At 67.5% G+C, this 56,240-nt stretch carries 48 protein-coding genes (2 of these 48 cut by a window edge); 27 read left to right on the top strand and 21 right to left on the bottom strand.

Features of this window, described 5'->3' with window-relative positions; all coding sequences use genetic code 11:
• The 4 genes in view from AB6806_RS11790 to AB6806_RS11775 are tightly spaced (at most 24 nt apart) and all read right to left on the bottom strand, a layout consistent with a single transcriptional unit that may run on beyond the window.
• Positions 1 to 910, bottom strand: partial view of an amidohydrolase family protein gene (locus AB6806_RS11790; RefSeq protein WP_142022159.1) — the 5' portion only. Its footprint begins 527 nt before the window's first position; only the first 910 of its 1,437 coding nucleotides appear in the window; it begins with the start codon at positions 908 to 910; its stop codon lies off the left edge, out of view.
• Between the two features lie 18 nt (positions 911 to 928).
• Positions 929 to 1,954, bottom strand: a complete 1,026-nt coding sequence (locus AB6806_RS11785) for an ABC transporter substrate-binding protein (protein ID WP_142022158.1) — start codon at positions 1,952 to 1,954, stop codon at positions 929 to 931.
• Between the two features lie 24 nt (positions 1,955 to 1,978).
• Positions 1,979 to 2,752, bottom strand: coding sequence for an ABC transporter permease (locus AB6806_RS11780; RefSeq protein ID WP_142022157.1), 774 nt, complete (start codon positions 2,750 to 2,752; stop codon positions 1,979 to 1,981).
• A 1-nt stretch (position 2,753) separates the two neighbouring features.
• The gene (locus tag AB6806_RS11775; protein ID WP_142022156.1) at positions 2,754 to 3,632 is read right to left on the bottom strand and encodes an ABC transporter ATP-binding protein; all 879 of its coding nucleotides are present in this window, start codon (positions 3,630 to 3,632) and stop codon (positions 2,754 to 2,756) included.
• Positions 3,633 to 3,814: 182 nt separating this feature from the next.
• Between AB6806_RS11775 and AB6806_RS11770 the strand changes: the two genes are divergently transcribed.
• The 3 genes from AB6806_RS11770 to AB6806_RS11760 all read left to right on the top strand — a co-directional run bounded on the left by AB6806_RS11770 (position 3,815) and on the right by AB6806_RS11760 (position 6,503).
• Positions 3,815 to 4,573, top strand: a complete 759-nt coding sequence (locus tag AB6806_RS11770; protein WP_112763681.1) for a GntR family transcriptional regulator — start codon at positions 3,815 to 3,817, stop codon at positions 4,571 to 4,573.
• 145 nt (positions 4,574 to 4,718) lie between these two features.
• The gene (locus tag AB6806_RS11765; protein ID WP_142022155.1) at positions 4,719 to 5,972 is read left to right on the top strand and encodes an amidohydrolase family protein; all 1,254 of its coding nucleotides are present in this window, start codon (positions 4,719 to 4,721) and stop codon (positions 5,970 to 5,972) included.
• A gap of 111 nt (positions 5,973 to 6,083) precedes the next feature.
• Positions 6,084 to 6,503, top strand: coding sequence for a DUF982 domain-containing protein (locus AB6806_RS11760; RefSeq protein ID WP_370954646.1), 420 nt, complete (start codon positions 6,084 to 6,086; stop codon positions 6,501 to 6,503).
• A 189-nt stretch (positions 6,504 to 6,692) separates the two neighbouring features.
• Here AB6806_RS11760 and AB6806_RS11755 read toward each other — a convergent pair whose 3' ends face one another.
• A complete protein-coding gene (locus AB6806_RS11755) occupies positions 6,693 to 7,589 on the bottom strand; it encodes a LysR family transcriptional regulator (protein WP_142022154.1) in 897 nt (298 codons plus the stop codon).
• A gap of 289 nt (positions 7,590 to 7,878) precedes the next feature.
• On the opposite strand from AB6806_RS11755, the gene AB6806_RS11750 reads away from it, so the two are divergent.
• The 3 genes from AB6806_RS11750 (at position 7,879) to AB6806_RS11740 (ending at position 13,082) form a co-directional block, all read left to right on the top strand.
• Positions 7,879 to 8,613 carry an SDR family NAD(P)-dependent oxidoreductase gene (locus AB6806_RS11750; protein WP_142022153.1) on the top strand — a complete coding sequence of 245 codons (735 nt, stop codon included), beginning with the start codon at positions 7,879 to 7,881 and terminating at the stop codon, positions 8,611 to 8,613.
• Between the two features lie 202 nt (positions 8,614 to 8,815).
• Positions 8,816 to 9,415 (top strand): NADPH-dependent F420 reductase, encoded by a 600-nt coding sequence (locus AB6806_RS11745; RefSeq protein WP_142022152.1) that lies wholly within the window; start codon positions 8,816 to 8,818, stop codon positions 9,413 to 9,415.
• A gap of 367 nt (positions 9,416 to 9,782) precedes the next feature.
• Positions 9,783 to 13,082, top strand: coding sequence for a caspase family protein (locus AB6806_RS11740; RefSeq protein ID WP_370954645.1), 3,300 nt, complete (start codon positions 9,783 to 9,785; stop codon positions 13,080 to 13,082).
• A gap of 27 nt (positions 13,083 to 13,109) precedes the next feature.
• Here AB6806_RS11740 and AB6806_RS11735 read toward each other — a convergent pair whose 3' ends face one another.
• The 3 genes from AB6806_RS11735 to AB6806_RS11725 all read right to left on the bottom strand — a co-directional run bounded on the left by AB6806_RS11735 (position 13,110) and on the right by AB6806_RS11725 (position 17,474).
• Positions 13,110 to 14,513: a S41 family peptidase gene (locus AB6806_RS11735; RefSeq protein ID WP_142022150.1), complete on the bottom strand. Its 1,404-nt coding sequence runs from the start codon at positions 14,511 to 14,513 to the stop codon at positions 13,110 to 13,112.
• 287 nt (positions 14,514 to 14,800) lie between these two features.
• Positions 14,801 to 15,979, bottom strand: coding sequence for an OmpA family protein (locus AB6806_RS11730; protein ID WP_038363474.1), 1,179 nt, complete (start codon positions 15,977 to 15,979; stop codon positions 14,801 to 14,803).
• A 49-nt stretch (positions 15,980 to 16,028) separates the two neighbouring features.
• Positions 16,029 to 17,474 (bottom strand): caspase family protein, encoded by a 1,446-nt coding sequence (locus tag AB6806_RS11725; protein WP_051988073.1) that lies wholly within the window; start codon positions 17,472 to 17,474, stop codon positions 16,029 to 16,031.
• Between the two features lie 167 nt (positions 17,475 to 17,641).
• Here AB6806_RS11725 and AB6806_RS11720 point away from each other — a divergent pair, with 167 nt between their 5' ends.
• The 3 genes from AB6806_RS11720 to AB6806_RS11710 are packed head-to-tail and all read left to right on the top strand — an operon-like array spanning position 17,642 to position 21,063.
• Positions 17,642 to 18,901, top strand: coding sequence for a DUF4399 domain-containing protein (locus AB6806_RS11720; RefSeq protein WP_370954644.1), 1,260 nt, complete (start codon positions 17,642 to 17,644; stop codon positions 18,899 to 18,901).
• On the top strand, positions 18,901 to 19,344 hold the full coding sequence (locus tag AB6806_RS11715) for a DUF4399 domain-containing protein (RefSeq protein WP_142022148.1): 444 nt from the start codon (positions 18,901 to 18,903) through the stop codon (positions 19,342 to 19,344). The genes AB6806_RS11720 and AB6806_RS11715 overlap by 1 nt, the downstream gene beginning before the upstream one ends.
• Before the next feature lie 21 nt (positions 19,345 to 19,365).
• Entirely contained in the window at positions 19,366 to 21,063 is a 1,698-nt protein-coding gene (locus AB6806_RS11710; RefSeq protein WP_370954643.1) for an SUMF1/EgtB/PvdO family nonheme iron enzyme, read from the top strand.
• An 81-nt stretch (positions 21,064 to 21,144) separates the two neighbouring features.
• On the opposite strand, the gene AB6806_RS11705 is transcribed toward AB6806_RS11710, so the two are convergent.
• Positions 21,145 to 22,650: a hypothetical protein gene (locus tag AB6806_RS11705; protein ID WP_370954642.1), complete on the bottom strand. Its 1,506-nt coding sequence runs from the start codon at positions 22,648 to 22,650 to the stop codon at positions 21,145 to 21,147.
• An 809-nt stretch (positions 22,651 to 23,459) separates the two neighbouring features.
• Here AB6806_RS11705 and AB6806_RS11700 point away from each other — a divergent pair.
• From AB6806_RS11700 to AB6806_RS11690, 3 genes are read left to right on the top strand one after another with little or no spacing between them, the layout of a single operon-like run.
• Positions 23,460 to 24,767, top strand: coding sequence for an ATP-grasp domain-containing protein (locus AB6806_RS11700; protein ID WP_142022145.1), 1,308 nt, complete (start codon positions 23,460 to 23,462; stop codon positions 24,765 to 24,767).
• A 2-nt stretch (positions 24,768 to 24,769) separates the two neighbouring features.
• Positions 24,770 to 25,969 carry an NAD(P)-binding domain-containing protein gene (locus AB6806_RS11695; RefSeq protein WP_142022144.1) on the top strand — a complete coding sequence of 400 codons (1,200 nt, stop codon included), beginning with the start codon at positions 24,770 to 24,772 and terminating at the stop codon, positions 25,967 to 25,969.
• The gene (locus AB6806_RS11690) at positions 25,966 to 26,781 is read left to right on the top strand and encodes a thioesterase domain-containing protein (RefSeq protein ID WP_142022143.1); all 816 of its coding nucleotides are present in this window, start codon (positions 25,966 to 25,968) and stop codon (positions 26,779 to 26,781) included. The genes AB6806_RS11695 and AB6806_RS11690 overlap by 4 nt, the downstream gene beginning before the upstream one ends.
• A gap of 189 nt (positions 26,782 to 26,970) precedes the next feature.
• Here AB6806_RS11690 and nhaA read toward each other — a convergent pair whose 3' ends face one another.
• Positions 26,971 to 28,812: a Na+/H+ antiporter NhaA gene (nhaA, locus tag AB6806_RS11685; RefSeq protein ID WP_142022142.1), complete on the bottom strand. Its 1,842-nt coding sequence runs from the start codon at positions 28,810 to 28,812 to the stop codon at positions 26,971 to 26,973.
• Between the two features lie 253 nt (positions 28,813 to 29,065).
• Between nhaA and minC the strand changes: the two genes are divergently transcribed.
• From minC to minE, 3 genes are read left to right on the top strand one after another with little or no spacing between them, the layout of a single operon-like run.
• Complete coding sequence (gene minC, locus AB6806_RS11680) at positions 29,066 to 29,800, top strand: septum site-determining protein MinC (RefSeq protein WP_370954641.1); 735 nt, start codon at positions 29,066 to 29,068, stop codon at positions 29,798 to 29,800.
• Between the two features lie 32 nt (positions 29,801 to 29,832).
• Positions 29,833 to 30,648: a septum site-determining protein MinD gene (gene minD, locus AB6806_RS11675; protein ID WP_038363487.1), complete on the top strand. Its 816-nt coding sequence runs from the start codon at positions 29,833 to 29,835 to the stop codon at positions 30,646 to 30,648.
• On the top strand, positions 30,645 to 30,908 hold the full coding sequence (gene minE, locus AB6806_RS11670) for a cell division topological specificity factor MinE (RefSeq protein WP_038363490.1): 264 nt from the start codon (positions 30,645 to 30,647) through the stop codon (positions 30,906 to 30,908). Before minD ends, minE begins: the two co-directional genes overlap by 4 nt.
• A gap of 35 nt (positions 30,909 to 30,943) precedes the next feature.
• Here minE and AB6806_RS11665 read toward each other — a convergent pair whose 3' ends face one another.
• From AB6806_RS11665 to pgi, 7 genes are all read right to left on the bottom strand, one after another.
• Complete coding sequence (locus tag AB6806_RS11665) at positions 30,944 to 31,945, bottom strand: 4-hydroxyproline epimerase (RefSeq protein WP_142022141.1); 1,002 nt, start codon at positions 31,943 to 31,945, stop codon at positions 30,944 to 30,946.
• 12 nt (positions 31,946 to 31,957) lie between these two features.
• Positions 31,958 to 33,199, bottom strand: a complete 1,242-nt coding sequence (locus tag AB6806_RS11660) for an NAD(P)/FAD-dependent oxidoreductase (protein WP_370954640.1) — start codon at positions 33,197 to 33,199, stop codon at positions 31,958 to 31,960.
• Between the two features lie 16 nt (positions 33,200 to 33,215).
• On the bottom strand, positions 33,216 to 34,178 hold the full coding sequence (locus AB6806_RS11655; protein ID WP_370954639.1) for a dihydrodipicolinate synthase family protein: 963 nt from the start codon (positions 34,176 to 34,178) through the stop codon (positions 33,216 to 33,218).
• Between the two features lie 111 nt (positions 34,179 to 34,289).
• Positions 34,290 to 34,997, bottom strand: coding sequence for a GntR family transcriptional regulator (locus AB6806_RS11650; RefSeq protein ID WP_370954638.1), 708 nt, complete (start codon positions 34,995 to 34,997; stop codon positions 34,290 to 34,292).
• A 92-nt stretch (positions 34,998 to 35,089) separates the two neighbouring features.
• Complete coding sequence (locus tag AB6806_RS11645) at positions 35,090 to 36,115, bottom strand: phosphotransferase family protein (RefSeq protein ID WP_142022139.1); 1,026 nt, start codon at positions 36,113 to 36,115, stop codon at positions 35,090 to 35,092.
• Positions 36,112 to 37,323, bottom strand: coding sequence for an acyl-CoA dehydrogenase family protein (locus AB6806_RS11640; protein ID WP_038363498.1), 1,212 nt, complete (start codon positions 37,321 to 37,323; stop codon positions 36,112 to 36,114). The genes AB6806_RS11645 and AB6806_RS11640 overlap by 4 nt, the downstream gene beginning before the upstream one ends.
• 41 nt (positions 37,324 to 37,364) lie before the next feature.
• A complete protein-coding gene (pgi, locus tag AB6806_RS11635) occupies positions 37,365 to 39,005 on the bottom strand; it encodes a glucose-6-phosphate isomerase (protein ID WP_142022138.1) in 1,641 nt (546 codons plus the stop codon).
• A gap of 235 nt (positions 39,006 to 39,240) precedes the next feature.
• On the opposite strand from pgi, the gene AB6806_RS11630 reads away from it, so the two are divergent.
• From AB6806_RS11630 to AB6806_RS11610, 5 genes are all read left to right on the top strand, one after another.
• Complete coding sequence (locus AB6806_RS11630) at positions 39,241 to 41,322, top strand: 3-hydroxyacyl-CoA dehydrogenase NAD-binding domain-containing protein (protein ID WP_142022137.1); 2,082 nt, start codon at positions 39,241 to 39,243, stop codon at positions 41,320 to 41,322.
• Positions 41,323 to 41,490: 168 nt separating this feature from the next.
• Positions 41,491 to 42,201, top strand: a complete 711-nt coding sequence (locus tag AB6806_RS11625) for an orotate phosphoribosyltransferase (protein WP_038363505.1) — start codon at positions 41,491 to 41,493, stop codon at positions 42,199 to 42,201.
• A 5-nt stretch (positions 42,202 to 42,206) separates the two neighbouring features.
• Positions 42,207 to 42,842, top strand: a complete 636-nt coding sequence (locus AB6806_RS11620) for a TIGR00725 family protein (protein WP_142022136.1) — start codon at positions 42,207 to 42,209, stop codon at positions 42,840 to 42,842.
• A gap of 114 nt (positions 42,843 to 42,956) precedes the next feature.
• The gene (locus tag AB6806_RS11615; protein WP_112763755.1) at positions 42,957 to 43,571 is read left to right on the top strand and encodes an HAD family hydrolase; all 615 of its coding nucleotides are present in this window, start codon (positions 42,957 to 42,959) and stop codon (positions 43,569 to 43,571) included.
• 30 nt (positions 43,572 to 43,601) lie between these two features.
• The gene (locus AB6806_RS11610; protein ID WP_370954637.1) at positions 43,602 to 45,305 is read left to right on the top strand and encodes an IlvD/Edd family dehydratase; all 1,704 of its coding nucleotides are present in this window, start codon (positions 43,602 to 43,604) and stop codon (positions 45,303 to 45,305) included.
• Positions 45,306 to 45,313: 8 nt separating this feature from the next.
• Here the strand turns inward: AB6806_RS11610 and AB6806_RS11605 are convergent, their stop codons facing one another.
• Both AB6806_RS11605 and AB6806_RS11600 read right to left on the bottom strand, forming a co-directional pair.
• Positions 45,314 to 46,912, bottom strand: coding sequence for an ATP-binding cassette domain-containing protein (locus AB6806_RS11605; RefSeq protein WP_142022134.1), 1,599 nt, complete (start codon positions 46,910 to 46,912; stop codon positions 45,314 to 45,316).
• Positions 46,909 to 48,522 carry an ATP-binding cassette domain-containing protein gene (locus AB6806_RS11600; RefSeq protein ID WP_370954636.1) on the bottom strand — a complete coding sequence of 538 codons (1,614 nt, stop codon included), beginning with the start codon at positions 48,520 to 48,522 and terminating at the stop codon, positions 46,909 to 46,911. Before AB6806_RS11600 ends, AB6806_RS11605 begins: the two co-directional genes overlap by 4 nt.
• 100 nt (positions 48,523 to 48,622) lie before the next feature.
• On the opposite strand from AB6806_RS11600, the gene AB6806_RS11595 reads away from it, so the two are divergent.
• Genes AB6806_RS11595 through AB6806_RS11580 form a run of 4 tightly spaced genes read left to right on the top strand, consistent with a single transcriptional unit; the run spans position 48,623 to position 52,036 of the window.
• The gene (locus tag AB6806_RS11595; RefSeq protein ID WP_142022132.1) at positions 48,623 to 50,215 is read left to right on the top strand and encodes a cytochrome ubiquinol oxidase subunit I; all 1,593 of its coding nucleotides are present in this window, start codon (positions 48,623 to 48,625) and stop codon (positions 50,213 to 50,215) included.
• A 24-nt stretch (positions 50,216 to 50,239) separates the two neighbouring features.
• The gene (gene cydB, locus AB6806_RS11590) at positions 50,240 to 51,397 is read left to right on the top strand and encodes a cytochrome d ubiquinol oxidase subunit II (protein WP_142022131.1); all 1,158 of its coding nucleotides are present in this window, start codon (positions 50,240 to 50,242) and stop codon (positions 51,395 to 51,397) included.
• A 22-nt stretch (positions 51,398 to 51,419) separates the two neighbouring features.
• A complete protein-coding gene (gene cydX, locus AB6806_RS11585) occupies positions 51,420 to 51,551 on the top strand; it encodes a cytochrome bd-I oxidase subunit CydX (protein ID WP_112763656.1) in 132 nt (43 codons plus the stop codon).
• Between the two features lie 14 nt (positions 51,552 to 51,565).
• Complete coding sequence (locus AB6806_RS11580; RefSeq protein WP_370954635.1) at positions 51,566 to 52,036, top strand: hemerythrin domain-containing protein; 471 nt, start codon at positions 51,566 to 51,568, stop codon at positions 52,034 to 52,036.
• A 17-nt stretch (positions 52,037 to 52,053) separates the two neighbouring features.
• Here the strand turns inward: AB6806_RS11580 and AB6806_RS11575 are convergent, their stop codons facing one another.
• On the bottom strand, positions 52,054 to 52,776 hold the full coding sequence (locus AB6806_RS11575; protein ID WP_349236406.1) for a Crp/Fnr family transcriptional regulator: 723 nt from the start codon (positions 52,774 to 52,776) through the stop codon (positions 52,054 to 52,056).
• Between the two features lie 203 nt (positions 52,777 to 52,979).
• On the opposite strand from AB6806_RS11575, the gene pcaQ reads away from it, so the two are divergent.
• Positions 52,980 to 53,933, top strand: a complete 954-nt coding sequence (pcaQ, locus tag AB6806_RS11570) for a pca operon transcription factor PcaQ (protein ID WP_142022130.1) — start codon at positions 52,980 to 52,982, stop codon at positions 53,931 to 53,933.
• A gap of 58 nt (positions 53,934 to 53,991) precedes the next feature.
• Positions 53,992 to 54,279, top strand: a complete 288-nt coding sequence (locus tag AB6806_RS11565) for a hypothetical protein (protein ID WP_133560661.1) — start codon at positions 53,992 to 53,994, stop codon at positions 54,277 to 54,279.
• A gap of 21 nt (positions 54,280 to 54,300) precedes the next feature.
• On the opposite strand, the gene AB6806_RS11560 is transcribed toward AB6806_RS11565, so the two are convergent.
• Complete coding sequence (locus tag AB6806_RS11560) at positions 54,301 to 55,722, bottom strand: amidohydrolase (RefSeq protein ID WP_142022128.1); 1,422 nt, start codon at positions 55,720 to 55,722, stop codon at positions 54,301 to 54,303.
• Between the two features lie 123 nt (positions 55,723 to 55,845).
• Between AB6806_RS11560 and AB6806_RS11555 the strand changes: the two genes are divergently transcribed.
• On the top strand, positions 55,846 to 56,240 hold the 5' portion of the coding sequence (locus AB6806_RS11555; protein ID WP_081925417.1) for a GntR family transcriptional regulator. The gene runs 283 nt beyond the window's last position; 395 of the gene's 678 nt are visible here — the first part of the coding sequence; it begins with the start codon at positions 55,846 to 55,848; its stop codon lies beyond the right edge, outside the window.

The following is a 56,240-nucleotide window of genomic DNA, read 5'->3' as shown; positions in this document are numbered from 1 at the left end:
GCCCGAGGCCCGAATGCAGGTGCAGGTTCGAGCTGAAATTCGTGACAATCGTCGCGCCGGATTCGGCGATCATGTCGAGCTCGTCCGGCCGTGCATGGACGCAATGGGCGAGCGTCAGGCGCTCGGAGAGCAGCCCGATCTCCTTGAGGTAGCGCATGATCCCGCCCGGGAAGGTCCGGTCGGCCCAGGCGCGCTGGTAGATCGTCTCCAGCATGTGCATGTGCACGCGCCGTCCGGTCGTGGCCGAGCGCTCGGCGATGGCTTCGAGCAGCGCGGGCGAGCACCATTGCACGCCGGCCGGACCGAACTGGACATCGACCAGCGGGCCTGCGATCGCGGCATCGATCTCGTCGATCAGATCGAGATAGTCCGAGGGCCGCGTGGGCGGCCTGACGAAGAGATCCTCGACCGGCTGTCGCGCCTCGGCTGGCAAGGCATCGAGCACGGCGGCGCTCTCGCCATAGACGAGCGGGTTCTGGTCGCGCACGGCCAGTGCGAAGGCGATGCGGATGCCGACATCCGCCGCGGCTTTGGCGATCTGCCGGGCTTCCGCGACGATCGGCATCGTGCCGCTCGGACGGGTGTAGTGGACCATCATCGCACCGCAGCCCGAGCGGGCGCTGCGGGCCAGCGAGACCGCGGCGGCGAGATAGGGATCGGGCGGCGTTCCGAGGGCCGAGCGCAAAATCCAGGTTTCGAGCGGCAGGTTGGCCGCGCCGAAGGACGTCATGCTCGGCCGCGCATGGTCGTGCGCGTTGACGAGCGCCGGGATGACCAGCCGGCGCGGGCCGGAGATCGCAGGCTGATCGACCAGGACGGCGTCGATCACGCCGTCCTGATGGTGAAGCGAAGCGTTCGCGACGAGCTCGCTTCCGTCGAACAGGCTCGTCGCGAAGGTCGCTTCGGTCATGGCGTTTGCTCCGCCGGATCAGTTCGCCGTGTAGACCAGCTCGCGCTCGCTCTTCGGCGGCAGGAACTGGCGCGAGAAGATCTCTTCCGGCTTCGGCGTGCGCGCGAGCTGGTAGCCTTCCACGATGATGCCGATGGCGCGTGCCATGCGGTCATCCTTGGTGTCGCCGATGCCGATCTCCTTCATCTCCGGCGAGACGATCAGCTCGCTGAACGAGTATTGCAACCGGCGCTTCTCGACCTTCTCGTCGACGAGGTTGTCGAAGTTCATCACACTCTTCATGCCGAGTGCCTGATCCTTGGCGATCTCGATCATCGCCTTGTTGGTGGCGCGCACGAGGCCGGCAACCGCCTTCGGGTTCTCCTTGATCAGCTTCTGCGAGACCATCAGGCCGTTCGAGTAGAGGTCGAGCCCGTAGTCGCCGAACATCAGCCAGTTGAAGTCCTTGTCGGGGTCCTGGCGATTGAGCACGAGGTTGAAATAGCTTGTGATGTTGAAGATCAGGGCGCCGTCGATGTCGCCCTTGATCAGCAGCGGCTCCTGCAGGTTCGGCGCCATGTTCGACAGCTTGACCTTGGCCATGTCGACATTGTTCTTGCGCGCAAAGACCTCGAGCAGACGCGTCGTCGGCGTACCCTGCGACCCGCCGAGCGTCTTGCCTTCGAGATCGGCCGGCTTGGTGATCCCGGTCGCCTTCTTGCTCGAGATGGCGAAGGGCGGGCGGTTCCAGATCATGTAGACCATGACCGGATTCTCCCCCGGCTTGGCGGCGGCGTTCTGGATGATGGCGTTGACATCGCCGAATCCGGCATCATAGGCGCCGCCCATGATGCGGGTCACGGTCGCGCCCGAGCCCTCGCCCTGGTCGATCACGACGTTCAGTCCCTCGGCCTTGTAGTAGCCCTTGTCGCGGGCGACGAAGAAGGCGGCATCGGAGCCCTGCGTTTTCCAGCCGAGCGTGAACTTGACCGTGGTCTCCTGCGCCAGCACGGAGCTGGCGAAGGCGAGGCCGGTGAGCAGCGTCGCAGCGAACGTCTTCAGCATGATTGTTCTCCCCTCGTGAAGTGGTCAGGCGGCGGCGAAATCGTTCTTGCGGGTGGCCCAGCCGGTGACGCGCATCTCGATCAGCGAGAAGGCGACGTAGAGCGCGACGCCGAGCCCCGCGAGGATGAACAGCCCGGCGAAGACCAGCGGCACGTTGAAGTTGGAGGATGCGGTCATCATCACGTTGCCGATGCCGCGATTGGAGGCGACGGTCTCCGCCAGCACCGTGCCGACGAAGGCATAGGTGATGGCGACCTTCAGCGAGGCGAAGAAGAACGGCATCGTGCGCGGCAGACCGACATTCCACAGGATGTCGAACTTGCTGGCGCCGAGCGCCTTCAGCACGTCCTCCATCTCGGGCTCGGTGGTGGCGAGGCCGGTGGCGATGTTCACGACGATCGGAAAGAAGCAGATCGAGAGCGAGGTCAGCACGGCGGGCACCGTGCCCGAGCCGAACCAGAGCACGAAGATCGGCACCACCGCGACCTTCGGGATCGACGAGAAGCCGATCAGCAGCGGGTAAGCGGTGTCATAGGCCGTGCGCGAGACGCCGATGATCGCGCCGAGCACGACGCCGAGCGCCACGCCGAGGACGAAGCCGAGCATCGTCGTCGCGAGTGTTTGGAGGATATGCGGCCACAGGACCGGGAAACGCTGCACCAGCGTCGCGAAGACCTGGCTCGGCCGCGGCAGGATCAGGTCCGACATGCCGGAGATGACGCAGAACAGCTCCCAGCCGACGAAGAACAGCAGGATCAGCCCGGCCGCCCAGAACCTCCGCGTCAGATTGATGGACATGTCAGGCGCTCCCTGCTGTCTGGACTGCGCGGGCATCGACGATCAGCTCGCGCAGGCGCTGGTTCAGCGCCACGAAATCCGGCTCGAAGGTCATGGCGATGCTGCGCGGCCGCGCGAATTCGACAGGGCTGTCGTCGAGGATGCGGCCGGGCCGGGCGCTCATCACGCAGATCCGGCTCGCCAGGAAGCCGGCCTCGCGGAGGTCGTGCGTCACCAGCAGCACGGTCGGGCGATGCGCCAGCCAGAGCTCCTGCAGGATCGCCCAAAGCTCCTCGCGGGTGAACTGGTCGAGCGCGCCGAAGGGCTCGTCGAGCAGCAGCATGCGCGGCTCGTGAATCAGCGCCCGGCAGAGATTGGCGCGCTGGAGCATTCCGCCGGAGAGCTGCCAGGGATATTTGCCGGCAAATCCACTGAGCCCGACCTGGGCGAGCAGCCCATGCACCTTGTCGCGGAAGCCGCCGCGTTTTTCCTGCCGGAAACGCGAGCGAAAAGGCTGGACGATCTTGAGCGGCAACATGACGTTCTGTTCGATCGTCAGCCAAGGCAGCATGGTCGGGTTCTGGAAGGCCATGCCGATCCTGAGCGCCTTCGCCGCGATCTCGCGCCCGCCGACGATGACGGCGCCGGTGCTCGGCTGCACCAGGCCGCTGACCAGCCGCAGGATCGTCGACTTGCCGCAGCCGGACGGTCCGACAAGCGCGACGAACTCGCCGTCGGGAATGCGCATCGTCGTCTCGGAGAGCGCCGGCACGGCGCTTGCTCCACTGCCGAAGGTCACGGAGGTCTGCGACAACTCGACCGCCAGCGCCGCGCGTGTCGGCGAAGCAGGCTCGGGCGGCGCGCCCTTGACGATCGCGAATTTCGTATGGGCTTGGCTCATAAGAAAGTGCATGCAATTGCAATGCCATTCTGTATCCGATGGGCAACTGGCCGTAGGCCGGTTGCCGTCGAGGCGCTCCCACGCCGTGCCCCAGCGCCTGGTGGCGCGAAGTTCCGCACCGCATGCATTGCGAAGCGGGCCGGCTAAGCGCTAAGACGGGCCGTCGAAACGGATGACCGGCGATGGCGCGTGACAGGGGCGAGAACGGCTCGTCAGACAAGGTCGGGACGATCTGCCGTGCGTTGCGTCGCGCGATTATCGAGCAGGCGCTGGAGCCTGGCGCCAAGCTGCCCGAGGATGCGCTTGGCGAACGTTTTGGCGTCAGCCGCACAATCGCGCGCCATGCGCTCGGGCAGCTCGCGGCCGAAGGCCTGGTCGAGTTGCGTCGTAACCGCATCGCCGTGGTGGCTACGCCGAGCTGGCAGGAAGCGCGCGATACATTTGACATCAGGATCGAGCTGGAGCGGCTCGTGGTGCGCCAGCTTGCCGGGCGGCTGAGCAAGGCCCAGCTCGCAACCCTTCGCGGCCATGTCGACGCGGAGGATGCGGCGCGTGGCGGGCCGGACGCGGTCTCGATCCGGCTTGCCACCGAGTTCCACGTTCTGCTCGCGACGATGACGGAGAGCCCGGTCCTGATCCGCTATGTCAGCGAGATCGCCTATCGTTGCTGCCTGACCCTGTCGCTGTTCAGTCGGCCGCATTCATCCGAATGCGCGATCAATGAACACCGTCTGTTGATCGATGCGCTCGAAGCGGGCGATGGCGAGAAGGTTGCGAGCCTGATGCACCATCATCTCGATTCCGTCGCGGAGCGGGCTCTGGTGGCGCAGGCGAAGCCGCGTGGGCGCGACATCATGGATATCCTTGCCCCTTATGCCGACATGACTCCCGCGCCGGCCGGCGGGCCGGGCCGCAAGCGCCGCCTCGACGCCGCGGAATAGCGGATTGGGCGACGTGCCGCGCTGCTGCAGGATGCGCTCGGCGCTGTCGTTCTGGACGTCCATCCTCCGCCCATGATGCCGGCGGTTCGGCATATAAAGTGCATGCATGTTTTTGCCCATTGAATACCAGTCCGTAAGCAGATTCATGCCGACCGACAGCGCTCTCGACCTCGTCTTCCGCCAGGCCGTCATCCCCGGCCAGAGCCAGCCGCAGGATATCGGCGTGCGAGCCGGCAGGATCGCAGCCATCGCACCACGGATCACGTGCGATGCGCCTGAGGTCGTCGTCGGTGGCCGCGTGGTCATGCCGGGTTTCGTGGAGAGCCATATCCATCTCGACAAGGCATGCCTGCTTGGTCGCTGCGAGCATAGTCGCGGCGGCCTTGCCGAGGCGATCGCTGCGGTCGCCGCCATGAAGCGCGACTTCACCGAGGCCGACGTCTACGAGCGCGGCGCGCGCGTGATCGAAAAGGCGATCGCCAAGGGCACGACTCGCATGCGTACCCATGTCGAGGTCGATCCGCGCGTCGGTCTGCGCAGCTTCTCGGCGATCAAGGCCTTGAAGGTCGACTATGCCTGGGCGCTGGATCTTTCGATCTGCGTCTTTCCGCAGGAAGGGTTGACCAACGATCCCGGCACCGAGGCGTTGCTCGTCGCGGCCCTGCGCGACGGCGCCGACCTGCTCGGCGGCTGCCCCTATACCGATGCCGATCCGACGGCGCAGATGGCCAGGCTCTTCGCCCTCGCGCGGGAGTTCGACGTCGATCTCGACTTTCACCTCGATTTCGACCTCGACCCGAGCTGGATGCATCTCGACGAGATCTGCCGCCAGACAGAGCGGCATGGCTGGGGCGGCCGCGTCGCGATCGGCCATGTCACCAAGCTTTCGATGGTGGAGCCCGCGACGCTGGCCGCCATCGGCTCTCGTCTCGCCCGGTCCGGCGTCGGCCTCACCGTGCTGCCGGCGACCGATCTCTATCTCACCGGCAGAGAGGTGACGCACGCGCGGCCGCGTGGAGTAACGCCGGTGCATCTGCTCATCGAACAGGGCGTGGTCTGCACGGTCGCGACGAACAACGTCCTGAACCCGTTCACGCCGTTTGGCGATGCCTCGCTGCTGCGTATGGCCAATCTTTACGCCAACGTCGCGCAATGCGGGCCGGACCGTTTCCAAACATGCCTCGATCTCGTCACGTCGCTTCCGGCCCGGCTCTTGCGGCTCGGCGACTATGGCATCGCGCCCGGCAATCCCGCCGACCTGATCATTCTTGATGCCACGACGGCAGTCGAGGCTCTGGCCGAGATCACGGAGCCCGTCGCGGGCTACAAGCGAGGGCGTCTGAGTTTCGAACGGCCGCCCGCGCGATTGAACGGACCTGAGACAAGACGTGCGCTCTAGCCACGATGTCTGATCGGCCCTGCCGACCTCAGCGCGGTCAGCGGCGAATTCCGGCTCCAGTAAAATCGACGCTTCGGAGGGCTTGATCCGGAGAGAACGCGTCCCAAAATCATGGCAGTCGCCGACAGCGAGAGCGCGCTCGACGCGGCGATCAACCAAACCGGATCCATGTTGCTTCCAGGAGGATATGGCTATGGCAATGTTGGCAATCGCTCCCAACCAAGGGAGGGCTGCATGATGACATCCGACGATTTCGAGAGGCCGGTCGTGATCCTGACCGGGCTCGGGCACCCGGCGGCGATCGGCTCTGCAATGGAGGCCTATATGTTCCTGGCCGACTGGCCGGCGAGCAGGCGTGATCCGGTCCACGGCTTCGCGTTGAAGGCCTGCCTGGCGGCGATCCGTGGCGAGATCGAGCCGGATACGGCGCGCGGCTTGTTCGCGTCATGGGCGGAAAAACACGATCTTCTCGCGCCCGACATCGCCGCATTCGCCGGCAGCCGGAGGGAAGGCTCGCGCGGCCGCGCCTGACCAGGAGCCCGGCATCGGCCAACCGGAGCTTGATCCTCTCGCCCGTCAGAGACGCGGACATTGGGAGCTTGCCTGAAAGCTGACGCTCCCAATGAGAGGTCTGATTTCCGGTGCCGACCCAAGTCGCGCTGAGGATGTCCGCTTAGAGACCGTTGTCGATGGCAAGCTTTGCCGGCGACCTGCCGGGCGTCAGTCGTCCGATACAGACAGCCCCGCGAGAAGCGGAGCGTAGGCGGCGAGCCTGCGGGATACGAACTCGGTGAAGAGCCGCACACGCTTCGTCTTGCGTGTCTCCCCCTGCGTGAGAAGCCAGAGCGTCCCATGCATGGGCAGGTCGGTGCCCGGCACTCTCACCAAGAGAGGGTCGGCATCTCCGACGAAGCACGGCAGTTTCGTCATCCCGATCCCTTTCTGCACGGCGGCGATCTGCGTTTCGGCGTCCGGGGTCCTGAACGGAACTCCCGTGGCGTTAACCTCTCCCGCGCGGGCCCAGGCCGGGAGTCCATGATTGTCTATGACGATCCACCGGATGGAATCAGGCGCGCCCGCACGCCGCGCGGCCAGCCGTTCACGAGAGATGTAGACGCCGCTGAACAGCTCCGGTCCCATCAGGCCGTGCAGATTGAGCGGCAGGGTCTTGCGGTCGGTGACGATGCGGATCGCGACATCGGCCTCTCGGTTGGTCAGATTCGCTACCTCGCCGGTCGACGAGATTTCCATCTCGATGTCCGGATGGAGACGCGCGAAGTCGGCGAGATCCGGCATGAGCAGATGTGTGGCGAGGAACGGCGGAAGCGTCACCCGCAACAGCCCGCGCGCGCTCTGATCGCGACCGAAGACGCGCGTCTCCAACTGGTGCGACGACGCTTCCATCTGTTCCGCGAGCTCGAGGACCTCCTCGCCCGCCGCCGTCAGGCGGTAGCCCGAAGGCAGCTTTTCGAACATCTGTGCCCCGAGGCGTTCCTCGAGCTGAGCGATGCGTCGCAGCACGGTCGAGTGATTCACCCGGAGGTGCTTGGCGGCAGCCCGCACCGAGCCTCCGCGGGCGGCGGCAAGAAAGTAGCGAACGTCATCCCAGTCGATCATGGTGCAATCCGGCACCGCGCGGTGCCCCTTCCAAAGCTCGGATTCAACATATCGACCCGCATCTCGATTGTTGGCGGTCGGGCGGACATCATAGCCCATGCCGACAGGCGCGTGCCAATTCCGAACGGCGGGCGCCGATCGTCGCGGTTGGCGTCAGTCGCCCGACCGGATGAATTTCGCACCACCGATCTGCGCGCTTCCGCACTCAACGCCCGACCCCGGCAGACCCATCTCGAGGCTCTCGGGGAACTTCCCCGATCAGTCAAAGATGGAGCCTGAAGGAAAAGTCATGGGAAAGCTTGAGGGTAAGGTTGCAGTCATCACGGGTGGATCGAGCGGCATGGCGCTGGCGAGCGCCAAGCGGTTCGTCGAAGAAGGCGCCTATGTCTTCATCACCGGCCGGAGGCAGGAGGCGCTCGACGAGGCCGTCAGGCTGATCGGCCGGAACGTGACCGGCGTGCGCGGCGACGCGGCCAATCTCGACGACCTCGATCGCCTGTTCGATACGGTCAAGCGGGAAAAGGGCAGGATCGACGTCCTGTATGCGAGCGCCGGCACGGGCGAAGCCGTCCCGCTGGGCGAGATTACCGAGCAGCATTTCGACGCGACCTTCGGCCTGAATGCGCGCGGCACGCTGTTCACGGTGCAAAAGGCGTTGCCGCTGTTCAATGATGGGGGATCGATCTTCATGACCGGGTCGGTTGCTTCGTTGAAAGGCTTCCCCGGCTACAGCGTCTACGCCGCGAGCAAGGCGACATTGCACGCGTTCGCACGCGGGTGGCTCAACGAGCTGAAGGGCAGGAATATCCGGGTGAACGTGCTGCACCCCGGGCCGATCGCCACACCGATGCAGAGCCAGGTCCTCACCGAGGAGGCGAAGCAGATGTTCGAATCCCTGATCCCGCGGGGAACGATGGGTCGTCCCGAGGAAATCGCAGCGGTCGCGCTGTTTCTGGCGTCAGACGATTCGAGCTTCGTGAATGGGCTGGAATTGTCCGTCGACGGCGGCTTCTCGGCCATCTGAATTCGCGCTGGATCGCGGGACGCGGCTGACCGGCGGCAACCAGCGCGTCCGTGGTGGAACGACTTCTGCGCTGACGGCCGGCCCGGCCGCGCGGAAGTCGTTCACAGCCGGACGCCTACGCGCGGGTCGCCACACTGCGGAACGAAGACCCAGCGCCGTTGAAGGCCGGGGAATCAATACCAACAAGGATCGGAGACGTATCATGAGCTATGCGATTGTAGGATTCGGCAGGATAGGCCAGGCCCTCGCCCACGCCTTCGCCCGTAAAAACATCGACGTGACCGTCGCGAGCCGCCGGCCGCCCGAGGCGTTGGAGCCGCAGGCTCGGGCGATCGGTCCCACGGTCGTTGCCAAGTCGCTGCGGGAAGCACTCAAGGCCGACACGATCCTCTTGGCGGTCCCGTTCGAGGAGCACCGCGAGGTTGCGAAGGCCTTGCCGAGTTGGGAAGGCAAGACGATCATCGACGCGACGAACGCGTTTCCGGTCCCTGAAGAGCTGGATGGTCTGCCGTCCTCCGCCTTTGTCGCGAAGGCCTTCACCGGCGCCAAACTCGTCAAGGGGTTCAATCACCTGGGTGCCGCCACCCTGGCGACCGACCCGGTCGTCGCGGGCGGCCACCGCGTCGTCTTTCTGTCTGGTGAGGACGAGGACGCGACCGCTCGCGTGGCGGCCCTGGCCAAACAACTCGGCTTCGCACCCGTCAAGTTGGGAAAGCTCAACGAGGGCGGCGCGCTGGTGCACGCACGCGGCCGCGTTTGGGGGCCGCTGATCTTCCAGGACCTGTTCAAGAAGGAGCCGTAATGGATTGTCTACTGGCAGATCCGGGAAGCCATGGGGATGGATCCTGCGGCGAAATCCGCTGACCAGAAGCCTGCGCGGCTCTCAGTTCGCCTTCGGTTGAACGTCGATATTGCGCTCGCCGACTTATTGCCGGAGAGCCACTGTCATTGTTCTGTAGCCGGGGACGGCGACCGTCTGGACAGGAAGCCTGCTTATGGTGTGATTGCCTGAGGCGGGGGATGGAAGAGCGGCGATCCGATGCGACGAATGCAAATTCCAACATCACGCCCAGGACCATGCTCGGTTGGCTGAGATGAGGGACTTGCGCATACCCACGGTCGAGGCCCGCCGTCATCGTGTCGTCGGTTCGAGCTGGCGGGTTGTGGGGATGCGTGCCCTTCTGGCCGCGTTCCTGCTCGCCGTCCTGGCCGGGCCGCTTTTCGCGCAGGCGCCCGAGGGACGCCGGATCGCGCTCGTGATCGGCGTGTCGGATTATGGCGGGCAGGGTAACCTCACCAATCCGGAACGGGATGCGCGCGCTACAGCCGAAACGCTCGAACGGCTCGGCTACGACGTCCGCACGCTTATCAATCCGCGCGCAGCGGCGGTGGATGCCGCCATCGACGGGCTCGATTCCGCAACGCCGATCCAGTCGCTGCTGTTCTTCTTCTCCGGCCATGGCCGGAGGGTCGGCGGCGTTTCCCTTCTCGCGCTGGGCGAGCGGGATCCGCAGACGCACCGGCAGAAGACGCTCGATCTGGCCGAGCTGAGCACTCGCTTCCAGCGGCTGAAGGCAGGCTCGACGATCTTCGTCCTTGATGCCTGCCGCACCGAAACGGAGTTGAAGGACGCTGCCGGCGAGGCCGGGCTCGCGCCGCCGCCGCGTGCGACCGGGACCTTCTTCGCCTATGCTTCGGCTCCCGGAGGCGAGGCTTTCGACAGGGGCGGCGGACGCGGGCTCAGCCCCTTCACCTTCGCCTTCATCGATGAACTGCTGATTCCGGGCCAGGATATCGGCGTGATCATGCGCAAGGTGCGCGAGCGCGTTTCGCGCGCCACCGGCGAGCGGCAGGTTCCGTGGAGCGAGGACGCGCTCACCGGGCCGCTCGTCATCAATGCCGCGCCGGCGGCGCCACAGCTCTTCGACCTCTACGGAAAGGCGCTGAAGGGCGACGCCTCGGCCGCGCGCGAACTCGGCCTGGCCTATCTGCGCGGTCAGGGCGTGGCCATGGATGTCGAGCGCGGCGCGGCACTCCTTCGCAGCGCGGCCGAGGGCAAGGACATCGCCGCGATGCTGGCGCTTGGCGCCTTCGAGGCTTCGCGCGATCAGAACGCATTGATGCCGGGCGGCCGCGCCCGGGAGTGGTACGGGAAGGCGGCGCAGGCCGGCAGCGCCGAAGGCATGTTCCTGCTGGCGGAGCAGGATGCGAAGCGCCTGCCGGAAGGCCGCAAGCCGACGGAGGAGACGATAGCGCTCTATCGCCGCGCCATGCAGGTGGGACACCGCGATGCGACAGCCCGTTATCTCAGCCTGAACCTGCGCTTTCGCTTCGACCGGGCCCTGGACAGGGACGCCACGATCGCGGCTTTGCGCGAGAACGCCGCAGCCGAGAACCTTGCCTCCATGGTGGAACTCGGCCGTCTCTACGCGACACCCGACCGGGCTGAGACGGACTATCGCGAGGCCGATTTCTGGCTGGAGCGCGCCGCCATGCGCGGCTCCGCCGAGGCGCTGCTCGAACAGGCCAAGCTGTTCGGCCTCGGGCGCGGTCGGCTGGCCGATCCGGTGCGGGCGCATGCGCTGACGAAGCAGGCGGCGGAGCGCGGCGATGGCCTGGCGATGCTCATGCTCGGCCGGCAATACCAGCAAGGGCAGGGCGTCGCTCCCGACCCGGCCGAAGCCGTGTCCTGGTTCCGCAAGGCTGTGGCGGCGGGAACGGCGGAGGCCTTCGCCGATCTCGGCCATGCCTTCGAAGCCGGGCTCGGCACCGATCAGAATCCCGCCGAGGCCGTGGCGCAATACCGACGCGGGGCTGCGCTGAACGATGCCGTCAGCACGCGCTACCTCGCCGTGATGTATGAGCAGGGCCTTGGCGTGCGCCGCAACATGGACCGGGCGATCGCTTACTACATGCGCGCGGCGGAGCTGGGGGACGGCCGGGCCCAGGCCTCGCTGGCGGTGCTCGTCAACAACGGCATGCTGACGAGCACGCCCGACCCGACGCTGGGCGCGGCCGCGCTCGAAAAAGTGGTCGGGCGGACCCGCGACGCGTCCTATACCTTTCGGCTCGCCCAGATGACCGAGAAGGGCGTGGGCCGCCCCGCCGATCCGGCCAGGGCCGCCGAGCTCTACAAGCAGGCTGCCGATCTCGGCAGCGTAGCGGCGCTTTCGGAGCTCGCGAGCCTCTACAGGCTGGGCCGCGGCGTGCCGAGGGATCCCGTGCAGGCCCAGGAGCTCTGGCAGAGGGCCGCGAGCGCGGGCGATCAGCCGGCCTACTACAATCTGGCGGTCCTCTATGGGGAGCGTAGCACCAACCCGGAGGATCAGGCGGAAGCCGGGCGTTGGGCGCGGCGCGGCGCCGAAGCAGGCGGCAGCGAGGCGATGACCTTGCATGCCCGCAACCTCTATTTCGGCGAGCACGGGCAGACTCGCGACACGGACGGCGCATTCGGCTGGCTGGAGCGCGCCTTGGCTGAGGGCAATGGCTGGGCGGCCGGCACGCTCCTGGCGATCATCACCGACGGCAAGATCGGCGCGCCCCAGCCCGATCGGGACCGGGCGCTGCTGCTGCTGGTGCAAGCGGCCAACCGCCAGGGCAATACGGTCGCGGCCGAGGCGCTGCGCATGGTCTGGCGCGAACGCGAGGGCGTCGACATGCAGACGGCGACCGAACAGGCGCTGGTCCAGCGACTCGACGGACCGCAGCGGGGCATGGCCGCGCTTCTGCTCGGCCTCGGCTATCGTGAAGGCCGCTTCGGCGGACGGCCCGACGGCCCGAAGGCGGCCAGGTACTTCGACATGGCGATCGCAGCCGGCGAGGTCGAAGCCTATCGCCATCTCGGCGATCTCCACGCCGACCGGATGCTGCCGGATGCTTCGCCGCGGGAGGCTTTCCGCAACTACCAGGCCGGCGCCGAGCGCGGCGAGCCGGGCGCCATGAACAATCTCGGCGTCGCTTACCGCCACGGTCTCGGCGTCACCCGGAATTTCGAGCTGGCTTTCGAGAATTTCAAGGCTGCTGCCGAGCGCGGGCATGTCCCTGCCATGCACAATCTGGCCGTCGCCTATCAGCGCGGGTTCGGCGTCTCGCCGTCACCCGAGCAGGCGGAGCTCTGGTACGAGCGGGCGATCGCGAAGGGGGATCTCGGCTCCCGGCTCGGGCTCGTCACGGTGCTGCTCAACACCGAGAAGGAGGAGGATCGCGACTATGCGCGCGCCCTCTTCAACCTTGCGGAGCTCGGACGCCATGGCGTGCCGGCAGCGGCGACCTCCCTTAGCGAGATCGTCCGCAACGGGACGCTGCCGCGTGGCGTGCGCGAGCGGGCGGTGAAGATCCTGTCGCAGCTTCAGGAGACCCGTCCCCGGGGCGGGGCGCCTGAGGCGCTGAAGGCGCTCGCCGCCGCGGGGATCGTCGCGCGCTCCGGCGAAAGCTACGAGCTGGCGCAGCCGAAATCGACCCGGCGATGACCGCGACCGGAGCCGCCGGCGCGCATCCTATGGCGCCGCGGCCTTGGAGGTCGCGGGCTTGCCGACGCTTCCAACCAGCTTGATCGCTGCGAGCAGCGCCGTATCCGTGCCCGATGGCGCCGCCGAAACCGCGCCGGCCACCTCGCTCTCGGTTTGGGCATCGAGTCTCGACCCGCTGCCGGAGCGCGGCGTGAGCAATCCGCTCTCCTCGTCGAGCACGAGATCGGGAGCGACGCCCGCACCGTCCAGCGCGGCGCCGGTCGCGCGATAGACGCGCGCCGTCGTGACGATGAGGGCGCCTTGCCCCTCCGGCAGCGGCAGTACGGTCTGGATCGTGCCCGCTCCGGCGGTCTTCTGCCCGAGCACGAGCGCGCGGCCATGGTCCTGCAGCGCGCCGGCGACGATCTCGGCGCCTGCGCCGGTCCGACTGTCGACGATCATCACGACGGGCAGCCCGGAGACGATGTCGCCTTGCCGGGAGACGAGCCTGCGCGCATTGGCCGAGGTGCGGCCGCGCAGATTCGCGATCTCGGTTCCAGCCGGCAGCATCATGCCGCCGAGCTGCTCTGCTGCGTCGAGCAGGCCGCCGGCATTGCCGCGCAGGTCGAGCACCAGCCCTTCGAGCGGGCCCCCGGCGCGTGAAGCCGCCGCGTCGAGCGCGGATTGCAGGTTTGTTCGCGTATTGCCGTCAAAGGCACTGATCTTGATTACCGCGACACGGCCCTCGAGAGTCCAGCGCAACGAAGGCGGGGCCTGCACCGGCCCGCGCACCGGGCGGAGCGTGAGCGGCGCGGGTGCGCCGGGCCGTTCGACCTTGAGCACGGGGCTGGTGCCGAGCGCTCCGCGCAGCAGCGCCACCGCCTCCGGCAGGGGCAGTCCCGTCGTCGGGCGGCCGTCGATGCCGACCAGCACATCGCCGGCCTGAAGTCCCGCGCGCTCGCCGGGGCCACCGGGCAGTGGGCGGACCACCGTGAGCGCTCCGCCTTTCACCGTCAGCTCCAGACCGACCGAGGCCGGCGGCGGCTGCATCTCGGCCGGCAGCACGAGCCGGCTGTGCGGATCGAGACCCGCCATCATGCCCCGCAGGGCGGCCGCGAGCGCTGCGTCGCGCTCGCGGCCGGCGCGAAACCGCATGATTTCGGCGATCAAGAGATCCGCTTGCGGCTTGAAGCCAATGGCGGTCGCCTCGGCCTGCATGGCCGCGTCGAGCGAGCGCCTTCGGGAAGAGGCGGGCTCCCCCGCCATGTTTCCGAGCCCGCGCAGCCCATGCATGAACAGGCTGCGGGGTTCGACCACGTCGACATAGTGCTCCGCCACCTGTGCAGCTGCCATGGTGATCGTGGTCTCAACCTGCTCGCGCGGTGCGGCAGCGGCCGGCAGCATTGCTCCCATGGCCGTGGTCCAGAATGTCAGGAGCGCCAGCAATCTCATCGCATCTCACCCATGGGTATCAAGGCGGGCGCGACTGCTGCGGCGCTCGCCGCTGCAAGCGATAGCAGATTCGGGGCAGGAATCAGCCCGGGGTGCTCGCCCGGGCCGTCCCGGCGGAGAGCCGCGGAGGGCAGGGCGAGATACCGGTCATACGCCGCCTGTCACTGGTCATGGCGTGCTCGGTTGGAGCGTCTGCGCACTGCGGGCGAAAAAAGGCGCGTTGATCGGTCTGCGCGTCGTCTGGCGCATTCCCGATGCGATCGGGCGCGAGGTTCTCGACGGAATTCTCAGCAGCCGATCACCTTGAACTCGACCCGGCGGTCGAGCGCGTCGCTGGCATCGTCCTTGCCGGTTCCGACGAGGTTCTCCTTGTAGCCGCGGCCCGTCGCGATCATGCGGCCGCGATTGTCGGGCGCGCCCGTCAGCAGGAGATCCATGACGAATTGCGCCCGCAGGGTCGAAAGCCGCTCGTTCACCTGGGGCAGGCCGGTATGCGAGGTATGGCCGACGATCTCCAGGCAGGCGCCCTTCTGGCGGGAGCGCGTCGCGATCTGGCTCAGCCACATCGGATAGGGATCGGTGATCTGGCGGTCATCGACGAATTGCGTCGTGCCGGGCTTGAACAGCAGCTTCACCATCAGCCGATCGGTGGCGAGGCCGTAATCGATCAGGTCGCCGAAGGCATCGACCATGTCCTCGCGCCGGGCGAGCTTGCTGGCGGCGAGATAGGTGCCGATCCTGACGCGGTGCTGCTCACCGCCCGGCAGCTTGCGCGCCGCCCGGTAGAAGGCCAGTGCCTCGCGGAAATGCTGGGTCTCATAGGCGAGGATGCCGTCATTGATCAGCGCATTGGCGGTCAGCTTCTCGACATAAGCGGGATCGATCGGATCCCCCAGCTTCGTGCCTTGGCAGACCTTGATATAGGAATCCGTCGCTTGGTCCTTCGCCCAGAGCGGCGAGTCCTGAAAATAAAGCGTCGGCGTCGTGTCGACGCCTTCCGGGCGGGCACGCGAGACGCCCTTGGAGACGATGCTGTTGGATTTGAGATCGGCCAGCGTCAGGCAGATCCGGTAGGCGTCGCGCGGTCCGTCCGCCACGCCCTGGTTGTTGACGGCGGTGAAGGTGCCGACCAGCACAACGGGCTTGCTCGCCAGGGCCTCGCTGTCGAAGGGCAGGACGGTGAAGCGCGGATAGTTCGCCTTGACCATCTCCATCAGGGTCGCCTGCATCGAGCGCGTCGCGGCCGATTGCGCGCCGGAGGCCGCGTCGATCAGCGGGTCGATGACGAGGTTGACCTTGTCTCCGGAGACGGTCGCCTTGCCGAAGAGGTCATCGGCTGCCTTGCGGAGCGCATCGGCAAAAGGAACGGGCGTCGGGGGTGGCGGAGTCTGGGCGATGGCCGCGGTCGCGCCTGCCAGCAGAGCCAAGCCGATCATGGCGATCTTGAAGCGGACCAGGCCCGTCATGCCTCACCTCTCCAGTTCGGGCCGGGCTCTCCGCCGCGGCCGTCTTGCATCAGCGGCACTGCCGCAATTGTTCGCGTGCCGCGGGCGTGAGATCGCCGAGCTGAGCACGCATCAGGAGTTCGGCGCACTCGCCGGAGGCTCGCCCTCTCGGCGGGGCCTCCGCCGGGCGCGCGGGCACGCCCGGCATGGCGACGGGTTGCGTCGAGCGGTTCTGCGGCAGCGCCCCGGGCGTGCCGAGCCTGGCCGCCATGGCTTGCTCGACGGCCCGACGCTCTTCGGCAAGGCGCTGCTTTTCCGTCTCGATCGCCGCGAGCTCGGCTTCCCGGCGGGCGAGCTCGTCGGCGAGGCGCGCGCGTTCCGCTTTGTCCTGGGCGCGCGGCGGGGGCGGGGCAGGGGCAATCGCGACAGGCGCGGAACCCGGAGCCGGCGAGGGCGCGGGAACGCCGACCGCGTCGCCGCTATCCTTGCGGGCGAGATCGTCGGCAGCCTGCCGCCGGCCCTGTTCCGCCTTTTCCAGACGCTCGAGCAAGGCGCGTTCGCGCTCGGCGAATTCGCGTACGAGCTGGTCGCGCTCGCTCGAGGTCGTGGAGCGGCGCTCGAGCAGGTCGAGCCGCGTGCGCGCATCGATGACAAAGAAGCTCTGCGGATAACGCTGGATGAAGGCCTGCAGCGCGGTGGGATCGTCGCTGGCGCGGATGCGGCGCCAGACATCGGCATCCGTTTCCTCGCGATTGAGGTAGAAGTCGCCCAGCAGGGAGAGCGAGAGTTCCGGCGTCTGGCGACCGGCCGTCGTATCGTAGACGCTCTTCTGCACGCGGCGGAACAGTGCCGCGACTTCGAGGCCAGGCTGGTCGATCTCGCGCACCAGGGCGGCGGTGAAGGGGCTGTTGCGGCCGGCGCCGTCGGCGGCGACGTCGTTCGCCTGCGTGGCATAGGCGATGACCATGCCCTGCGCGCGCTGGACCGGGGCGAGGCCGGAGCCGACAGAGAAGCCGCGCGTCGCCTGACGCTTGGCGAGCAAGCCGACGAAGGGGTTGTTGCGGCAGGCGTCGAGCACCATGATCTTGACGCCCTTGGCATAGTTCAGGGCGGTGACGACGTCGTTGAGCCGCGTCGTCTCGTACTGGACGCCGACCTCGTCCTCGATCTTCGCCTCGACCGGAACGAGATAGTTCTCGCCGTTGAACTGGAAGCCGTGGCCGGCGAAATAGAACATCGCGGCATCGGCATCCTGAGCCAGCCGGGCGAAGCGCGTCAGGGCCGCGTCCATGCCGCGCTTGTCGAGATCGATGCCGTCGACCACCTCGAAGCCGACCTTGCGCAGGGCGACCGCCATGTCGCGCGCGTCGTTCATGGTGTTCGGCAGCACGGGTGCGTTGCGATAGGCGGAATTGCCGATGACGAGCGCCACGCGGCGCTCGGGCGGCGTCTCGGCCATGGCGAGGCCGGACAGCAGCAGGAGGATCAGGCCGCAGAGTCTGGCGACGAGAATCATGGGTCTTCCCTAGAGGCTGCCGGCAACCTCTACGTCATGCTAATGCATGATCCCGGCCTTCTCCAGAACAAAGCATAGTCATCGACACGAGGGGACGGTGTTTTGCTTGAAGGCTCCTGGCTCCGCTGCTAGCCTTCCATCCCTCTCCTCGCGGAAGGAAGACGCTGATGCTCCGCCTTGCGCCGGCGCTTCTGCTGTTGGGTCTGGCCGTGGCGATGCCGCTGGCCGGAGCGTCGGCGCAGGAACGCGCCCGGCAGCGCAGCCCGGCCCCTGCCACCGCGCGTCTTTCCTTCATCGGTCTCGCCGACAAGGCGCAGGTTCCCGCCAAGCTCACGGTGCGGTTCGCGATCACCGGCATGGAGGTCGTCCCGGCGGGGCAGGCGGCGCGCAATGGCGGGCATCACCACCTGCTGATCGACACCGAATTGCCGCCGCTCGACCAGCCGATCCCCAGCGACTTCAACCATATCCATTTCGGCGGCGGCCAGACCGAGGCCGAGATCGCGCTGACGCCGGGCAAGCACACGCTGCAACTGCTCTTCGCCGACCACAATCACGTGCCTCATGATCCGCCTGTCATGTCCGAGCGCATCACGGTCGAGGTTCCGGCGGCGGCGCCTGAGAAGCCGCGCTCGGCTGCCGCGCCCGGCGCGCGTGTCTTCTTCATCGACCTGCAGGACGGCGCGACGATCCCGAGCCACGCCAGGATCCGCTTTGGGGCGGAAGGCATCACGGTGACGCCGGCCGGGACCGCCAGCCCGAATGGCGGCCACCACCATCTCCTCGTCGATACCGAATTGCCGGCGCTCGATCGCGAGATCCCCAGCGATTTCAACCATCTGCATTTCGGGCGCGGGCAGACCGAGGCCGAGCTCTCGCTGCCGCCCGGCGAACACACGCTGCAATTGCTGATGGGCGATCACGAGCATGTGCCGCACGATCCTCCCGTGATGTCGGCGCGTATCCGGGTCCGCGTCGTCGCCGATGGGCAACCCGTTGTTGCTGCGCAGCCGGCGCCGCATGCCCATGGCGCTGGCGCTGCCCGCACGCCGTCGCCCAACGATGCGGCTGTCTATTTCGTTTATCCGCGGGATGGCGACCGGATCTACCCGACATCGACCATCCGCTTCGGCCTGCGCAATATGGGCGTGGCGCCGGCTGGCGTCGCCAAGCCGAATACCGGCCATCACCATCTGCTGGTCGACGTCGGGCCGCCTTCCTTCGATGCACCGATTCCGGCCGATCTCAACCATATCCATCTCGGCGGCGGCCAGACCGAGTACAAGCTGACCCTGCCGAACGGGCGGCACACGTTGCAACTCCTGCTCGCCGACGAGAACCATCTGCCACATGATCCGCCGGTGATCTCGGAGCGCATCACGGTGATCGTGGCGCCGGGCGGGCCGAACGCGAGGAGGCGCCGGTGATGTCGCGAGCCCGCATCGCAGCCGCCGGCCTTTTCGCGCTGGCAGCATGGCAGGGCCTTCCCGCGGAAGCCGTCGCGCAGACGCCCGCGCGCCAACCCGCGCCGCCGGGCGCGCAGGTCTATTTCCACTATCCGATCGATGGCCTGAGCGTGCCCGAGCGCTTCACTGTGCGGATCGGCCTGCGCGGCATGGGCGTCGCGCCGGCTGGCGTCAACCACGCGCGGACCGGCCATCACCACCTGCTGATCGACACCGAGCCCGGACCGCCGGACCAGCCGATCCCGTCCGACTACAACCATATCCATCTGGGCAACGGCCAGACCGAGGTGGTGGTGACCCTGCCCAAGGGCCGGCACACGCTGCAATTGCTGCTCGGCGACTACACCCATACGCCGCATGATCCGCCCGTGATGTCGCCGAAGATCACGATCAATGTCCGCTAGCTGGGGGGCTTTCGTCTGAAGATGGCCTGGTTACGCGTCCTGATCGCCGTCGTGCTGCTGCCGATGCTGGCCGCTTCCGGGCTTGCCCAGCAGCCGAGCGAGGTCGCGCGTGTCGCACTCGTCATCGCCAACGAAGCCTATCCGGAGGCGCCGATGGCGGGCGCCGCCCAGCGGGGTCGCGCCGTCGCGCAGGTGTTGAGCGCCGGCGGCTTCGATGTCGTCTCGGTCGAGAATGCCGACCGCAACGCCTTGCGGCAGGCGATCGCCAGCTTCGCGAGCAAGCTCCGGCGCGGTGCGCAGGCCGTGGTGTTCTATAGCGGCCATGCCATTCAGGAGCGGAACCGCAATTTCTTGCTGTCGGTGCAGAACGGCGCTGAGGGCGCGGTCGATCTCGACGAGATCGTCGATCCGCTGATCGTCGCCCGGCCGGCGAGCGCGCTGATCTTCCTCGATGCCGGCCGCGACAATCCCTGGCAAGGCAAGGCCAAGGGGCTCCTGCCGCTCGAACCGATGGAGGGGATCGCGGTGCTGTTCCCGACGGCGCCGGGCAAGCCGCTGCCGGGCGGTCCCGACCGCGCCGTCGAGGCCTGGCTCAAGGCGATCCGGACGCCGGGGCTGGAGATGGCGCAGGCGCTGAAGCAGGTGCGGGACACGGTTTCGCGCGAAACCCGGCGCAGCCAGCAGGTCTGGCTCTCGGCGGAGCCGCCGAAGGGGCTCGTCGTCACGCCGGTCTTTCAGCCGGTCGCCGTGGCGCTCGGCAGCCGCGCCGTCATCCCGCCGCCGCAGACGCCGGGCGTAACCCAGGATGCGGCCTATGATCTCGCCTTCTGGGAATCGATCCGCAACAGCCGGAACGCGGCGGAGTACCGCGCCTATCTCGATGCCTTTCCGAACGGGCGCTTCGCTTCGCTGGCCCGGGCCCGCGAGCAGGAATATCGCGCCGGCCCGGTTGCACCTGCTGCCACAGCCGTTGCAATCGCCACCCCGCCGGCATCGCCCCAGCCAGCAGGCGCGCCGCAGCGCGACTGCACAGGCTGCCCGGAGCTGGTCGCGATCCCAGCCGGCAGCTTCCAGATGGGCTCGAACGATCTCTACGAATTCGAGAAGCCGGTGCATCCAGTGACCGTCCGCGGCTTCTATCTCGGCGCCCGCGAGGTGACCTTCGAGGAGTGGGATCTCTGCGTCGACCAGGGCGGCTGCAATTACCGGCCGGATGATCGCGGGCTCGGCCGCGGCAAGCGGCCGGTCACCGACATCCACTGGAACGATGCCAATGCCTATCTTACCTGGCTCTCGGCCCGGACCGGCAAGCCTTATCGCCTGCCGACCGAAAGCGAGTGGGAATACGCGGCGCGCGCCGGCACGACGACGACCTACCCTTGGGGCCAGACGCTGGTGAAGGAGCGGGCGAACTGCCTCGGCTGCAACGACCAGAAGCGCGGCAGCGCCACTCCGGCCGGCCAATTCCCGGCCAATGCGTTCGGCCTCTACGACATGGCCGGCAACGCTGCCGAATGGGTCGCCGATTGCTGGAGCGAGAATTATCGCGGCGCGCCGCGTGATGGCAGCGCCTATACGGTCGCGAATTGCCGCGAGCGCGTGCTGCGTGGCGGCTCGTTCAACAACGATCCGCGCTATCTGCGCTCGGCCGCGCGCTTCAAATACGAGCCCGATGTGCGCTTCTACACCAACGGCTTCCGCGTCGCGCGTGACCGATAGGCCTGTCCGTTCCAGCTCGAATTGCAAGAGCGTCGTGTTCGCGCGGTCATCGACTCCTACGCTCGCATGCGCAGCGGCCTCTTAATTGGCGGCGAGCCTAACCTGCGGGCTGAAGACGTTCGTCTTCACCAGCCATTCTTGACGTCGCAGTTCGCGTCTTGCCATCGCGGATGCGTCTGCCGATATCCAGATTTCCTTCCTGATCCGAGAATTGCTGCTGCTCGCTAGTGCGGTACCGAGCTGCGAGAGCTGAGCCGCGTTTTCCGATGTCCAGGCAAGGTCGTCGGCTGTGAACAGAGCCACTCTCCTGTTCGCGCCGACCGAAATGACCGGAATGCGTTCGACGATTTCCACGCCACTGATGCCGTCGTTGCCAAAGGGACGTGCCGAGAGATAGGCGAGCGTCTGCAGCGCCGTGAAGGCGTCCACTCTTGTTTCGCTTGACGCGACGAAGGAGGCGAGCGCTTCGAGGCCCGGTGCGCCCGACATGCCGCTCAGGAAACCCACCGTCCGTGTCTTTTCGGTCGGCGTGAGTTTGTCGCTCAGCAGCAATCGTTTGATCGTGTCCTCCGGGATGTTCAGCTTTTCCAAGCGCTCGCGGTTGACCGCCGCCGTTTCATCCGGCGGCATGTCGAGCGTTTGCGACGTGAGTGAATCGAGCGTTCCCAGGCCCGAAAAGACGGTACCCGCTCCGCCGGGAACGAAGCCAAGTGCACGGTTGACGCCGAAGGATCCAGCGGCCGAGTAGGATGCGACCTTGTTGAGTTCGCGCGAGAGCGGGATGAAATGAGTGTAGGGATCGACGCGCAATGCCTCGGCCAGACGCCGCTTCTCTTTCGGTCTGTCGACGAACTTCTCAAACAAGTTCTCGTTCTCGCGCTCCGGCCGTCGCTTCTCTGGCTTGCCGAAGGTGGTGACGAATTCGCCAGCGTCGGACAGGGTACGCCGCACCGAACCGACCCGCCGGGAAACGTTGCTGTATGTTCCTTGCGCGCCGCCGATCGGGTCCCTCACCGTATTGACAACACCTCGGATCGGGCTGAGGACAGCTTTGCCGGCGGCGTGCACGAATTCCCCTGACAAAGACTGTTTCTTGAGCGCGTCCAGGGCGACGAGCTCCCGGAGATGATTGCGTGCGAGATCGTCGCCGGTCACCGGGTAGGTGCCGAACTCCGTGGCAAAGACGTAGGTGTTGTATCGTCCGTCGCTTCTGGCGTCGCTTTCTACGGTGTAACCGGGGCCTGTCTGGAGCGTTCCCAGAACAGCGGTTGCAGGCTTGGCTCGCGGTTGTTCGTGCTGGCCCGTTGTCCTACCGGATGGAAGCGCAGCGGCCGCCGATGTCACCGGGGCATAGTCGAAGACCTGTCCGGGAGCGTTGCTCTGGGCGCAGCCTGCGAGAAGCGTGAGCAGCGCGACCGATCCGACGCTGCCAATCCTGGCACGGGCCGCGACCGCGGATAGGCCAGCGCAATGGAAGCCGCTCGCGAGCTGCGTTGCTTGGGCCGTTTGAAGGAGGCCGCCGGGGCAACTCTTTGCATTGCGCGACCGGCGCACTGAACGTTGGAAAAGTATCGGCGGGACAGTCATTCGACCTCGCAATAAGACACATTTATGCATCTGCACGAGTTCTTGGCCAGATAAGACGCAATAACGCATCTTATCTGCCGATCGCGAATGCTTCGTGCCGCCCCGTCGCTTTCGATGGTTCCATGATTCGCAAGGGTTCGCGTCAATAAAATGGCAGGACGTGTGGACGATGCGGGCCCCTAGCCGGCGCTGTTCGGCGCCCCTCGGGTAGAAGCCGGAGCGCTGCGATTGCCAGCACGACGAGCCCGTGCAGCGCCGAATTTCGATATCGCGCGCAGCCAAGAAGGCTACCGCCCGTCAGGTCCGGTTAGGTTGTTTTGTGTTATTTGGTTCTATTTTGCTCAGTTAAGTAGTATTCAGAAAGTTATGTCGATAATTTGATCATAAATGTATATATTACTTAACGATTCATGCGGATAAATGTATTTGTAATATCAAAATCGAGAATCTGGATTTGTATGAGATATTGATATTTATATTGCCTCGGTGATCGCGGGTGCCCTCGGTTATGCCTGTGACTCTACGCCGATGCGGATCCACAAAACGCAACCGGTTGCGCGTTTGAGCGGTTCGAAGATCTCCACTCTCGTCTCCGTGCCATTCCGGGATCGCTGCGTGTTTTCACGCCGCGCGTGCTGCGTCCACGCTCGCGCAATTGCGCCAAGACCTCCCGGACATCCCGACCCCACCAGGATTATTCCGAGAGCGGCGTGCCGTAACGGCATGTTGCCGCGTTTCTAGAGGCAGCTGTCCACTCGCGAAAGCGGTTTGCGACGGCCAGGAGGGCTTGCACTCGATCGAGGCCTGGCATGCAAGAACCCATTCTCAAACGGCCCGCCGTCCTGTTGGGATCGGCGTCCTCGGGAGGAACGATCGCGGCCGTGCGCCACCTCGCCGGCTACGGCATCGGCGCCAATGTCATCGTCGATCACCGCTTCTGCCCGGCCGGATGGTCGCGCCATGTCGGGCGCCGCTATGCGGCGCCGGTCGAAAGCGACAGCATGCGCTATCTCGACCGGCTGCTCGCGATCGGAAAGTCCGACCCCGGTCAGGTGCTGCTGCCGACCTCCGACGAGCTGGTCTGGCTTTACAGTTCAAACGCGCCGCTCCTCGCGCGCTATTTCCGGCTGTACCAGCCGCCGATCGAGACGATCAGGCGCATCCTAGACAAGGCGCTGCTCGAGCAGGCCGCAACGAGCGCCGGCGTTGCTGTCCTGCCGAGCTGGGACCCGCAGAATCTGGATGAGCTTGCAGAATGGGCGCCGCACCTTCCCTATCCGGTCCTGATCAAGCCGCGGACCCATGTCCACCGCCTGCGCAACGACAAGGGCGTCGTCGTGCATTCGGCGGAAGAGCTCCTCGCGGAATATCCACGCTTCCTCGCCCGCGAGCGGTACCGCTTCGACGAAACGCCGCGCGAGCCCGGCTCGGTGCGGCCGGTGATCCAGAAATTCGTCGAGATCGGGCGCGAAGGCGTGGTTTCCATCTCCGGCTTCATCGGGCGGAGCGCGGATGTGTTCGTGACCCGGCGCTCGACCAAGATCCTCCAGCGGTCACGGCCGGTGGGGGTCGGCGTGTGCTACGAGTCGCGCCCGGCCGACTCTGCATTGTCGCAGGCTGTCCATCGCCTGTGCCGCGAGCTCGACTATTTCGGACTGTTCGAGGTCGAGTTCATCCTGCACGACGGCGTCTGGGCGATCATCGATTTCAATCCGCGCCTGTTCAACCAGATCGGCCTCGATCTGCGCCGCGGGCTACCTCTGCCGCTGCTGGCCTATCTGGACGCGCTCGGCGAAGCCGAAGCCCTTCGAAGCCTCGCGGCCGAGGCGCAAGATGAGAACCCGGCCGAGAAGGTCGTCTTCTGCGACAACTTCACCCTTCATGCGATCCTTCTGGCGCAGACGCTCTGCATGCGGGCGCGCCTCGGGGATCTCGCGCATTGGCGCAGCTGGGCGCGGCAGAACCGCGCGCATATGGTCCATTTCGCCTCCGATCCCAGCGACCCCATGCCGGGGATCGTCCATATTCTGTCCGAGCTCTATCTCGGATTTCGGGCGGCGCCACGGTTCGTGCGGACCATGCTTCCGTCTTCTCCCCTGGTCGCGCGCGGGCTGTGACGATGGGCAAGCAACTCGTGGCGATCATCGGCGGCGGACCTTACGGGCTCTCGCTTGCGAGCCATCTCGCGGCCCGCAACGTCCCGCACCGGATCTTCGGCCAGCCCATGGCCTTCTGGAGCCAGATCGCCCGCGCCGGATCCCGGCGCTACCTCAAATCCTATTGCTTCGGGACGAACATCTCGTCGCCGCAACCGGGCTCGACCTTCGCGGATTACAACGAGCCGCGTGGCCTGGAGACGTTCGAGCCCTGCTCCATCGCGAATTTCGCCGAATACGGCCTTTGGTTCCAGGAGCGGCATGTCGATTGGATCGAGCCCGTCGATGTCGCGAATGTCTCCCGGCGGGGACAGGGTTACCTCCTGACGCTCAGCAATGGTGACGAGGTCGAGGCATCGGATGTCATCGTCGCCACGGGGCTGGCGAACTTCGCAAAGATGCCACACGCCTTGCGAGCGCTGCCCGGCGCCCTCGCCACGCATACTGCCAGGGTCGACAGCTTTGCTGCTTTCCAGGGTCTCGAGGTCGCCGTTATCGGCTCCGGTCAGTCCTCCCTCGAAGCGGCCGCGCTGCTCCACGAAGCCGGTGCGTCGCCGCGCTTGCTGATCCGCAAGCCATCCACTCTTTGGATGACCCGCGGGAGCCGCACGCCGACGCTCTGGCAGCGGATCCGCTGGCCGGTCTCGGCGCTGGGCGGCAGTCCGAAAGCATGGGCCCTGACGCAGTTGCCCGGCGCGTTCCATCGGCTGCCGGCCTGCGGGCGCGCGCTCTTCCTCAAGAACTTCCTGCCGCCCGAGGGGGCATGGTGGCTTCGCGAGCGGGTCGAGGCGCTCGTGCCGGTCGAATACGATACCAGCGTGGTTGCGGGGCAGGCGATCGGCAATCGCGTGTCGCTGCGCTTGCGGGGCGCGGACAAGCAGGATCGCGAATTGCTCGTCGACCGGGTGATCGCCGGCACCGGCTACGAGGTGAATGTCGAGCGCATCCCGTTTCTGGCGCCCGAATTGCGCAGCGCCATTGCCCGGCAAGGCTGCGCGCCACGGCTCGATGCATCCTTCCAGTCTTCCGTCCGGGGACTGCGCTTCGCCGGTCCGGCATCGTCGATGAGCTTCGGCCCGGTGTTCCGCTTCGTCGCCGGGGCCGAGTACACCGCGCGCACGATCGCGGCGGCCTTGTCCCGAACGGCCATGGCCCGCACATGAACGCCGCGGGCCTGCCGCTCATCGTCCTGCCGGGCGCGAGCGGCCATGCGCCGGATTGCGCACCATTCTGTGCCGAGCCGTCGGACCGGGATCGCGTCATCGCGTTGCGCTATCCAGGCTGGCGGAATTCCGTCGATGCCGACCTCACCGGAGAGGCCTTGGTCGATGCTTTCGCGGCGGAGATCATGGATCGCATCCCGCAGATGCCGGTCGTTCTGCTCGGCGTCTCAATCGGCGGCCATTTCGCCTATGCGACCGCGCTCCGTCTCGAGAGCCTCGGGCGCACCGTCGCAGGTTTGTGCATCATCGATTCCGGGAGCATCACAGCGGCGCGATCGGCGCAATGGAAGGCACGCCTCGCCTCCCACGCGGCCGATCTTCTGCGGCGCGGGCGCCCGGGCGCACTGGTGCTCCACGCCCGGCATCTCGCCTGGCGCGGCCTGTTTCGTCTCGCCGGAGATGGATTGCCCGTGCTCGCGCGGGAGCACGCCGCGCCGCTTCATCGGATCGGCACGATCGATCCGGCATTCGCGGAAGAGCTGAGCATGCGGCTTCGGATCCGCATGACCGCGGCATGGATGCGCAACCTCGACGATCGCCCCAGGTCTCTGCGCGCGCCGGCGGCTCTGCTGCGTACTGCCGCGACGGCGGCGAATGACAGTCTTTGGCGCAAGCGTTGTTCCGAGCTGCGCATCATCGACCTTCCCGGCAACCATGAGACGCTGTTCGAGGCCGAGAACGCCGCCGCGTTGCGCGCTGCCTTTCTCGCGGCGACCGCGGAGTGGAACGACGCCGGTCCTGTATTTCATTGATGCGTCGGAGCTGGGTTATCGTAGTCATTTATAGAAATATTGGCGTGGATTGCTCTATAATACCAAAAGTATACTTAGAATTTACGAGTTGATGATTTCCAAGAGGTCGCTGTAGGCGACGATTCGTGGGAATTATACGCGATGACGCATGGATATAGTTTCGTTATCGTATCCGATGCGCGCGACCACCTATGCTGCCCGGTCCGCGAGCCTTCGCGCCGCAGCCGCGAGCAGGCCCGCTCCCAGCAAGGCCGAAGCGATCGAGGCCGCGAAGACCGCGATCTTGGCTGCGGCGAAGTCGCCCGGATCGGCAAAGGCCTGGCCGGCGATGAAGAGCGACATGGTGAAGCCGATGCCGGCGAGCGCGCTTGCTCCGGCGAGCTGGAGCCAGGAATATTCGGCGGGCTTGAGAGCGACGCCGAGGTGGACGGCGAGGGCGGCGGCTCCGAGCATGCCGAGCGGCTTGCCGAGGACCAGCCCAGCCGCGATCGCGAGCACCAGCATCCCGCGTCCCTCAAGGACGTCCGGCGCGATGACGACGCCGGCATTGGCCAGGGCGAAGAGCGGCAGGACGAGATAGCTCGACCGGGCGCCGGCGTGGCGCAGCAGCCGGTCTGCCGGCGATTCCAGGCGGTCATGGATCGCGTCGAGCGCGCGCAGGGCGGGGGTCGATGGGCCGTGCCGCAGCACCTCGCCGCCATGGGCCGCTTCGCCCAGCATGATCGAGTTGGCCTGCGCCGTGAGGGCGGCGAGATTGGCCGGCGGCCGGGTCGGGATGAACAGCGCCAGCACGACGCCGGCGAGCGTCGCGTGCAGCCCCCCGGCATGGACGCAGGCCCAGAGCGCGAGGCCGATCAGCGCATAGGGCGCGACGCGATAGACATGCGCGCGGTTGAGGGCGGCAAGCCCGCCGGTCAGGACGAGTGCGGCGATCAGGTAGCCGAGCTGGAGCTTGCCCGAATAGAACAGCGCGACCACGACGATCGCCCCGATGTCGTCGACGATGGCGGCGGCGGTGAGGAAGATGCGCAGCTCGATCGGCACCCGCGAGCCCATCATGACGATGATGGCGATGGCGAAGGCGGTGTCGGTCGCCATCGGCACGCCCCAGCCATGGGACCAGGGCCCGCCTGGCAGGACGAGGATGTACAGCAATGCCGGGACGACCATGCCGCCGATCGCGCCGGCGATGGGGAGTGCGGCGGAACGCCGCCCGGCGAGGTGGCCGACGGTGAACTCGCGCTTGATCTCCAGGCCGACGACCAGGAAGAAGATCGTGAGCAGGCCGTCATTCACCCAGTGCTGGAGCGACATGCCGAAGCGGGCATCGCCGAAAGAGAGCGCCGCCTCGCGATGCCAGAAGGCCTCGAAGCCGTGCCCCAGCGGCGAATTCGTCAGCGCGATGGCGAGGACGGTCGCGAGCAGCAGCAGGATGCCGGCCGAAGGGCCCCAGCTCGCGAAATCGAGCGCGGCGGTGCGGAAGCGATGGCCGAGCGTCCCCAGCATCGCATCGAGGAAGGAACTCTCGTCCCAGGGGCCGTCATAGCGGCGCTCGTTGATGAAGAATGTCGGGGTGAAGCGCACGCCGCTGGCATGGGAGCTCTCGATGTCGGATTCGACGCGGGCGGCGGCCTGCTGCGCCTCCTGCGCGGCTTGATCGGGAGCCTGCTCGGCGAGGCCGAGATCGCGGGCGACTGCCTCGAGATCGTCCTCGGTCAGCACCTGCGAGCGCGTCATCAATTTGACGTGCGCGTCCCAGAATTGCTCGGCGGTCCGCGCGCGCTCGACGAGCTCGGCGGCGCGCAGCGCGATGTCGCTGTCGGTCAGAGGCCGGTGACGGAAGACGTAGCGCACGCGTTCGCCGAGCTGGTCGCGGATCTCGGCGATGCGCTCATTGGCGGCCCGGCAATGGGGGCAGGCGTAGCTGCCATATTCGACGAGCGTGATCTGCGCGCGGCCGGGGCCGAGGACGTGATCGGCTGCATCGTCGACCGGGCGGTCCAGACGGTTGGCAATCGCGGCCTGCGACATCCCTGTGTTTCCCTTTTTCCGGCGGGCACTCGACGAGACACCAGCATCGGCTGTCCGAGGCAAGCGCTTCCCGGCCATCGTAGCCGCAGCATCCGGCGCGCGTCAGCACCGGGTGTCGCAGATGCGCGATGCTGGCCGGATCGAGCCGATGTGCGCTGTGGAGAGAATGTGGACTCCCGCTGGCTGCGCCGGGGCGATTTACACTCCGTTAACCATTCCCTCGATACACCGAAGCAACCGAAAATTTACCAAGATGACCGACGTGTTAACTCAACCCCGGCCTATCCGCCTCAAGGGGCGGTCCTATCTCGCGCTGACGCTGACCCCGGAGCAGCCCTTCGAGGACTGGCTGGCGCGGCTCGACGATCTGGCCTCCCGCTCCGCCGGCTTCTTCCTGCGGCGACCCGTGGTGCTCGACGTTTCCGGCCTGGAGATAGACCGCGCTGAGTTGCGGGAGCTCGTCGGCAAGCTCGGCTCACGCCAGGTGCGGATCATGGGAATCGAGGGCGCGTCCCCGTCGCTGCTCGGCTCGGACCTGCCGCCGGCCATGGCCGATGGGCGCCCCACCTCGGATTTCGAGGCCCCGGTCGCAGCCGAGAGCCCCAAGGCCGATGCTGCCGCCAGCAGCGAGCCGGTCGCGCCGCAGCCGCCGAAAGCCGTGCCGTCCATCATCGTCACGCAGCCGGTGCGCTCGGGGCAGTCGCTGGTCTTCCTGGAAGGCGACGTGACCGTCATCGGCTCGGTCGCATCGGGAGCGGAGATCGTCGCGGGCGGCTCGGTCCATGTCTACGGGACCCTGCGCGGACGGGCGATGGCGGGCACGATGGGCAACGGCGCGGCACGCATCTTCTGCCGCAAGCTCGAGGCGGAGCTGATCGCCATCGACGGCTACTACAAGACGGCGGAGGACATGGAGCCCGGGCTCCGCGGCAAATCCGTCCAGATCTGGCTCGAGAACGAAGCGTTCAAGGTCGAAGCGCTCGCCTGAGCCGCAGGCATCAACATTCAAAGGAGCGGTCAATGGGCAAGGTCATCGTGGTCACATCGGGCAAGGGCGGCGTCGGTAAGACGACCTCCTCCGCCGCGCTGGGCGCTGCACTCGCACAGGGCGGCGAGAAGGTCGTCGTGATCGATTTCGACGTCGGCCTGCGCAATCTCGACCTCGTCATGGGCGCCGAAAGGCGCGTGGTCTACGACATCGTCAACGTCATCCAGGGCGAGGCCAAGCTGACGCAGGCGCTGATCCGCGACAAACGGGTCGAGACGCTCTATCTGCTGCCGGCCTCGCAGACGCGCGACAAGGACAATCTGACGGCCGAGGGCGTCGCGGCGGTGATCGGCGCACTGAAGCAGAGCTTCGACTGGGTCATCTGCGACAGCCCGGCCGGCATCGAGCGCGGGGCGACGCTGGCCATGCGCCATGCGGACATCGCCATCGTCGTGACCAATCCGGAAGTCTCCTCGGTGCGCGATTCCGACCGCATCATCGGCCTGCTCGACTCCAAGACGCTGAGGGCCGAGAACGGCGAGCGCGTCGAGAAGCACCTGCTGCTCACCCGCTACGACCCCGCCCGCGCCGAGCGCGGCGACATGCTCAAGGTGGATGACGTCCTCGAGATCCTGTCGATCCCGCTGCTGGGCATCATCCCGGAGAGCATGGACGTGCTGCGCGCCTCCAATATCGGCTCGCCCGTCACGCTTGCCGACGACCGCAGCGCCCCGGCTATCGCCTATTTCGAGGCCGTGCGCCGGCTCAAGGGTGAAAGCCTGCCGGTCGCGATCCCCGGCGAGAAGCGAGGCTTCTTCGGCAAGTTCTTCGGAAGGAAAGCGGCATGAATCTGCTCCGTCTTTTCTCCCGCTCGCCATCGGCTCCGGCAGCTCGCGAGCGACTGCAGGTCCTGCTGGCGCATGAGCGCGCCGCCGTCGGCGATTCCGACCTCGTCACCAAGCTGCGGGATGAAATCCTGCGCGCCATCTCGAAGCACATGCAGGTGGATGACGAGAAGGTCACGGTCAGGATGGAGCGCGGCGCCCAGGTCTCGACGCTGGCCGTCGACATCGAGATCCCGTTCGACGCGGGCAAGAAGGCGGCCTGAGGGCCGCCTTTCACACATCGCGCTGTGGGGTCCTTTCAGGCGACGACGAAGCCGTGGGCGAAGGGGTCGCGATCGTCGATGAAGATGGTGTTGTAGCCGGTCATCCGGGCCCAGCCGGCGACGGAGGGGATGATGGCCTCGCGGTTCGCCACCGTCGCCGCCGCCTCGACGCGGCCCTTGAACAGCGATCCGATGATCGATTCGTGCACGAACTCGTCGCCGACCTTGAGCTTCCCCTTGGCGGCGAGCTGCGCCATGCGGGCCGAGGTGCCGGTGCCGCACGGCGAACGGTCGATCGCCTTCTCGCCGTAGAACACGGCGTTGCGGGCATGGGCTTCCGGCCTGGTCGCCTGGCCGGTCCACAGGATGTGGCGGAGGCCCGTGATCTCGGGGTGTTCCGGGTGGACGAACTCGTATTTGGCGTTGAGCGCGGCGCGCAGCCTCGGTGACCAGCCGACCAACTCGCCGGCGGTGTGGTCGGCGATGTCGCGGAAGTTCTTCTGCGGATCGACGATGGCGTAGAAATTGCCGCCATAGGCGATGTCGACGACGATCTCGCCAAGGCCTTCGACATCCACGGTCAGTCCCTCGGCATGGAGGAAGCCCGGCACATTGGTCAGGCGGACTTCCTCGACGAAGCGGCCCTCCTGGCGATAGCTGATATCGACCTTGCCTGCGGGGGCGTCGATCGAGAGCCTGCCAGGCTCGCGCGGGGTGATCAGCCCGTTCTCGATGCCCATGGTGATCGTGCCGATGGTGCCGTGGCCGCACATCGGCAGGCAGCCCGAGGTTTCGATGAAGAGCACGGCGACGTCGCAATCGGGCCGGGTCGGCGGGTAGAGGATCGAGCCCGACATCATGTCGTGGCCGCGCGGCTCGAACATCAGACCGGTGCGGATCCAGTCGAACTCGCGCATGAAATGGGCGCGCTTCTCGAGCATGTTCGCGCCCTCCAGCAGCGGGCCGCCGCCGGAAACGAGGCGCACCGGATTGCCGCAGGTATGGCCGTCGATGCAGGAGAAGGTATGGCTGGCCATGGGATACGCCTCTCAGAAGCGCTGCGGGGAGAAGGGGGTGATGTCGACGGCGGTTGGCCGGTCTGTCAACAGGTCAGCGACGAGCCGGGCGGTGCCGGCCGATTGCGTCAGGCCGAGATGGCCATGGCCGAAGGCATAGACCACGCGGGCTGAGGCCCGCGCCCGGCCGATCGCCGGCAGGCTGTCCGGCAGCGAGGGGCGGAAGCCCATCCATTGCACACCGCCCTCGGGGTTGAGGCCCGGCAGGAAGGTTCGGGCCTTGGCCAGCATCGCCTCCGAACGGCGGAAATTCGGCGGCAAATCCAATCCGCCGAGCTCGACGGCACCGCCGACGCGGATGCCGGTCGAAAGCCGGGAGACGACAAAGCCGTGGCCGCCGAAGGTGATCTGCGTGCGCAGGTCGAAGGCGTCGGGGGGCAGGGTGGTGTTGTAGCCGCGCTCGGTTTCGAGCGGGATGCGCTCGCCGAGGCTGCGGGCAATGCGGTGGGAGAAGGCGCCGGCGGCGAGGACGACCCTTGCGGCGTGACGTAGGGCACCGTCACGGGTGCGGATTTCGATGCCGTCGCCTTGCGGCGCCAGACCCACGACGTCCAGCCGCTCGATCGTGCCGCCCTTGCGCTGGAAATGCTCGGCCAGAGCGAGCGTGTAGAGCTTGGGATCGGCGATCGAATACCAGCCCGGCGTGAAGGTGCCGTGGCTGAAGTGCGGTGCGAGGCCTGGCTGGATGTCGGCCATGCCGGCGGCATCGAGGTGGTGAAATTCGATGCCGTGCGCCTCGCGGGCGCGCCAGCCGGGGAGGGAGGCCTTGAGCTCGGCTTCGCCCTCATAGACCTGAAGATTGCCGTCCTTGCGCAGCATGCCGAGCGTACCGCTCTCGCGCAGGAAGGGCTCGATCTCGGCTTTGGACAGGTCCATCAACGCGGTCTGCGCGGTCGTGGAATGCGCGACGCGGGCGGGCGTGCAGGCTCGCCAGAAGCGGAACATCCAGGGTGCGATCCGCAGCGCATAGGCCGGGGGCACCGAGAGTGGCCCGAGCGGGTCGAGCAGCCATTGCGGCGCCTTGCGCAGAATGCCGGGCGAGGCGAGCGGCAGGATGTCGGTGAACGCGAAGGCGCCGGCATTGCCGGCCGAGGCGCCTGCCGCCGGCCCCTCGCGATCCAGCACGACGACGGAGAGGCCGCGCCCCTGCGCCGCGATCGCGGCGGAGAGGCCGACCACGCCGGCGCCTATGACGATGACATCGGGAGCGGCCATCGGATGGGCGCTGCCGTCAGGCGGCGTGCTTCCGCGCGGCGCCCGGCTGCTTCGACCAATCCGCATACCAGGCGTCGAAGAGCTTGAGCTGCGTCTCGGCATAGCCGCGCTGGCTGTCGCTCAACGCATCGGTTTCGTTGAAGTGCAGCGCGTATTCCGCATCGCCCTTCAGCACCATCATGTGCTTGAAGAAGAGGACGAGGTCCGGGCCTTCGTCGAAAGAGGAGAGCACGGTCAGCGCCTGCTCCAGCTCCAGCGCGAGCCGGCGCGCCTCGGCATCGCCCTTGGCGGCGGCTTCGGACAGCTTGCAGAGATGGATCACCTCCTTCGGCAGCACATTGCCGATGCCGGTGATCGCGCCGGTGGCGCCGCAGTTCACATAGCCGTGGAAGACGGCGGTATCGACGCCGATCATCAGCGAGACGCCGTCATCGCGGCTGGTGATGTTCTCGGCCGCGTAGCGCATGTCGGCCGGGCCGCCGAATTCCTTGAAGCCGACGAGGTTGGGATGCTCGGCGCGGAGCGCAAAGAACAGCTCGGCGCGGGTGGCGAAGCCGTAATAGGGGCTGTTGTAGATCACCGCCGGCAGGTCGGGGGCAGCGGTGAGGATCGCCTTGAAATGAGCCTTCTGGGCGGCGATGACCGAACCGCGTGAGAGCACGCGCGGGATCACCATCAGGCCCTGGGCGCCGACCTTCTGGGCATGGGCGGCATGGGCGACGGCGGAGGCGGTGTTGACCGCGCCCGTGCCGACGATGACCGGGATGCCGGCCTTCACCAGACGCTCGACGCCTTCCATGCGCTGGGCGTCGGTGAGCAGGGGCCAATCACCCATCGAGCCGCAATAGACCACCGCGGACATGCCCGCGGCGATGAGCTCCTTGCCCTTGCGCACCAGCGCGTCGAAATCGGGCGCGCGGTCCGCCTTGCAGGGCGTCATCAGCGCGGGGATCACGCCGGAGAAAATCTTGGCCTTCATCTCGATCTCCTTCTGGCTGCCGGTCGGCGGAGGCTCGCGCCGCGTCGTCTCTCGTATGTCCCTTCCTAGCATCTTGCATATTATTTGTCGACAAGAATTCGGGCGAGCGTTCTAGAGCGGGATTTCGAGTCGTTTCTCGCCGACCATAAGCTTCTGAATTTGCTCGACGATCTGCTCGGCATGGGCCTTGCCGAGACGCTCCGCCGCTGCCGTGTCGCGCGTGACGATCGCGGCGATCATCGCCTCGTGCTCATCGACGAATTGCTGCGGCAGCCGGTCGTCATAGGATTGGTAGTAGAGCCTGAGGAAGCGGCGGCCCTCGTCGAGGAGGCGGCTGAACAGGCTGTTGAAATAAGGGTTGCGGCCGGCTTCCGCGATCGCGGCATGGAAGGCGGCGTTGGTCGCGATCATCGCCAGCGCATCCTGTGCCGCGACGGCGGCGGCGAACTCGGCCTGCCGGGCGCGGATCGCCTCCAGATCGGCGGGCCGGTGGTTCTGGGCGGCGAGCTGGGTCGTGACCCGATACATCAGCGTCAGCGCGTCAAAGAAGGGCGCCATGTTGAGGAAGTCGAGATTCGCCACCATGGTCGAGCGGTTCGGCAGCGTGTCGATCAATCCTTCGCCGGCCAGCCGCACCAGCGCCTCGCGGATCGGCGTGCGCGACATCTGGAAGCGCTCGGCGAGCTGCACCTCGTCGATCGGGCTGCCCGGCGGCAGGACGAGGTCGAGGATCTCGTCGCGCAGCAGGTCGTAGACGACTTTGACGCCCGAGCCGCGCTTGCGCTCCGGGGCGGGGGCTGATGTCTTCGTCGCGCTCATCCACAGTCCTCTTGCGGGCCCTCTTGTCGACAAGAGGCATACGGGCGGGATGGCGGCGGATCAATCGGCGCGGCGAGGGCGTCGGACCCTGCTCACAGGGTGAGGTCCGCGGCATGCCGGGCAAAGGCGGCGGCGAGGCGCCCGGTTTCAGCTGCGTTGTCGGCGGAAGCGTTGCCGGCCCGGGCGCGCGCCGCGATGCCCTCGAAGATCACGGCCCAGCGGAACAGGGCGAAGGCGAGGTGGAAGGGCTGCAGCGTCTGGCCGTGGCGGGCTTCGGCCGCATAGAGGGAGGTGAAGCCAGCGAGATCGGGCAGGCCGAGCGCTGCAAGATCGAGCCCTTCGATGCCGCCATACTCGTCCGGCCGCGACAGCCAGGCGATGGCGGAATGAGCGAGGTCGGCGAGCGGGTGGCCGAGCGTCGAGAGTTCCCAGTCGAGCAGGGCGACGATGCGCGGTTCGGTCGGATGGAACATAGCGTTACCGATGCGATAGTCGCCATGGACGAGGCTGACGGTCTCGTCGGCCGGGATATGCTCCGGCAGCCAGGCACGGAGCCGGTCGATATGGGCATCGTCGCGGCTGCGGGACAATTCCCATTGCCGGCCCCAGCGCGCGATCTGGCGGGCGAAGTAATTGCCCGGCTTGCCGTAATCGGCGAGACCCACCGCCGCGACATCGACATTGTGCAGCGCCGCCAGCGTGGTCGCGAGCGAGGCGTACATGGCGCTGCGCTCTGCGGGGGAAAGGCCGGGCAAAGTGCAGTCGTGGAAGACGCGGCCCTCGACCTTCTCCATCAGGTAGAAGGGCGTGCCGAGGATGGTGCGATCGTCGCAATAGAGCAGGGCGGGGGGCACCGGCACATCGGTTTGGGCGAGCGCGCTGATCACGCGATATTCGCGGTCGATGGCGTGAGCTGAAGGCAGAAGATCGCCCGGCGGCTGCTTGCGCAGCACCAGCGCGCGCTCGTCATAGGTGACGAAGAAGGTCGGGTTGGACTGGCCGCCGCTGATCTGCTGCAGCCGCATCGGGCCGGACAGTCCCTCCACGGCACCGCGCAGGAAGCGGTCGAGGATGGCGGCGTCGAAGCCGGGATCTGGCTGTCCGGCGGGAGCGGTCATGCGCCAGCGACCGGCCAACGCCAGAAGGCGTCGCCTTCCTTGTCGAGGAAGCGATTGAGGACCATCTGGTGGACCTCGTCGGCGCCGTCGACCAGCCGTGCCTGGCGGGCGTAGCGGTAGATCCATTCGAGGACGGTGTCCTTGGAATAGCCGCGCGCGCCGTTGATCTGGATCGCCATGTCTGCTGCCTCATGCAACGTGTTGGCGGCCTGAACCTTGGCCATCGAGACCTCCTTGCGCGCCTGCCCGCCACGGTCGAGCTCCCAGGCCGCCTTCATCACCAGGAGGCGGCCGATCTCGATCGCCATGGCGGTGCGGCCGAGCTTGAGCTGGATGCTTTCACGGTCGGCGAGGCGGATGCCGAAGCCCTCGCGCGTCGCGGCATAGGCGCGGGCGATCTCGACGCTGCGCTTGGCGAGGCCGAGCCAGCGCATGCAATGGGTCAGGCGGGCGGGGCCGAGCCGGATCTGCGTGACCTTGAAGCCGTCGCCCTCGCCCATCAGCACATCCTCGGCCGGGACGCGCAGACCGTCGAAGGCGATCTCGCAATGGCCGCCATGCTCTTCGGGCCCCATGATCGGGATGCGGCGGACGATCTCCCAGCCGGGCTGGTCGCGGTGGAAGAGGAAGGCGGTCAGGCCGCGGCGCGGATCGTCGGAGGTGCGGGCGATGACGATCAGATGCGCCGCCTCTTCCGCGCCGGTGATGAACCATTTGCGGCCGTAGAGCTTCCAGGAGCCATCGGCCTGCTTCTCGGCTCGGGTGCGGATCATGGTCGGATCGGAGCCGCCGCCGGGATGCGGCTCAGTCATGGCGAAGGCCGAGCGGACCTCGCCGGCCACGATCGGTGCGAGCCAGCGGCGCTTCTGGTCGGGCGTCGCCACCGCTTCCAGCACCATCATGTTGCCGTCGTCGGGCGCGGCCGAGTTGAACACGACCGGGCCGAAGATCGAGCGGTTCATTTCCTCGTAGCAGACCGCCATGCCGACGCGCCCGACACCGAGCCCACCCGTCTCCGGCTTGAGCTGAAGGCACCAGAGCCCGGCTGCGCGGGCTTTCGCCCGCAGTTCCGCCAGCGCCGGCAAGGCGATGTTCTCATGCGCGTCCCAGCTCGCGGGATCGGCCTCGCGCGGGATGATCTCGCTCTCGACGAAGGCCGCGATCCGCTGCCTCAGATCCTCGAGCTCCGGTGAAATCGTGAAATCCATCGTCGGTCCAGGCTGATGAGGGAGGGAGAGGCGGCAGGCCGCTAGGCGCTCTCGCCAGCCGTGAGATAGGCGGCGAGGCCCGCTGTCGAGGAATCATGCCTGGCGCCGGGCGCCTTGCCCTCGATCACCGGCAGCAACGCCGTCGCCAGCTCCTTGCCGAGTTCGACGCCCCATTGGTCGAAGGCGTTGATGTCCCAGATCGCCGCCTCGACGAAGACGCGGTGCTCGAACAGCGCGACGATCCGGCCGAGCGCGAAGGGATCGAGCTTGCGATAGGCGATGGTCAGCGAGGGACGATTGCCGGGGAAGACCATATGCGGGGCGAGCGCTTCCAGCTTTTCGGGAGCAAGGCCCCGTTTGGCGAGCTGCGCCTTCGTCTCGTCGAGCGTGCGGCCTTTCATCAGGGCTTCGCTCTGGGCGAGACAATTGGCGATCAGCAGGCGCTGATGGTGGGCGAGGTCGGGATGATGGCCCTCGGCCGCGATCAGGAACTCGCAAGGCACGACGTCGGTGCCTTGGTGGATGAGCTGGTAGAAGGCGTGCTGGCCGTTGGTGCCGGGCTCGCCCCAGACCACGGGGCCGGTCGGTCGCTCCACCGGCGTGCCGTCCTTGCGCACGCGCTTGCCGTTCGATTCCATGTCGAGCTGCTGGAGATAGGCGGGCAGCCGGACGAGGTGCTGGTCGTAAGGCAGGATGGCGCGGGAGGGATAGCCGCAGACGTCGCGATGCCACAGGCCGATCAGGCCCATGAGGACAGGCAGGTTCTTGTCGAGCGGCGCGGTGCGGAAATGCTCGTCGACCGCATGGGCCCCGGCCAGGAAGGCGCGGAAGTTCTCCGACCCGATCGCGATCATCACCGGCAGGCCGATCGCCGACCAGACCGAATAGCGGCCGCCGACCCAGTCCCAGAAGCCGAAGACGCGTTCCGGCTGGATGCCGAAGGCGGCGACCTTGTCGAGTGCGGTCGAGACCGCGGCGAAATGGGCGCCGACCGCCGCCTCGCCGAGCGCGCCGGCCAGCCATTTGCGCGCGGTGGCGGCGTTGGTCATGGTCTCGACGGTGGTGAAGGTCTTGGACGCCACGATCACCAGCGTCCGCGCCGGATCGAGCTTCGCGATCGTGTCGGCGATATGGGCGCCGTCGACATTGGAGACGTAGTGCAGGCGCGGGCCGTCATGATAGGGCGCCAGCGCCGCCGTCGCCATCACCGGCCCGAGATCGGAGCCGCCGATGCCGATGTTCACGACATCGGTGAAGCGCCCGCCATCGGCGGCGGCGATGCTGCCGTCGCGCACGCCCTCGGCGAAGGCGAAGAGACGGTCCAGTGTCGCACGCACCTCGGGCATCACGTCGATGCCGTCGACCAGGATCGGGCGGTCCGACAGGTTGCGCAGCGCGACATGCAGCACGGCGCGGTTTTCCGTGGTGTTGATCGCGGTGCCGGCGAACATGGCGTCTCGCTTGGCCTCGACCTCCGCGGTCTGCGCGAGCTTCAGGAGAAGAGCCAAGGCGTCCGGGGTGACCGAGGTCTTGGAATAGTCCAGCAGCAGATCGTCGAGCCGGGCCGAGAAGGCGGCGAAGCGCTCAGCGTCCTCGGCGAAAAAAGCGCGCAGATGGCGTCCTTTCGTCGCGTCGCGGCAGGCCGCCAACGCGCTCCAGATCTCTTCCAACCGCTTCGGCATAGTCGATGCTCCGTTCGTCATGCGCAGGACCATACGACAAGAGCGGCCCGTGCCGACACCTCGACTTGCAACCTTGCCATGCATGGCGGTTTCCGGTCGGCTTCCGCGGCGTGCCCCGCATGCGCCCGGCCGCAAAAAATTCTGCTGACCGGCAACCGAGATCGGTTATTCCTCGGTGTCGTTCGAGGCGGCTGGGCAGCCGGCCGCCACGGATGCCTCAACCGGAGCCGCCGCCTTGAATCCTGTCGCCTTCTCCCGCAACGCGGCGGTTGCCGTCATCACGCTCGACAGTCCTCCGGTGAACGCGCTCGGCGCGGCGGTCCGGGCAGGGCTGGTCGAGGCGATCGGGCGAGCCAATGCGGATGAGGCGGTCAGCGCGATCGTGATCGCGGCGGCGGGCAAGGCCTTCATCGCCGGCGCGGATATCAGCGAGTTCGGCAAGCCGCCGGTGCCGCCGTTCCTGCCCGATGTGCTCGACACGATCGAGCGTTCGCCGAAGCCGGTCGTTGCCGCGATCCAGGGCGTGGCGCTCGGCGGCGGGCTCGAGGTCGCGCTCGCCTGCCATGCTCGGGTCGCCCTGCCGTCAGCGCAGCTCGGCCTGCCCGAAATCAAGCTCGGCCTCATTCCCGGCGCGGGTGGCACGCAGCGCCTGCCGCGGCTGATCGGCGCGGCAAAGGCGTTTCCGATGATGCTCTCGGGTGACCCGACCCCGGCGGGGCGCGGGCTCGAATGGGGGCTGCTCGACGAGGTGGTGTCGAGCGATCTCCTCGCCACGGCGATCCGCGTCGCCGAAGGGCTCGCCGGGGAGGGGCGCCGCCCCGTCACCAGCGCTGCCGTCGACAAGCTCACCGAAGCCGACCGCGCCGCTTTCGAGGTTCAGGCGAAAGACGCGCTGCGCAAGGCGGGCGAGATGCCGAATGTGCCGGCGCTGGTCGAGGCGGTCCGCAACGTCTTCCTGCTGCCGTTCGAGGAGGGATTGGCGGCCGAGCGCAAGCTGTTCCTCGCGCTCGTTGACGACCCGCGCTCGAAGGCTCTGCGCCATGTCTTCTTCGCCGAGCGCGAGATCGCGAAGGTGCCGGGCATCGGGCCCGAGGTGAAGCCGCGCCCCATCGCCAGCGCCGCCGTGATCGGCGCGGGCACGATGGGCGGCGGCATCGCCATGTGCTTCGCCAATGCCGGCATCCCGGTGACGCTGATCGAGACGGCGCAGGCACCGCTCGACAACGGCGTGAACCGCATCGCCGCGATCTACGATATCTCCGTCCAGCGCGGTTCGCTGACGCCGGAGGCGCGGGCGGCGCGGCTGGCGCTGATCAAGCCCGTGGTCGGTCTCGCCGGGGCGGCTGGAGCCGATATCGTGGTCGAGGCGGCTTTCGAGGAGATGGGCGTCAAGCAGCAGATCTTCGGCGAGCTCGACAAGGTGGCCAAGCCCGGCGCGATCCTGGCCAGCAACACCTCCTATCTCGACGTGCCCACCATCGCGGCCGCGACGAAACGCCCGCAGGACGTGCTCGGCATGCATTTCTTCAGCCCGGCCAATGTGATGAAGCTGCTTGAAGTGGTCAGGCCGAAGGGCGTGGCGGACGATGCGATCGCGACTGCCGTCGCGCTCGGGCGCAAGCTCGGCAAGGTGCCTGTCGTCGTCGGAAACGGCTTCGGCTTCGTCGGCAACCGGATGCTGGAGCAGCGCACGCGCGCGGCCGAGCGTTTGCTCGTCGCGGGCGCGTTGCCCTACGAGGTCGACCAGGCGCTGGTCGATTTCGGCTTCAAGATGGGCCCCTTCGCCATGGCCGATCTCGCCGGCAACGATATCGGCTGGCGCTCGCGCAAGGCGCGGGGCCTGAAGGCTCCCGTCGCGGATGCGATCTGCGAGGCCGGCTGGTTCGGGCAGAAGACCGGGCGCGGCTATTATCTCTACCCGCAGAGCGCGCGCGCCGGCCAGCGCTGCCCGGAGGTCGAGGCGCTGATCCAGCGCATCTCGGCCGAGCAGGGCGTGACGCGCCGGGCCTTCTCGCAGGCGGAGATCCTGGCACGGCTGCTCGACCCGATGGTGAACGAGGGCGCGCGTATCCTCGAAGAAGGCATTGCGGCGCGGCCGGGCGACATCGATGTCGTCTGGATCAACGGCTACAACTGGCCGGCCTGGCGCGGCGGGCCGATGTACTGGGCCGACGGCGTCGGGCTCGACGCGATCGCCAAGCGGTTGGAAGCCCAGGCGGCCGAGAGCGGCGACAAGGCGTTGGAGCCGGCACCGCTGCTCAGGCGCCTCGCGGCCGAAGGCAAGGGATTCGCCAGCCTCGATAACGCGGCTGGCTGAAGCCTCCCACTCTGGAATGGCCATGCGCAGCGCTGTCGAAAACCCGCCGGCCGGCTATTGACCCTCCCGTCGCGAAGGAACAGAAGGGGCCGTTTGCGAACTTGACAGGTGCCTCGTCTCACGCCGCGCGCGGCGAACGATGGCGCTCAGACCGGAGAAATCGACGCCATGGCCAATCTGTTCACCGCCGCCGACCGGTCGGTCCTCGCGCGCGAAGCGGCCAAGATGTTCCTCGAAATCAATGCGGTCCATTTCTACAAGGACAAGCCCTTCGTCTTCACCTCCGGCTGGGCAAGCCCGGTCTATACCGACTCGCGCAAGATCATCTCCTATCCGCGCCTGCGCTCGGCGCTGATGGATTTCGCCGCCTCGACCATCGTGCGCGATATCGGCTACGAATCGATCGACAATATCGCCGGTGGCGAGACCGCCGGCATTCCCTTCGCCGCCTGGATCGCTGAACGGCTGATGCTGCCGATGCAGTATGTCCGCAAGAAGCCGAAGGGCTTCGGGCGCAATGCCCAGATCGAGGGCGAGGTCGTGGTCGGCGCGCGCACGCTGCTGGTCGAAGATCTCGCGACGGACGGGCGCAGCAAGGTCAATTTCTGCCAGGCGCTGCGCGATGCCGGCGCCGTCGTCGATCATTGCTTCGTGCTGTTCTACTACGACATCTTCCCGAAGAGCCGCGAGCTCATGGCCGAGATCGGCGTGAACCTGCACTATCTGACGACCTGGTGGGACGTGCTGGCGGTCGCCAAGGAGAGCGGCCATTTCGAGCCGAAGGTGCTGGCCGAGGTCGAGAGCTTCCTGAACGACCCGGCGAGCTGGTCGGCCAGGCATGGCGGCATCTCCGAGTTTGGCCAGGAGAAGTCGGCCTGACGCGGATGGAGCCGGGCAAGCCACTGCGCCTCGATGCCGGCCGCCGCGTTTTGCACGACGGGACCGGGCGCTGCTTCGATCCGGCGGCCCGCATCTGGGGCGCCGGGGCCGGGGTTTCCGACGATGTGGCGATCTCTCCCACCGAGGCCCTGCGCTGGCTGCAGCGGGAGAGCGGCAAGGCCGTGCGTGTCCCCGTCGCGGTGATCGGGACGCGGACGCCGACCGCATCGCAAGATGCCATGGCGGAGCATATGGGCGCCCTGCTCGCCGGGCACGGAGTCACGGTGCTCTGCGGCGGCCGCTCGGGCGTGATGGAGGCGGTCTGCCGCGGCGTCGACGGAGCCGGAGGATTGTCGATCGGTTTGCTGCCTGACGACGAGCCGGAAGCGGCCAATCCTTACGTCACCGTGCCATTGGCGACCGGCATCGGCGTGGCGCGCAATGCGCTGATCGCGCGGGCGGCCTTCTGTCTCGTCGCTATCGGCGGCGGCTACGGCACCCTGTCGGAAATCGCCTTCGCGCTTCAGTTCAAGCGGCCGGTCTTCCTGCTCGATGGGGCGCCGGCGGTCGAAGGCGCGATGCGCTGCGCCGATGCCGAGGAGGCGCTTGCGCAGGTCGCGCGGGTTTTTCTCGCGCTCTGAGGTGAACGGCATATCGCCCGGTTGACGCGGCAGCCGGTGCCGCTCCACCCTCCGGCGCGATGCTTCGTGCCGGGCCTTCTGTTCCCGGCGGGGGCGGATGAGCGGATGGAGATCATGGCTGCAGCTTCCCCGACGGTGGTTTTCGATGTGGGCAACGTGCTGATCCGGTGGGATCCGCGCCTGCTCTACCGGGACCTGATTCCCGATCCGGAGCGGCTCGACTGGTTCATGCAGAATGTCTGCACCGCCGCCTGGAACATCGAGCAGGATCGCGGCCGCTCCTGGGAAGAGGCGGTGGCGTTGCTGGTGGCTGAGCACCCGGAATGGGAGCGCGAGATCAGGGCCTATGACGAGCGCTGGCATGAGACCGTACCCGGCATCATCGAGGACAGCGTCGCGACGCTGAAGGAGCTGAAGGCGCGCGGCGACAAGGTCTACGCCGTCACCAATTTCTCGCGTGAGAAATGGGCGGAGAGCCTGATCCGCTTCCCCTTCCTGCAATCCTTCGACGGGGTCGTGGTCTCGGCGCATGAGCGGCTGATCAAGCCGGACCCGGCGATCTTCCATGTGCTGCTGGAGCGCTACGGCCTCGCTGCCGGTGACTGCATCTTCGTCGACGACAGCGCCAAGAACATCGCCGCCGCCGACGGTGTCGGCATGCGGACGGTGCATTTCGTCGAGCCGATCGATCTGCGCGCAGCGCTGCGGGAGCGCGGATTGGCGCTCTGACCGTCGCGACAAAATTTTCGGGAGGAACGCATGGGCGATGGGCAAGCGAAGGGGCGCGGCATCGCCGGCGGCCTCACCAATTACGGCGACCCGGAGTTCGCCGCCTATCTGCGACGCTCCTTCGCGCGTTCGATGGGCTATTCCGACGAGGCGCTGGCGCGGCCGATCGTCGGCATCGCCAACACCTATAGCGGCTTCAACAACTGCCACCGCCACTTCCCGGAATTGCTGGAGGCGGTAAAGCGCGGCGTGCTGATGGCCGGCGGCTTGCCGCTGGAATTCCCGACGATCTCGCTGGGCGAGGTCTTCCTCAATCCGACCAGCCTCAAATTCCGCAATTTGATGGCGATGGACACCGAGGAGATGATCCGCGCCCAGCCGATCGACGCCGTGGTGCTGATGGGCGGCTGCGATAAGACCGTGCCGGCGCAGCTCATGGCGGCGCTCTCCGCCAATGTGCCGACGGTGCAGCTCGTCGGCGGGCCGATGTCGACCGGGCGCCATCGCGGCGAGCGTCTCGGCGCCTGCACCGATTGCCGCCGCTTCTGGGCGCGCTACCGCGCCAGCGAGATCGACGCCGCCGAGATCGAGGCCGTCGAGGGGCGGCTCGCCACCACCGCGGGCACTTGCGCGGTGATGGGAACGGCGAGCACGATGGCCTGCATCGCCGAGACCCTGGGGCTGGCGCTGCCGCGCTCGGCGGCGATCCCGGCCGTTCATGCCGATCGGCTGCGCTGCGCCGAGGAGAGCGGCCGGCGGGCGGTGGAACTGATCGGCACCCAGACGCTGCGGCCGCGCCAGATCGTCACTGAAAAGGCGATCGAGAATGCCTGGCGGGTGCTGCTGGCGATCTCGGGCTCGACCAACGCCGTCATCCATCTGACCGCCGTCGCGCGGCGCGCCGGGGTCAAGGTCGACCTCGACCGCCTCAACCGACTCTCGGACGAGACGCCGGTGCTGGTCAATCTGAAGCCGGTCGGCGCCAATTACATGGAGGACTTCTTCGCGGCCGGCGGCGTGCCGGCGGTCCTGCGCGAATTGCGCGACCTGCTGCATCTCGATGCGCTGAGCGTCACCGGCAAGACGCTGGGCGAGCTCATCGATGCGCCGCTGGTCGAGGCGCTCGATCGCGGCGTCATCCGGTCGCGAGCGGAGCCGGTCGATCCCGATGGCGGCCTCGTCGCGGTTTTCGGGACACTGGCGCCGCGCGGCGCGATCGTGAAGCGGGCGGCGGCCGAGAAGCGCCTGCTGGAGCATGAAGGTCGCGCCGTCGTCTTCGCCTCGCTGGAGGATCTCGCGGCCCGGATCGACGATCCCGACCTCGATGTCGAGCCCGATGACGTGCTGGTGCTGCAGAATGCCGGGCCGCGCAGCAGCGCGGCGATGCCGGAAGCCGGCTATCTGCCGATTCCGCGCAAGCTCGCGGCGCGCGGCGTCAAGGACATGGTCCGCATCTCGGATGCGCGCATGTCCGGCACCGCCTATGGCGCCATCGTCCTGCATGTCGCGCCGGAAGCGGCTGTCGGCGGGCCGCTCGCGCTGGTGCGCAATGGCGACCGGATCAGGCTCAGCGTTTCCGAGAGGCGGCTCGACCTGCTGGTCGGCGAGGCGGAGCTGACGGTGCGGCGCACGGCACGGCCGCCTGCGGGCGAGGTCGAACGGCGCGGCTACGACAAGCTCTATGACAGCCATGTGCTGCAAGCGGACGAGGGCGTCGATTTCGATTTCTGCTGAGGAGGTCGTCAGAGCCGGATCGTCGCGGCGTCGGGCAGGCCGGTAGTATTGTGGCTCGACATCACGACGATGCGGTCGTCGAGACGCTCGACGAGGCGTGCCAGGATGCGCTGCCCCTGATCGGCGCGCAGATGCTCGGTCGGCTCGTCGAGCAGGATAAGCGGCTTCGTCGAAAGCCAGGCGCGGGCGAGGTTGAGCCGCTGCGCCTCGCCGAGCGAGAGCATGTCCTGCGCGATCCAGCCGTCCAGACCGCCGGCGGCATCGATGCGATCGGCCAACTCGACGGCTTCGAGCGCCTGCCAGAGCTCTTCGTCGGGGAGGGCGGGTGCGAAGAGATTGGCCCGCACCGTGTCCGTGAGGATCGCGGCGTCATGCGGGCAGAACATCGCCATCCTGCGCCGGTCCTCGGCCGATAGCGGGCCGGTCTCGCTCTCCATGCTGTCCTGCCCGATCCAGCCGGCGATCTGCTTGAGCAGGCTGGTCTTGCCGGCACCGCTCGCGCCGGTGAGGATCGTCGGCCGACCGGCCGTCAGCGCGAGCGTGAGCCTGGCGCCGAGCGGGTGCCCGTCCGGGGCGCGGCGCTGCATCGACGTGTGGAGGGCTGTGAGCCCTGCCGGTGACCGTGTCGGAGAGTGCGCCGGTTGCGTCGCTGTGCCGATCCAGCGCTCGATCTCCGCCTTCGCGGCCCGGCGGCGCAAGGCGGCGACGACCATGCGCGAGGGGCCTTGTGCCGTCTCGGCGAGCGCGATCCAGGAAAAGGCGAGGAAGGCCGGGATCAGCAGAGCCTCGCCCCGCGCGCCGGCGAACCAGGCCGCGGCGAAGATGCTGACGCCAGCGACGGGGCCAAGCAGCGAGGCCAGCGCATCGAGGCCGGCCTGAGCGAGCCGCAGGGCGCGCTGGGCTTCCTCGGCTTGCGAGAAGCGGCCGAGCGCATCGGAGCAGCGGCCGGCCCAGGCTTTTTCCGCTTGCAGCGGGACGGCCGAGGTCAGGGCCGCCCCGAATTGCTGCGCGGCCTGGCGCCGCAACAGGCGGGTTTGCGCCCATGAGGTGGCACCGGCTTGCGCGAGCCGATGCGCCATGGTGGCGAGCGCGCAGAGCAACGCGATGATGGGGATGAGAGCCAGCGGCGCGACGAAAGCGGTCGCGATCAAGGCGCCGATCAGGCCGGCGGCGAGGAGAAGGGCCGGGAGATCGGCCCGCAGCCGGGCGAAGTCGAGATCCTCGACATCGTCGAGATAGTCGGCGAGACGCGCCTGATCGGCGAGCTGCCAGCCGGCACCGCGCACGGTCGGGGCCGCGGCCATCGCCTCGAACAATCCGACCCGATGCGTCGTCTGGTCCACCAGCGCCGCGTGGTGGCCGGTGAGGCGCTCGCCATAGCGTGCGGCCGTCCGGCCGACCGCGAAGAGGCGCACCAGGGCTCCGGGGATATGGAAATTGAAGCTGTAGGCGGCGCTTGTGAGCCCCGCAATGGCGACCGAGCCGAGGAACCAGGCCGACAGCCCGCCCAGCAGGACACCGCATAGCAGCGCCGCGGAGGCAAGCATCCCGGCATAGCGCCACAGCTTGCGAGCGGCGGCGCCGCGCGTTGCCGCGTTGTCCCTCATGCCGCTTCCTCCAGAGAGGCGGTCGCATCGAGCGCGATGCGCCGATCGGCCAGCGCGATCAGCTCGGGGTCGTGGCTCGCGACGATGACGAGCCGGCTGTTCGCCATGTCGAGCAGGGCGCGGCGCACCGCATCGGCCGTCGCCGGGTCGAGCTTGGCGGTCGGCTCGTCGGCGATGACCGTGCGCTGGCTGACGAGCGCGCGGGCGAGCGCAATCCGCAGCCTCTGGCCGCCGGAGAGATTGGCGCCGCCCTCGCCGATACGGGCCGCAAGGCCGCCGGGCAGCAAGGCGTCGTCGAGCAGGCCGACGCTGGCTGCCGCCGCGCGCAGGCGGGTCGGGCAGGGGGCGTCGAGCCCGTTGCCGATGGCCTCGGCCAAGGTGCCGGTCGCGACGAAGCTGTCGGTCGCGACCCAGACGCAGCCCTGCGGCATTGTCCATGGCGAAGGCGTCGGCCCCGCCTCGATGCCGGCGAGCCGGCGCAGCAAGGTCGATTTACCGACCCCGCTTGGACCGGAGATGACGAGGAGGCCGCTGGGCGGCATCGTCATTTTCGACAATGCCCGTTCGACTGCCGGCAGGGCTGGCGCGGGAGCAGGTTCGGCGTCGAGCAGGTGGTCGAGCGCGGCCGCGGCGGCGAGCCCCTCGGCCTTGGCGTGGTACTGCTCGGAAAAGCGGCGGAAGGGCGCGAAATAGTCCGGTGCGATCATCAGGATGAAGAGGCTCTGCCAGAGTTCGAGACCGGAGAAGCCGGGAATCGTGGCGAGGCCGAGATGGCCGAGGCCGAGGAAGACGGCGAGCATCGCGATCGAGAGCGAGGCGAAGAAGTCGATCAGCCCGGCATTGATGAAGGCGATGCGCAGCACGCCCATGGTCTTGGCCGTATAGGCGTCGAGGCGGATGGCGAGCTTGGCCTCCTCCCCTGCCAGCGCATCGTTGGCGAGGATGGTCGGGAGCGTGCGGATGCGGTCGGCGAACTGGCCGGCGAGATGGCTGAAGGCCTTCTCCTGGGCGTCGGCGCGGCTGCGGATGGTTTCGCCGACCAGCGCGAAGAACAGGATCATCACCGGCGTCAGGACGAGAACGAGCAAGGCCGCCTGCCAGGAGACGACGGCGAGCGCGACCGCCGCCATGAGCGGACCGATCGCCATCATCAGGCTGGCGGCGCGGTGACCGATGACGAGGCTCGCCACCGCCTCGGGATGGCGCTGGAGGCCGACCGTGACGCTGCCGGCCGCGAGCGCGCGCACCCGGTCTGCCGGCATGGCTTGCAGCCTTCCGATGGCGTCGTTGCGCAGTGCCGTCGAAACCTCCGTCTCGGCCCGTGCCTGCGCGCGATCGGCCATCAGCCCGGCGACAGCAGCGCCCGGCACGGAGATCGCCAGCGCGATCAGGAGCGAGCCCTCGAATGGCTGCTCCATGATCAGCCTGCCGAAGAGCACGGCCATCGACGCCGCGGCGGCGAGGCGCAGCGCGGTGCGGGCGAGCTGCCAGCCGAGCAGGCGGCCGAGCCCTGCGCTGCCGAGACGCCGCGCCCGGGCGAGCGCCGCGAAGGCGTCATGGCTTCCGCCGCGACGGTCAGGCCGGTCTTCCGCTGTGACGGGCTGCTCCATGTCCCTTCTCTCGCATGACGCGGCGCATGCTCGCTTGATCCAGATCAAGAGGCTCGACGGCGAGCGCGGCTACAAGAGAGCGTCCCGAAAGGATGATGCCATGGTCGATCCGCTCCTCGTCGATTTATCCCGCCTGCAGTTCGCGCTGACGGCCCTCTATCATTTCCTCTTCGTGCCGCTGACGCTCGGCCTCTCCATCCTGATCGCGATGATGGAGACGGTCTATGTCATGACCCGCCGGCCGATCTGGCGCGACATGACGAAGTTCTGGGGCGTGCTGTTCGGCATCAACTTCGCGCTCGGCGTCGCGACCGGCATCACCATGGAATTCCAGTTCGGGATGAACTGGGCCTATTACTCGCATTATGTCGGCGACGTGTTCGGGGCGCCGCTGGCGATCGAAGGGCTGATGGCCTTCTTCCTCGAGGCGACCTTCGTCGGCCTGTTCTTCTTCGGCTGGGACAGGCTCTCGCCGCGCGCCCATCTGATCGTGACCTGGCTGATGGCGCTGGGCACGAACTTCTCGGCGCTGTGGATCCTCATCGCCAATGGCTGGATGCAGAACCCGGTCGGCGCCGCCTTCAACCCCGACACGATGCGCATGGAAGTCACCGACTTCATGGCGGTGATCTTCAACCCCGTCGCGCAGGCGAAGTTCGTGCACACCGTCTCGGCCGGCTATGTCTGCGCCGCCACCTTCGTGCTCGGCGTCTCCGGCTGGTACATGCTGCGTGGTCGGCATGTGCAGCTCGCCAAGCGCTCCTTCGTCATCGCCTCGGCCTTCGGCCTCGCCTCGGCGCTCTCGGTCATCGTGCTCGGCGACGAGAGCGGCTATGCGCTTACCGACAACCAGAAGATGAAGCTCGCCGCGATCGAGGCGATGTGGGAGACCGAGCCGGCGCCGGCCTCCTTCACCGCCATCGGCATCCCCAGCCTTACCGATCGCAAGACCCATTTCGCCATCCATATCCCCTGGGTGATGGGGCTTATCGGCACGCGCTCGGTCGACACGCCGATCCCCGGCATCAACGAGCTGGTGCAGCGGGCCGAGGCGCGCATTCGCGACGGGCTCGTCGCCTATGACGCGCTGGAGAAGATGAAGGCGGACCGCAATGACGGCGTCGCCCGCGCGGCCTTCAAGGCCTCCTCGCATGATCTCGGCTACGCGCTGCTGTTGAAGCAGTTCGTCGCGGATCCACGGCAGGCGACCGAGCAGCACATCAAGGACGCCGCCTGGTCGACCGTGCCGGGCGTGCCCTGGCTGTTCTTCGGTTTCCGCCTGATGGTGCTGTGCGCCTTCATCCTGCTCGGCGTCTTCGCGGTCTCGCTCTGGCACACCATCCGCGAGTCGGAAGCGCCGCGCTGGCTGTTCCGCATGGCGCTGCTGGCGATGCCGCTGCCCTGGATCGCGATCGAGGTCGGCTGGTTCGTCGCCGAGTTCGGACGCCAACCCTGGATCATCGAGGGCGTGCTGCCGACCTTCCTCGCGACCTCCGAGCTCGGCGTCTACAACCTGCTGCTCACGATCGCCGGCTTCACCCTGCTCTACGGCACGCTCGCCGTCATCGAGGTCAAGCTGATGCTCGCCGCCATCCGCAAAGGGCCCGATGTCGCCGATATGGTCGAGGGGCTGCGGCCGAGGCGACCGGGGCAGCCGGGGCCGCACGCCGTCGCGCCCTATCCCGCCGAGTGACCGGACGCCAAGCCAAGGATCACGATGATGATCGACTTTCTCTTCTCCTATGAAACGCTGCGGCTGGTCTGGTGGGTGCTGCTCGGCGTCCTGCTGATCGGGTTCGCCGTGATGGACGGCTTCGACATGGGCGTGGGCACGCTCCTGCCCTTCGTCGCGAAGGAAGACATCGAGCGGCGGGTGGCGATCAACACGATCGGCCCGGTCTGGGAGGGCAACCAAGTCTGGTTCATCCTGGGCGGCGGCGCGATCTTCGCGGCCTGGCCGGCGCTCTACGCGATGAGCTTCTCGGGCTTCTACCTCGCGATGTTCCTGGTGCTGTGCGCGCTTATCCTCAGGCCCGTCGGCTTCAAATACCGCTCCAAGAAGCCCGATCCGGCCTGGCGCGAGCGTTGGGACTGGGCGCTGTTCATCGGCGGCGCGGTTCCCTCGCTGATCTTCGGCGTCGCGGTCGGCAACACGCTGCAGGGCGTGCCCTTCCATTTCACGCCGGATCTGCGACCGATCTACGAGGGCAATCTCTTCGGCCTGCTCAATCCGCTCGCCTTGTATTGCGGGCTGGTCTCGCTGGCGATGCTGACGATGCATGGCGCGGCGTGGCTGACCTTCAAGGCCGACGGGGCCGTCGCCGGCCGGGCCCGCGATTTCGGCACGATGGCGGCGTTCCTGACGGCCCTGCTGTTCGCGGGCGGCGGGGTGCTGGTCTGGCTCGGGCTGCTCGGCGGCTATCGCGTGACCACGCCGATCGTCTGGGACGGGCCGTCGAATCCGCTGCTCAAGACCGTCGTCGCCGATCCCGCCGCCTGGCTTGCGAATTTCCGGGCGCATCCCGCGCTCTGGGCGGTGCCGGCGCTCGGCGTCGCGGCGCCGCTGCTGGCGGCGATCGGCTTCCGGGCGCGGTGGGAGGGGCTGACCTTCCTCGCCTCCAAGCTCGGTGTCGCCATGATCGTGGCGACGGTCGGCGTCGCGATGTTCCCGATCCTGCTGCCCTCGAGCAGCAATCCCGGCCATTCGCTCGCGGTGTTCGATGCCTCGTCGAGCCGCGCCACGCTGCGCAACATGCTGCTGGCGACGGTGATTTTCATGCCGCTGATCCTGGCCTACACCGCCTGGGTCTACAGCGTATTGTGGGGCAAGGTCACCGAGAAGAGCGTCGAGGACGCCGGCCATTCGGCCTATTGATCCGGACAGGAGTGAACGCGCCATGTGGTATTTCGCCTGGATTCTCGGCCTCGGCCTCGCCGCCTCCGTCGGCATCCTGAACGCGCTGTGGTACGAACTGCGCACCGTGCGTGAGGAGCCGGCGAAGGCAACCGTGCCGCTGCCGACGCCCTGACCGGCGGGCCGGCCATGGCGCGGCATGCAGCCAGCGGCGGCGGACAGAGCGGGGCCGGCTTCGTCCCGCATATCGACATGGCGCGCGGCCATGCGCGGATGCTGGAAATCTGCGATGCGCTGGAGCAGCTCGCCGACGACCTGCCCTCCCATGTCGACCGGCTGCGCTGCCTGATGCTGGGGAACAGTCTGGTGCCGCTCATCGACGCCTGCCACCGCTTCGAGGAGCGCTCGGTCTTTCCGGCTTTCGCGACGTCGCGGCGCAGCGCCGGGATCGTGAACCGGCTTAGGGCCGAGCATGTGCAGGATCGCTGTGCCGCCGAGGATCTCAGCGAAGCGCTGCTGGCCTATGGCAATGGCCGGCCGATCGCGAATCCGGAGGCCTTCGGCTACATGCTGCGGGCGCTGTTCGATTCGATGCGCCGGCACATCGCCTTCGAGCAGGACTGCATCCTGTCGGCGCTGCCCGGGCCGGATGGGCGCTGAGGCGCGCGACCGTCCGGTCAATCCCCCGAAGAGGCGGCGAGCTTGCGGATGTCGTCGAGGATGACGTGGCGGTTGTGCTCGATGCTGATCGCGCCCTCGGTGCGCAGGCGCGTGAATTGTCGGCTGACGGTCTCGATGGTCAGCCCGAGGAAATCGGCGATCTCGGCCCGCGACAGCGGCAGGTCGAAGGCGACGGCGCGCTGCCCCGGCTGCATCGTCGGGTCGATATTGCGCGCGATCATCAGCAGGAAGCTCGCGACCTTCTCCGCGGCGGTCTTGCGGCCGAGCGTCACCATCCAGTCCCGCGCCTGATCGAGCTCCTTCAGGGTCTGCTGCAGCAGGCGATGCTCCAGATCGGGCTGCGCCACCATCATCCGCTCGACGGCCGCGCGCGGGAAGGAGCAGAGCTCGACATCGGTCGCGGCCTCGGCGGTGAGCGTGCTCTCGGTCCGGAAGGGCCTGCCGACGAAATCCGGCGCGAATTGCAGGCCGACGATCTGCTGCCGGCCGTCGGAGAGCATCTTCGTCAGCTTCACCACGCCGGACAGGACGTTCGCGTAGCTCTCGACGTTCTCGGCCTCGCCGATCAGCTCGGCACCCTGCTCGGCTCTTCGCTTCGAGGAGGATTTCGCCAGCTGGGTGAGCTGCTCGGCCGTCAGCGAGCCGCAGATGCCGCGGTGGCGCGCCTCGCAGGAGGCGCAAAGGACCGGAAAGCCGGTTGTATGAATGTCTTCGCGCACGGTGAAGTACCTTATCCCGATCCGCGCTGCGCGGCCAACTCGGCAGGCCGTCCACGATGCCGCAGGATGAGACCCATCGTTATGACACCGGGGAAAACTCTCTCGATCCGCCGCGCACGGCACGGGTTTCCTGGCGCGGGGCCGGGCCGCTATGCTCAACCATCGGCCTCAGGATCAATTTCAGGATCATCCCGGACGTGACGATGCCCCGCCCTGTTCCGCTGAACGGTCGAATCAAGCTGCGCCATCTGGTGTGCTTCCTGGAGGTGGCCCGGCTGAAGAGCGTGGTGAAGGCGGCCGCTCTGCTTGGATTGAGCCAGCCGGCCATCTCCAAGACGGTTCAGGAGCTGGAGGACGCGCTCGGGGTTTCGCTGTTCGAGCAGAACCGCCGGCCGATGATGCTGACCGGGCCGGGGGAGGTCTTCCTGCGCTATGCCGGATCGAGCGTGACGGCGCTCAGGCAAGGCATCAGCATGGTCGGGCGCGACGGCGCCAATACGGATATCGCCTTCTCCGTCGGGGCGCTGCCGACGGTTTCGGCGCATATGCTGCCGCGCGCGCTCGCGCAGGTCATGGAGCGCCATGGCGCGATGCGCCCGCGTGTCGTGACCGGGCCGAACGACGTGCTGATGTCCCAGCTCAGGCTAGGCGATCTCGATCTCGTCATCGGCCGCATGGCGGACCCGGAGACGATGCGGGGCTTCGCCTTCGAGCATCTCTATTCCGAGCGGATCGCACTGGTGGTCGGTCCGCACCACCCGCTGCTGGCATCCTCGCCTTTCGACATCGCCGAGGTCGCCCGCCATCAATGGCTGCTGCCGCCGCCCGGCTCGGTGATCAGTTCCACGGTGGAGCGCTATCTCGTCGCCCATGCGCTGGAGCCGGCCGCCGGGGTGATCGAGACGGTCTCGGACGCCTTCGCGCGCAATTATCTGCGCCTGACCGACGGAATCTGGTTCATCTCGGAAGGCGTCGTCGCGGAGGATGTCAGGACGGGCTGGCTGTCCGTGCTGCCGGCCGATACGGGCGATACCTTCGGCCCGGTCGGCCTGACGACGCGGACCGATACGGCATTGCCGCTGCCGGCGCAGCTTCTGGCCGCGGCGCTGCGGGAGCTCGTGGCGCAGCGGGCCATGGACACGGCCCCGCACGGTTGAGTGCGACCACAAGCGGGGTTGCCCTCGCCGGCCCGGACCCTATATCGGCGCGGTGACCATGCCCGATAGCCTCATGTCCGATACGCCGATCCAGAGCCGCTCCTTCCGTTTTCCCGGAGTGCTGAACTCCAGCGAACTGCTCGTCGCCGAAGCGGTCCATGCCCGCGCCTGGGCGTCGCTCGACCATGACGGACGGCTGGATCCGGAGCTGGAAACCGATGCCAAGGCCCGTCTCGGGCGGATCGTGCTGCGCCTCATCGGCGCGCCGCCTGCTTCCGTCACGGACCTCGCCACCGCGGCCGTCGAGGAATTCAAGGCGACCCGCCCGACCGGCCCCGAAGCGTAGAGCCGGCCGAGCCGAATCGACTCAGTGAGCGGCCATGTCGAGCGGCGGCTCGACATCATCCGTGATCGGATTGGCGAAGGGATTGCCCGCGCGGAAGCTGGCGAACTCATCCTTCGCGGCCTTGAGCAGGGCCGGATCGTTCAGCACGTCCTGGGCGACGCCGGCCATGGCCTTGGCCGCGAGGGCAAGGCCCTTATGCGCCGCCGGCGCCAGGCCTTGCGCGACAAGCTGCCAGGAATGGCCGGGCGTGCCGACCGCATAGCAGGCGGTGCGGCACTGGACGGTGGGGACGACCCAGCTCACCGTGCCGACATCGGTGGAGCCGACGAAGGAATCGCTGCCGGAGCCGAGCGGGTAGATCTCGTCGCTCAGCGATTCGCCCGCCTTCGGCTTCAAGCCGAAGCGGGCATAGGAGGAGGCGATATCCTCGCCATTGAGGGTCTTCTGGAACTTTGCCGCGAAAGCCTGATCGGCCGCGTCGAAGCCGGGCCCGCCCAGCGCCTGCAGATTGGCATGCATCGCTTCCTCGAGCGGGCGGTTGCCGACGAGATTGGCGTCGCCCGAAAGCTGCTTGGCTGCGACCTGCGTCTCCGTCATCAGCGCGGCGCCCTCGGCGATCTTCTTCACGCGGGCGACGAGGCTCCACATCTCCGACAGGTTGGCGGCCCGGATGAGCTGGCGTGTCGTCGCCGTCGCCTGCACCACGTTCGGCGCGATGCCGCCGGCGTTGATGATGGCGTAGTGCACGCGGGCCGTCGATGGCATGTGCTCGCGCATGTAGTTGACGCCGATATGCATCAATTCGACCGCATCGAGCGCCGAGCGGCCGAGATGGGGCGCGGCGGCGGCGTGCGAGGCCCGTCCGGTGAAGGTGAACTCGACCTCGACGCAGGCCAGCGAGAACGGCCGGTTGACCCCGGTGAAGGAGGCCGGGTGCCAGCACAGGGCGATGTCGACATCGTCGAAGGCGCCGGCGCGGACCATGAAGCCCTTGGCGGAGCCGCCTTCCTCGGCGGGGCAGCCATAATAGCGCACCCGGCCCTTGAACCCGTTGGCCGCGAGATAGTCCTTGACCGCGGCGGCCGCGAGCAGCGAGGCGGAACCCAGCATGTTGTGGCCGCAGCCATGGCCATTGCCGCCCTTCTGAACCGGCGTCTCGCTCGCGATGCCGGCCTCCTGGCTCAGGCCCGGCAGGGCATCGTACTCGCCCATGATCGCGATGACCGGGCCGTCCTCTCCCGCTTCGCCGATCAGCGCGGTCGGGATGCCGGCGACATTCTCGGTAATGCGGAAGCCTTCGCGCTCCAGCATGGCGCGGTGCTCGGCGGCGGAACGGACCTCCTGATAATTGAGCTCGGGCATGTGCCAGATGCGGTCGGACAACGCGAAATAGCCCGGCGCCTTGTCGTCCACGCGCTGCCAGACTTCCTTGCTGTTGCTCATCGGAGTTCCTGTTCCCGGATGTAAGTCATCTTTGATATTGGCGCCAATTTCTCGCATAAGGGTCATGGCGCGACAAGCCGAGCCGGATGCGGGGCGGCCGATCGAACGGTGCATGGGGCGACGATGTCTGAGAGCGAGCTGAGCGGTGGGGCCGTTCGCGGCAAGAATCGCGGCAAGAGCGCGAAGGCGCGTGCGGAGCGTCACGAAGCCCTGGCGAATCTCCTCGCGGCGGAGATCCAGTCCGGTGCGCTTTCCCCCGGCCAATGGCTCAAGCAGATCGACATCGAGGAACGCCATGGAGCCAAGCGCATGGATGTCCGCCGGGCGCTCGACCGGCTGGTGCAGAAGCGGCTGGTCGTGCATCTGCCCAATCGCGGCTACCACGTCTTCAAGCCGGATGGGCGGCTGGCGCAGGAGATCCGGGCCGTGCGGGTCATCCTGGAAACCAGCGCGGTTGACGGCATCGTGGCGCGGGCGCGGGAAGAGGATATCGCGCAGGCGATGCGGCTGGCGCGGCA

Origin of the sequence: Allobosea sp. RCC_152_1, from assembly GCF_041360765.1 — a bacterium.
In the GTDB taxonomy this organism is placed as follows: domain Bacteria; phylum Pseudomonadota; class Alphaproteobacteria; order Rhizobiales; family Beijerinckiaceae; genus Allobosea; species Allobosea spartocytisi.
Note: the sequence above shows the minus strand (reverse complement) of the source record. Positions and strands in the feature narration are given on the sequence as shown.

Bases quoted from the DNA above. Each gene is read 5' to 3' on its own strand.
- AB6806_RS11785 (WP_142022158.1), bottom strand. From the start codon at position 1,954: ATGCTGAAGACGTTCGCTGCGACGCTGCTCACCGGCCTCGCCTTCGCC.
- AB6806_RS11780 (WP_142022157.1), bottom strand. From the start codon at position 2,752: ATGTCCATCAATCTGACGCGGAGGTTCTGGGCGGCCGGGCTGATCCTG.
- AB6806_RS11775 (WP_142022156.1), bottom strand. From the start codon at position 3,632: ATGAGCCAAGCCCATACGAAATTCGCGATCGTCAAGGGCGCGCCGCCC.
- AB6806_RS11770 (WP_112763681.1), top strand. From the start codon at position 3,815: ATGGCGCGTGACAGGGGCGAGAACGGCTCGTCAGACAAGGTCGGGACG.
- AB6806_RS11765 (WP_142022155.1), top strand. From the start codon at position 4,719: ATGCCGACCGACAGCGCTCTCGACCTCGTCTTCCGCCAGGCCGTCATC.
- AB6806_RS11760 (WP_370954646.1), top strand. From the start codon at position 6,084: ATGGCAGTCGCCGACAGCGAGAGCGCGCTCGACGCGGCGATCAACCAA.
- AB6806_RS11755 (WP_142022154.1), bottom strand. From the start codon at position 7,589: ATGATCGACTGGGATGACGTTCGCTACTTTCTTGCCGCCGCCCGCGGA.
- AB6806_RS11750 (WP_142022153.1), top strand. From the start codon at position 7,879: ATGGGAAAGCTTGAGGGTAAGGTTGCAGTCATCACGGGTGGATCGAGC.
- AB6806_RS11745 (WP_142022152.1), top strand. From the start codon at position 8,816: ATGAGCTATGCGATTGTAGGATTCGGCAGGATAGGCCAGGCCCTCGCC.
- AB6806_RS11740 (WP_370954645.1), top strand. From the start codon at position 9,783: ATGCGTGCCCTTCTGGCCGCGTTCCTGCTCGCCGTCCTGGCCGGGCCG.
- AB6806_RS11735 (WP_142022150.1), bottom strand. From the start codon at position 14,513: ATGAGATTGCTGGCGCTCCTGACATTCTGGACCACGGCCATGGGAGCA.
- AB6806_RS11730 (WP_038363474.1), bottom strand. From the start codon at position 15,979: ATGACGGGCCTGGTCCGCTTCAAGATCGCCATGATCGGCTTGGCTCTG.
- AB6806_RS11725 (WP_051988073.1), bottom strand. From the start codon at position 17,474: ATGATTCTCGTCGCCAGACTCTGCGGCCTGATCCTCCTGCTGCTGTCC.
- AB6806_RS11720 (WP_370954644.1), top strand. From the start codon at position 17,642: ATGCTCCGCCTTGCGCCGGCGCTTCTGCTGTTGGGTCTGGCCGTGGCG.
- AB6806_RS11715 (WP_142022148.1), top strand. From the start codon at position 18,901: ATGTCGCGAGCCCGCATCGCAGCCGCCGGCCTTTTCGCGCTGGCAGCA.
- AB6806_RS11710 (WP_370954643.1), top strand. From the start codon at position 19,366: ATGGCCTGGTTACGCGTCCTGATCGCCGTCGTGCTGCTGCCGATGCTG.
- AB6806_RS11705 (WP_370954642.1), bottom strand. From the start codon at position 22,650: ATGACTGTCCCGCCGATACTTTTCCAACGTTCAGTGCGCCGGTCGCGC.
- AB6806_RS11700 (WP_142022145.1), top strand. From the start codon at position 23,460: ATGCAAGAACCCATTCTCAAACGGCCCGCCGTCCTGTTGGGATCGGCG.
- AB6806_RS11695 (WP_142022144.1), top strand. From the start codon at position 24,770: ATGGGCAAGCAACTCGTGGCGATCATCGGCGGCGGACCTTACGGGCTC.
- AB6806_RS11690 (WP_142022143.1), top strand. From the start codon at position 25,966: ATGAACGCCGCGGGCCTGCCGCTCATCGTCCTGCCGGGCGCGAGCGGC.
- nhaA (WP_142022142.1), bottom strand. From the start codon at position 28,812: ATGTCGCAGGCCGCGATTGCCAACCGTCTGGACCGCCCGGTCGACGAT.
- minC (WP_370954641.1), top strand. From the start codon at position 29,066: ATGACCGACGTGTTAACTCAACCCCGGCCTATCCGCCTCAAGGGGCGG.
- minD (WP_038363487.1), top strand. From the start codon at position 29,833: ATGGGCAAGGTCATCGTGGTCACATCGGGCAAGGGCGGCGTCGGTAAG.
- minE (WP_038363490.1), top strand. From the start codon at position 30,645: ATGAATCTGCTCCGTCTTTTCTCCCGCTCGCCATCGGCTCCGGCAGCT.
- AB6806_RS11665 (WP_142022141.1), bottom strand. From the start codon at position 31,945: ATGGCCAGCCATACCTTCTCCTGCATCGACGGCCATACCTGCGGCAAT.
- AB6806_RS11660 (WP_370954640.1), bottom strand. From the start codon at position 33,199: ATGGCCGCTCCCGATGTCATCGTCATAGGCGCCGGCGTGGTCGGCCTC.
- AB6806_RS11655 (WP_370954639.1), bottom strand. From the start codon at position 34,178: ATGAAGGCCAAGATTTTCTCCGGCGTGATCCCCGCGCTGATGACGCCC.
- AB6806_RS11650 (WP_370954638.1), bottom strand. From the start codon at position 34,997: ATGAGCGCGACGAAGACATCAGCCCCCGCCCCGGAGCGCAAGCGCGGC.
- AB6806_RS11645 (WP_142022139.1), bottom strand. From the start codon at position 36,115: ATGACCGCTCCCGCCGGACAGCCAGATCCCGGCTTCGACGCCGCCATC.
- AB6806_RS11640 (WP_038363498.1), bottom strand. From the start codon at position 37,323: ATGGATTTCACGATTTCACCGGAGCTCGAGGATCTGAGGCAGCGGATC.
- pgi (WP_142022138.1), bottom strand. From the start codon at position 39,005: ATGCCGAAGCGGTTGGAAGAGATCTGGAGCGCGTTGGCGGCCTGCCGC.
- AB6806_RS11625 (WP_038363505.1), top strand. From the start codon at position 41,491: ATGGCCAATCTGTTCACCGCCGCCGACCGGTCGGTCCTCGCGCGCGAA.
- AB6806_RS11620 (WP_142022136.1), top strand. From the start codon at position 42,207: ATGGAGCCGGGCAAGCCACTGCGCCTCGATGCCGGCCGCCGCGTTTTG.
- AB6806_RS11615 (WP_112763755.1), top strand. From the start codon at position 42,957: ATGGCTGCAGCTTCCCCGACGGTGGTTTTCGATGTGGGCAACGTGCTG.
- AB6806_RS11610 (WP_370954637.1), top strand. From the start codon at position 43,602: ATGGGCGATGGGCAAGCGAAGGGGCGCGGCATCGCCGGCGGCCTCACC.
- AB6806_RS11605 (WP_142022134.1), bottom strand. From the start codon at position 46,912: ATGAGGGACAACGCGGCAACGCGCGGCGCCGCCGCTCGCAAGCTGTGG.
- AB6806_RS11600 (WP_370954636.1), bottom strand. From the start codon at position 48,522: ATGGAGCAGCCCGTCACAGCGGAAGACCGGCCTGACCGTCGCGGCGGA.
- AB6806_RS11595 (WP_142022132.1), top strand. From the start codon at position 48,623: ATGGTCGATCCGCTCCTCGTCGATTTATCCCGCCTGCAGTTCGCGCTG.
- cydB (WP_142022131.1), top strand. From the start codon at position 50,240: ATGATGATCGACTTTCTCTTCTCCTATGAAACGCTGCGGCTGGTCTGG.
- cydX (WP_112763656.1), top strand. From the start codon at position 51,420: ATGTGGTATTTCGCCTGGATTCTCGGCCTCGGCCTCGCCGCCTCCGTC.
- AB6806_RS11580 (WP_370954635.1), top strand. From the start codon at position 51,566: ATGGCGCGGCATGCAGCCAGCGGCGGCGGACAGAGCGGGGCCGGCTTC.
- pcaQ (WP_142022130.1), top strand. From the start codon at position 52,980: ATGCCCCGCCCTGTTCCGCTGAACGGTCGAATCAAGCTGCGCCATCTG.
- AB6806_RS11565 (WP_133560661.1), top strand. From the start codon at position 53,992: ATGCCCGATAGCCTCATGTCCGATACGCCGATCCAGAGCCGCTCCTTC.
- AB6806_RS11560 (WP_142022128.1), bottom strand. From the start codon at position 55,722: ATGAGCAACAGCAAGGAAGTCTGGCAGCGCGTGGACGACAAGGCGCCG.